The organism is Rubrobacter aplysinae (assembly GCF_001029505.1).
Classification (GTDB): domain Bacteria; phylum Actinomycetota; class Rubrobacteria; order Rubrobacterales; family Rubrobacteraceae; genus Rubrobacter_A; species Rubrobacter_A aplysinae.
This window is the reverse complement of sequence record NZ_LEKH01000014.1, coordinates 1-56429: the sequence shown is the minus strand read 5'-3', so window position 1 is coordinate 56429 and position 56429 is coordinate 1. Positions and strand designations below refer to the sequence as shown.

At 65.8% G+C, this 56429-nt stretch carries 54 protein-coding genes (1 of these 54 running past the window's edge); 28 read left to right on the top strand and 26 right to left on the bottom strand.

Annotation, left to right across the window (positions count from 1 at the left end; genetic code table 11):
• Window positions 1-647, top strand: the 3' portion of a protein-coding gene (locus ABD53_RS12660) for a universal stress protein (protein WP_047866165.1). The gene continues 235 nt to the left of window position 1, outside the view; the window shows 647 of its 882 coding nt (coding positions 236-882); its start codon lies beyond the left edge, outside the window; the stop codon is at window positions 645-647.
• A gap of 161 nt (window positions 648-808) precedes the next feature.
• Here the strand turns inward: ABD53_RS12660 and ABD53_RS12655 are convergent, their stop codons facing one another.
• The 4 genes from ABD53_RS12655 to ABD53_RS12640 form a co-directional block, all read right to left on the bottom strand.
• The gene (locus tag ABD53_RS12655; protein ID WP_200900381.1) at window positions 809-2455 is read right to left on the bottom strand and encodes a BCCT family transporter; all 1647 of its coding nucleotides are present in this window, start codon (window positions 2453-2455) and stop codon (window positions 809-811) included.
• Between the two features lie 225 nt (window positions 2456-2680).
• Window positions 2681-3856, bottom strand: coding sequence for a glycosyltransferase (locus ABD53_RS12650; RefSeq protein WP_053058044.1), 1176 nt, complete (start codon window positions 3854-3856; stop codon window positions 2681-2683).
• Window positions 3857-4050: 194 nt separating this feature from the next.
• Window positions 4051-4425, bottom strand: a complete 375-nt coding sequence (locus ABD53_RS16125) for a Rieske (2Fe-2S) protein (protein WP_053058043.1) — start codon at window positions 4423-4425, stop codon at window positions 4051-4053.
• Window positions 4426-4434: 9 nt separating this feature from the next.
• Window positions 4435-5532 (bottom strand): amidohydrolase family protein, encoded by a 1098-nt coding sequence (locus tag ABD53_RS12640; protein WP_047866164.1) that lies wholly within the window; start codon window positions 5530-5532, stop codon window positions 4435-4437.
• Window positions 5533-5708: 176 nt separating this feature from the next.
• Here ABD53_RS12640 and ABD53_RS12635 point away from each other — a divergent pair, with 176 nt between their 5' ends.
• Window positions 5709-6482, top strand: a complete 774-nt coding sequence (locus tag ABD53_RS12635; RefSeq protein ID WP_047866163.1) for an IclR family transcriptional regulator — start codon at window positions 5709-5711, stop codon at window positions 6480-6482.
• Between the two features lie 518 nt (window positions 6483-7000).
• On the opposite strand, the gene ABD53_RS12630 is transcribed toward ABD53_RS12635, so the two are convergent.
• Window positions 7001-7642 (bottom strand): redox-sensing transcriptional repressor Rex, encoded by a 642-nt coding sequence (locus tag ABD53_RS12630; RefSeq protein ID WP_047866162.1) that lies wholly within the window; start codon window positions 7640-7642, stop codon window positions 7001-7003.
• Window positions 7643-8121: 479 nt separating this feature from the next.
• Here ABD53_RS12630 and ABD53_RS12625 point away from each other — a divergent pair, with 479 nt between their 5' ends.
• Together ABD53_RS12625 and ABD53_RS12620 are read left to right on the top strand one after the other, a co-directional pair.
• Window positions 8122-9066, top strand: coding sequence for a GNAT family N-acetyltransferase (locus ABD53_RS12625; RefSeq protein WP_152670771.1), 945 nt, complete (start codon window positions 8122-8124; stop codon window positions 9064-9066).
• Between the two features lie 98 nt (window positions 9067-9164).
• Complete coding sequence (locus ABD53_RS12620; protein ID WP_160309692.1) at window positions 9165-10394, top strand: Gmad2 immunoglobulin-like domain-containing protein; 1230 nt, start codon at window positions 9165-9167, stop codon at window positions 10392-10394.
• A 6-nt stretch (window positions 10395-10400) separates the two neighbouring features.
• Here ABD53_RS12620 and ABD53_RS12615 read toward each other — a convergent pair whose 3' ends face one another.
• The 3 genes from ABD53_RS12615 to queG are packed head-to-tail and all read right to left on the bottom strand — an operon-like array spanning window position 10401 to window position 14146.
• Window positions 10401-12032 (bottom strand): M2 family metallopeptidase, encoded by a 1632-nt coding sequence (locus tag ABD53_RS12615; RefSeq protein ID WP_047866159.1) that lies wholly within the window; start codon window positions 12030-12032, stop codon window positions 10401-10403.
• A 7-nt stretch (window positions 12033-12039) separates the two neighbouring features.
• A complete protein-coding gene (locus ABD53_RS17535; RefSeq protein WP_047866158.1) occupies window positions 12040-12903 on the bottom strand; it encodes a DnaJ domain-containing protein in 864 nt (287 codons plus the stop codon).
• 7 nt (window positions 12904-12910) lie between these two features.
• Window positions 12911-14146 carry a tRNA epoxyqueuosine(34) reductase QueG gene (queG, locus tag ABD53_RS12605; RefSeq protein WP_053058042.1) on the bottom strand — a complete coding sequence of 412 codons (1236 nt, stop codon included), beginning with the start codon at window positions 14144-14146 and terminating at the stop codon, window positions 12911-12913.
• A gap of 234 nt (window positions 14147-14380) precedes the next feature.
• Between queG and nadA the strand changes: the two genes are divergently transcribed.
• The 8 genes from nadA (at window position 14381) to ABD53_RS12565 (ending at window position 23485) form a co-directional block, all read left to right on the top strand.
• A complete protein-coding gene (nadA, locus tag ABD53_RS12600) occupies window positions 14381-15358 on the top strand; it encodes a quinolinate synthase NadA (RefSeq protein WP_053058046.1) in 978 nt (325 codons plus the stop codon).
• Window positions 15358-16296 (top strand): carboxylating nicotinate-nucleotide diphosphorylase, encoded by a 939-nt coding sequence (nadC, locus tag ABD53_RS12595; RefSeq protein ID WP_235401592.1) that lies wholly within the window; start codon window positions 15358-15360, stop codon window positions 16294-16296. Before nadA ends, nadC begins: the two co-directional genes overlap by 1 nt.
• Window positions 16289-17842: an L-aspartate oxidase gene (gene nadB, locus ABD53_RS12590; protein ID WP_047866157.1), complete on the top strand. Its 1554-nt coding sequence runs from the start codon at window positions 16289-16291 to the stop codon at window positions 17840-17842. The genes nadC and nadB overlap by 8 nt, the downstream gene beginning before the upstream one ends.
• The gene (locus ABD53_RS12585; RefSeq protein ID WP_047866156.1) at window positions 17823-18971 is read left to right on the top strand and encodes a cysteine desulfurase family protein; all 1149 of its coding nucleotides are present in this window, start codon (window positions 17823-17825) and stop codon (window positions 18969-18971) included. Before nadB ends, ABD53_RS12585 begins: the two co-directional genes overlap by 20 nt.
• 2 nt (window positions 18972-18973) lie before the next feature.
• Window positions 18974-20320, top strand: a complete 1347-nt coding sequence (locus tag ABD53_RS12580) for an anthranilate synthase component I family protein (protein WP_235401598.1) — start codon at window positions 18974-18976, stop codon at window positions 20318-20320.
• Between the two features lie 27 nt (window positions 20321-20347).
• Window positions 20348-21181 (top strand): aminotransferase class IV, encoded by an 834-nt coding sequence (locus ABD53_RS12575; protein WP_053058041.1) that lies wholly within the window; start codon window positions 20348-20350, stop codon window positions 21179-21181.
• A 72-nt stretch (window positions 21182-21253) separates the two neighbouring features.
• Window positions 21254-22666 (top strand): NAD-dependent succinate-semialdehyde dehydrogenase, encoded by a 1413-nt coding sequence (locus ABD53_RS12570; RefSeq protein ID WP_047866155.1) that lies wholly within the window; start codon window positions 21254-21256, stop codon window positions 22664-22666.
• 216 nt (window positions 22667-22882) lie between these two features.
• Entirely contained in the window at window positions 22883-23485 is a 603-nt protein-coding gene (locus tag ABD53_RS12565) for a hypothetical protein (RefSeq protein ID WP_047866154.1), read from the top strand.
• A gap of 30 nt (window positions 23486-23515) precedes the next feature.
• On the opposite strand, the gene ABD53_RS12560 is transcribed toward ABD53_RS12565, so the two are convergent.
• Window positions 23516-23809, bottom strand: a complete 294-nt coding sequence (locus ABD53_RS12560) for a hypothetical protein (RefSeq protein ID WP_047866153.1) — start codon at window positions 23807-23809, stop codon at window positions 23516-23518.
• Window positions 23810-23996: 187 nt separating this feature from the next.
• On the opposite strand from ABD53_RS12560, the gene ABD53_RS16120 reads away from it, so the two are divergent.
• Window positions 23997-24449: an Asp23/Gls24 family envelope stress response protein gene (locus ABD53_RS16120; protein WP_053058040.1), complete on the top strand. Its 453-nt coding sequence runs from the start codon at window positions 23997-23999 to the stop codon at window positions 24447-24449.
• A gap of 30 nt (window positions 24450-24479) precedes the next feature.
• On the opposite strand, the gene ABD53_RS12550 is transcribed toward ABD53_RS16120, so the two are convergent.
• Window positions 24480-25688: an AI-2E family transporter gene (locus ABD53_RS12550; protein WP_084709643.1), complete on the bottom strand. Its 1209-nt coding sequence runs from the start codon at window positions 25686-25688 to the stop codon at window positions 24480-24482.
• Between the two features lie 1165 nt (window positions 25689-26853).
• Here ABD53_RS12550 and ABD53_RS17830 point away from each other — a divergent pair.
• Window positions 26854-26988 (top strand): helix-turn-helix domain-containing protein, encoded by a 135-nt coding sequence (locus ABD53_RS17830; protein ID WP_268778289.1) that lies wholly within the window; start codon window positions 26854-26856, stop codon window positions 26986-26988.
• A 1073-nt stretch (window positions 26989-28061) separates the two neighbouring features.
• Here the strand turns inward: ABD53_RS17830 and ABD53_RS12540 are convergent.
• The 5 genes from ABD53_RS12540 to ygfZ all read right to left on the bottom strand — a co-directional run bounded on the left by ABD53_RS12540 (window position 28062) and on the right by ygfZ (window position 33574).
• Entirely contained in the window at window positions 28062-28424 is a 363-nt protein-coding gene (locus ABD53_RS12540; protein ID WP_047866151.1) for a non-heme iron oxygenase ferredoxin subunit, read from the bottom strand.
• A gap of 9 nt (window positions 28425-28433) precedes the next feature.
• Entirely contained in the window at window positions 28434-29810 is a 1377-nt protein-coding gene (gene sufD, locus ABD53_RS12535; protein ID WP_047866150.1) for a Fe-S cluster assembly protein SufD, read from the bottom strand.
• A gap of 103 nt (window positions 29811-29913) precedes the next feature.
• A complete protein-coding gene (gene sufB, locus ABD53_RS12530; RefSeq protein ID WP_047866149.1) occupies window positions 29914-31326 on the bottom strand; it encodes a Fe-S cluster assembly protein SufB in 1413 nt (470 codons plus the stop codon).
• 27 nt (window positions 31327-31353) lie between these two features.
• Entirely contained in the window at window positions 31354-32109 is a 756-nt protein-coding gene (gene sufC / locus ABD53_RS12525) for a Fe-S cluster assembly ATPase SufC (RefSeq protein ID WP_047866148.1), read from the bottom strand.
• A gap of 298 nt (window positions 32110-32407) precedes the next feature.
• Window positions 32408-33574 carry a CAF17-like 4Fe-4S cluster assembly/insertion protein YgfZ gene (gene ygfZ, locus ABD53_RS12520; protein WP_084709647.1) on the bottom strand — a complete coding sequence of 389 codons (1167 nt, stop codon included), beginning with the start codon at window positions 33572-33574 and terminating at the stop codon, window positions 32408-32410.
• Between ygfZ and ABD53_RS12515 the strand changes: the two genes are divergently transcribed.
• The 3 genes from ABD53_RS12515 to ABD53_RS12505 all read left to right on the top strand — a co-directional run bounded on the left by ABD53_RS12515 (window position 33558) and on the right by ABD53_RS12505 (window position 35812).
• Window positions 33558-34223 carry an HAD family hydrolase gene (locus ABD53_RS12515; protein ID WP_053058038.1) on the top strand — a complete coding sequence of 222 codons (666 nt, stop codon included), beginning with the start codon at window positions 33558-33560 and terminating at the stop codon, window positions 34221-34223. The two genes, ygfZ and ABD53_RS12515, sit on opposite strands and share 17 nt — an antisense overlap.
• Window positions 34224-34351: 128 nt before the next feature.
• On the top strand, window positions 34352-34555 hold the full coding sequence (locus ABD53_RS12510) for a cold-shock protein (protein ID WP_047866146.1): 204 nt from the start codon (window positions 34352-34354) through the stop codon (window positions 34553-34555).
• 141 nt (window positions 34556-34696) lie between these two features.
• Window positions 34697-35812: an FUSC family protein gene (locus ABD53_RS12505; RefSeq protein WP_053058037.1), complete on the top strand. Its 1116-nt coding sequence runs from the start codon at window positions 34697-34699 to the stop codon at window positions 35810-35812.
• 190 nt (window positions 35813-36002) lie between these two features.
• Here ABD53_RS12505 and larC read toward each other — a convergent pair whose 3' ends face one another.
• The 3 genes from larC to ABD53_RS12490 are packed head-to-tail and all read right to left on the bottom strand — an operon-like array spanning window position 36003 to window position 38018.
• Window positions 36003-37169: a nickel pincer cofactor biosynthesis protein LarC gene (gene larC, locus ABD53_RS12500; protein WP_047866145.1), complete on the bottom strand. Its 1167-nt coding sequence runs from the start codon at window positions 37167-37169 to the stop codon at window positions 36003-36005.
• A gap of 40 nt (window positions 37170-37209) precedes the next feature.
• The gene (locus ABD53_RS12495; RefSeq protein ID WP_047866144.1) at window positions 37210-37569 is read right to left on the bottom strand and encodes a DUF3618 domain-containing protein; all 360 of its coding nucleotides are present in this window, start codon (window positions 37567-37569) and stop codon (window positions 37210-37212) included.
• Window positions 37569-38018: a phage holin family protein gene (locus ABD53_RS12490; protein WP_160309691.1), complete on the bottom strand. Its 450-nt coding sequence runs from the start codon at window positions 38016-38018 to the stop codon at window positions 37569-37571. Before ABD53_RS12490 ends, ABD53_RS12495 begins: the two co-directional genes overlap by 1 nt.
• 296 nt (window positions 38019-38314) lie before the next feature.
• Here ABD53_RS12490 and yqeC point away from each other — a divergent pair, with 296 nt between their 5' ends.
• Window positions 38315-39073: a selenium cofactor biosynthesis protein YqeC gene (gene yqeC / locus ABD53_RS16115; RefSeq protein ID WP_053058036.1), complete on the top strand. Its 759-nt coding sequence runs from the start codon at window positions 38315-38317 to the stop codon at window positions 39071-39073.
• A gap of 79 nt (window positions 39074-39152) precedes the next feature.
• Window positions 39153-39572 carry a GntR family transcriptional regulator gene (locus ABD53_RS12480; RefSeq protein WP_047866142.1) on the top strand — a complete coding sequence of 140 codons (420 nt, stop codon included), beginning with the start codon at window positions 39153-39155 and terminating at the stop codon, window positions 39570-39572.
• A 15-nt stretch (window positions 39573-39587) separates the two neighbouring features.
• On the opposite strand, the gene ABD53_RS12475 is transcribed toward ABD53_RS12480, so the two are convergent.
• The 5 genes from ABD53_RS12475 to ABD53_RS12455 all read right to left on the bottom strand — a co-directional run bounded on the left by ABD53_RS12475 (window position 39588) and on the right by ABD53_RS12455 (window position 44327).
• Window positions 39588-40295: an ABC transporter ATP-binding protein gene (locus tag ABD53_RS12475; protein WP_047866141.1), complete on the bottom strand. Its 708-nt coding sequence runs from the start codon at window positions 40293-40295 to the stop codon at window positions 39588-39590.
• Window positions 40288-41082 (bottom strand): ABC transporter ATP-binding protein, encoded by a 795-nt coding sequence (locus ABD53_RS12470; protein ID WP_047866172.1) that lies wholly within the window; start codon window positions 41080-41082, stop codon window positions 40288-40290. Before ABD53_RS12470 ends, ABD53_RS12475 begins: the two co-directional genes overlap by 8 nt.
• A 9-nt stretch (window positions 41083-41091) precedes the next feature.
• Window positions 41092-42144 carry a branched-chain amino acid ABC transporter permease gene (locus tag ABD53_RS12465; RefSeq protein WP_047866140.1) on the bottom strand — a complete coding sequence of 351 codons (1053 nt, stop codon included), beginning with the start codon at window positions 42142-42144 and terminating at the stop codon, window positions 41092-41094.
• A gap of 1 nt (window position 42145) precedes the next feature.
• A complete protein-coding gene (locus tag ABD53_RS12460; RefSeq protein ID WP_047866139.1) occupies window positions 42146-43006 on the bottom strand; it encodes a branched-chain amino acid ABC transporter permease in 861 nt (286 codons plus the stop codon).
• A gap of 106 nt (window positions 43007-43112) precedes the next feature.
• Complete coding sequence (locus ABD53_RS12455) at window positions 43113-44327, bottom strand: ABC transporter substrate-binding protein (protein ID WP_047866138.1); 1215 nt, start codon at window positions 44325-44327, stop codon at window positions 43113-43115.
• A gap of 415 nt (window positions 44328-44742) precedes the next feature.
• Here ABD53_RS12455 and ABD53_RS12450 point away from each other — a divergent pair, with 415 nt between their 5' ends.
• Together ABD53_RS12450 and ABD53_RS12445 are read left to right on the top strand one after the other, a co-directional pair.
• Window positions 44743-45384 (top strand): YIP1 family protein, encoded by a 642-nt coding sequence (locus tag ABD53_RS12450; protein WP_047866137.1) that lies wholly within the window; start codon window positions 44743-44745, stop codon window positions 45382-45384.
• 69 nt (window positions 45385-45453) lie between these two features.
• The gene (locus ABD53_RS12445) at window positions 45454-46662 is read left to right on the top strand and encodes a M20 metallopeptidase family protein (protein WP_084709638.1); all 1209 of its coding nucleotides are present in this window, start codon (window positions 45454-45456) and stop codon (window positions 46660-46662) included.
• A gap of 36 nt (window positions 46663-46698) precedes the next feature.
• On the opposite strand, the gene ABD53_RS12440 is transcribed toward ABD53_RS12445, so the two are convergent.
• Both ABD53_RS12440 and ABD53_RS12435 read right to left on the bottom strand, forming a co-directional pair.
• Window positions 46699-47331 (bottom strand): YIP1 family protein, encoded by a 633-nt coding sequence (locus ABD53_RS12440; protein ID WP_047866136.1) that lies wholly within the window; start codon window positions 47329-47331, stop codon window positions 46699-46701.
• 25 nt (window positions 47332-47356) lie between these two features.
• The gene (locus tag ABD53_RS12435; RefSeq protein ID WP_047866170.1) at window positions 47357-47719 is read right to left on the bottom strand and encodes a phosphomannose isomerase type II C-terminal cupin domain; all 363 of its coding nucleotides are present in this window, start codon (window positions 47717-47719) and stop codon (window positions 47357-47359) included.
• Between the two features lie 216 nt (window positions 47720-47935).
• Between ABD53_RS12435 and ABD53_RS12430 the strand changes: the two genes are divergently transcribed.
• From ABD53_RS12430 to ABD53_RS12405, 6 genes are all read left to right on the top strand, one after another.
• Complete coding sequence (locus tag ABD53_RS12430) at window positions 47936-48310, top strand: 2Fe-2S iron-sulfur cluster-binding protein (RefSeq protein WP_047866135.1); 375 nt, start codon at window positions 47936-47938, stop codon at window positions 48308-48310.
• 209 nt (window positions 48311-48519) lie between these two features.
• Complete coding sequence (locus ABD53_RS12425; protein ID WP_084709637.1) at window positions 48520-49209, top strand: ATP-dependent Clp protease proteolytic subunit; 690 nt, start codon at window positions 48520-48522, stop codon at window positions 49207-49209.
• Window positions 49210-49339: 130 nt separating this feature from the next.
• Window positions 49340-50032 carry a haloacid dehalogenase type II gene (locus tag ABD53_RS12420; protein ID WP_047866134.1) on the top strand — a complete coding sequence of 231 codons (693 nt, stop codon included), beginning with the start codon at window positions 49340-49342 and terminating at the stop codon, window positions 50030-50032.
• A 331-nt stretch (window positions 50033-50363) separates the two neighbouring features.
• The gene (locus tag ABD53_RS12415; protein WP_047866168.1) at window positions 50364-51920 is read left to right on the top strand and encodes an SLC13 family permease; all 1557 of its coding nucleotides are present in this window, start codon (window positions 50364-50366) and stop codon (window positions 51918-51920) included.
• 169 nt (window positions 51921-52089) lie between these two features.
• Window positions 52090-52914: an SDR family NAD(P)-dependent oxidoreductase gene (locus tag ABD53_RS12410; protein ID WP_047866133.1), complete on the top strand. Its 825-nt coding sequence runs from the start codon at window positions 52090-52092 to the stop codon at window positions 52912-52914.
• A 51-nt stretch (window positions 52915-52965) separates the two neighbouring features.
• Window positions 52966-53775, top strand: a complete 810-nt coding sequence (locus tag ABD53_RS12405; RefSeq protein WP_047866132.1) for a DUF427 domain-containing protein — start codon at window positions 52966-52968, stop codon at window positions 53773-53775.
• Between the two features lie 121 nt (window positions 53776-53896).
• Here the strand turns inward: ABD53_RS12405 and ABD53_RS12400 are convergent, their stop codons facing one another.
• Window positions 53897-54229 (bottom strand): helix-turn-helix domain-containing protein, encoded by a 333-nt coding sequence (locus tag ABD53_RS12400; protein WP_047866131.1) that lies wholly within the window; start codon window positions 54227-54229, stop codon window positions 53897-53899.
• A 695-nt stretch (window positions 54230-54924) separates the two neighbouring features.
• Here ABD53_RS12400 and ABD53_RS12395 point away from each other — a divergent pair.
• A complete protein-coding gene (locus ABD53_RS12395) occupies window positions 54925-55812 on the top strand; it encodes an HAD-IIA family hydrolase (protein ID WP_084709635.1) in 888 nt (295 codons plus the stop codon).
• Window positions 55813-56429 lie beyond the last annotated feature (617 nt).

Sequence of the window (56429 nt, the reverse complement as noted above, 5' to 3'; positions counted from 1 at the left end):
GTGTAGAGGGTCACCTGGAGCGGGGACGTCCGGTGGAAGGGGTCCTGAAGCTCTCGAAGCAGGAGGGGGTGGACCTCATCACCCTCGGCGGCCACGGAGAAGGCAAGATAGAGCGGGCGCTACTGGGTAGCGTGGCCGAAGGGGTCGCCCTCTACTCCCCCTGTCCGGTGCTGATCGGCCGCGGCGGGAAGGAAGCGTGGCCCCCCGCGCGGGTAATAATCGGGGATGACGGGTCCGACGCCGCCAGGGAAGCGGGGGAGTTCGTCGCGAGGATGGGGGTGTTCTTCGACATCAGGGTCCTCATGGTACAGGCTTACCCCCAGCCCCCCGGGATAAGCGAGGAGGAGAGGGCCTCCTACGCCTGGCAGGTTGAAGATGAGCTGCGCGTGGCCGAGGGTATCCTGGAAGATCGCGCAAAAGAGCTGCAGGGACTGTTACAGGAGAGGGTGCGGACGCGGGTCGTGGTCGGTAATCCCGCGGAGGTCATACTACGCGCCGCCGCCGAGCAAGGCGGGGTGACGAGAACCCTGATAGCCCTGGGAACCCGCGGCCTCGGAAAAGAGTCCGTGCGCATGGGCAGCGTGGCCAAAAAGGTCCTGCAAGCCTCCAGGGGACCGGTGCTGGTGCACCCCGGTCCGGCGGGTTAGAGACCGCTCGTACGCCGCAACCGCATAACCCTCCTCCAGAGTACGTCTGGAGTCTGGAGATAAAGCTCCGGTCGGGCCTCAACCCTACCCGGCCGGAGCGTCGTCAATAATTACAGAGCTCGCAGAAGTCATAGAGCTTGTAGAGAGCAGTCCGGCGACTCCTACCTGTCGCCGGATCTCTCCACCGGCGAGGTCTCTGAACCGCTTTCTTCCACCTCACGCTCCCCGTGAGCCCCGTTACCATTCTCGGCGGCCGTAGGGGAGCCGCTGGTTCTCTGTGACGAGCCGCCGCGGACAGGCCCGGAGCTTTTCTCTTTGGCCTCCCTGGAGAGCATCATGTACAGGGAGACGCCCATGAGGACCATGACCAGCGAGAACGGGGCGGCGGCCACTATGGTTGCCGTCTGCAGGGCGGAGAGGCCCCCGACGAGCAGCAGCACGGCGGCGAAGGAGGCTATGATAACCCCCCAGGTAACCTTTACCACTATGTTCGGCTCCATCGCGCCGTCGGTGGACATGCTGCCCAGTACGAACGTCGCGGAGTCGCCCGAGGTAACGAAGAAGATGCTCACCAGCACCAGCGCCACCACGGAGATGATCGTCCCCAGCGGCAGGGAGTTCAGGGTTACGAACAGGGATTCGGGCAGGTTGTTTGCGGCGATGCCGGAGATGTCGGCCTCCCCCGAACGGGTAAGGTTCATCGCCGTCCCGCCGTAGATGCTGAACCACCCGAAGCTCGCCAGGGTCGGCACCACGACCACCCCGACGATAAAGTCCCGGATCGTCCTCCCGCGCGAGATGCGGGCGATGAAGGTCCCTACGAACGGGGCCCAGGAGACCCACCACGCCCAGTAGAAGAGCGTCCAGCTCTGCTCCCAGCTGGTGGCCTCGAAGTTGCTGGCGCGGAGGGTCATAGGTATGAAACCCGTCACGTAGCTGACTATGCCGCCGCCGAACGTGCCCAGCAGGTAGAGCGTCGGCCCCGCGAAGAACACGAACAACGTGAGGAGACCCGCCAGGGACATGTTGATCCAGCTCAGATACCGGATGCCCCGGGAGAGCCCGGTCACGGCGGAGATCAGGAACGCCACCGTCAGCACCAGTATGATGGTGAGCTGAACCGGATAGTTCAGCGGCGTGCCAAACACGGAGCTCAAACCACCGCCGAGCTGCTGGGCGCCCAGGCCCAGCGCCGTCGCCACGCCGAAGAGGACCGCGAAGATCGCCAGGATATCTATGGCCTTGCCTATGGGCCCGTTCACCCGGTCTCCTATGAGAGGGTAGAAGGCCGCGCTTATCATGCCGTTGTTGTTCCGGCGGAACTTGAAGTACGCTATCGTAAGGGCCAGCACGGCGTAGACTCCCCAGGCCCCAAGCCCCCAGTTGAAGAAGGTGTACTGCATGCTGAGGTTCGCGGCCTCCGCCGTGCCGGGCTCCTGTAGCCCGTAAGGGGTGGTGCCCAGGTGGGAAGCGGGCTCGGCCACGCCCCAGAAAAGGAAGCTAAGGCCTATGCCCGCGCTAAAGAGCATGGTGAACCAGCTCAAACGGTTGAACTCGGGGCGCTCGTCGTCGCCGCCCAGCCTGACGCGGCCGTGGCGGCTCACGCCCAGGAATACCAAAAACGCCAGAAATGCGGTAATGATCACCGTGTACGCCCAACCGAAGTTGGTGACTAGAAAACTGAGGGCCGCGGAGAAGACGCCGGAAAGGTTCTCCGTGAACAGCACCCCCCAGATCACGAATAGTATGGAGATCGCCACCGAGATGTAGAATACGGGCCCGATCTGGGCCGAGGCTCTTCGTAGCACGCTAATTCCCTTCCCTGGCTAGCTACCCGTAGGGCTAGACGCCTGGATTTCCCAACTCTTTAGCATATTCGATGCTCTACCCGTTTTAGCCGTGGACTACACTCGCATAGAGTAGCATGTAAAGCGCCCCGCCCGATAAATTAATTTTTCCCGCGAGGATGCCGGAGACGAAAAGGCTAACGGCCCCGGGGAGGGCCGTCCACTGCTCGGGAGGTAGTGGCCGGGTTATCCCTGGTTGTCTCGATCCCTCCGCGCTTCGCGCAGGAGATCCAACGAGTAGAAGGTTTCCCGCCACACGAGCCCGCCGCGCCGCTCGGCTTGCAGGGTGGACCGGAGCAGGATTCCGCAGACCATTAGCGCGGCCACCGGGTAGGAGGGGGCGAGCCGCCCCGCCTCGCGCCCGAGGTAGGCGTTCGCGAGCACGAAAGAGCCCAGGTTACACAGCGCGGCTCCCAGGTACAGCGCCCGCACCGGACCGCTGCGCGAGAGCGAGCCCGGGAAGGGCCCCGCCAGCAGTGCCGAGACGGCGCCGACGTAGCCCGCCGCCTTCAGGGGGGAGAAGCCCACCCCGGCGTAGACGGTGTTCTCGGTCCCGCGTAGAAAGCTCCCCAGGCTCTCGTGCCAGCGGACGCGGGCGAGGCTCTGGGCCAGGAGCATCCGCCCTCGTAGCCCGGCCTCTTCCACGGCCTTCCCGAGCGCCAGGTCGTCCACGACCTCCAGCCGCAGGCGCTCGTGGGTGCCGATCTTCTCGTAGGCTCCGCGCCGGATCAGGTTGAAGGCCCCGATCCCGACGCCGACGCCGGAGCCCTCTATATTTGCCCGGTACAGCCCGACGTGTACGAGGCCCATCATCCAGGAGAAGGCGGTCACGCTCCGCAGCCAGTAGCCGTCCAGATCCAGCCGCGGCACCAGGGTGAGGTGGTCCAGCCCCTCCCGCTCCGCGTGCTCTACGGCCCTGCGGAACGTGCTCGCCTCGAACACCACGTCGGCGTCGCAGAAAAGGAGCCACTCGCCCCCCGCCTCCGCCGCCCCCAGGCCCGCCGCGTGATTCTTACCCAGCCAGCCCTCCGGCAGCTCCGATACGCGCAGGGTGCGTAGCCGGGCGTTCTCCCGCTCCATGCGGGCCCCGATCTCCGGGGTCGCGTCGTCCGAGCGGTCGTCTACCAGCAACGTCTCTAGCCTGCCGGGATAGACCTGATTCACCACCGAGCCGAGCGCTTCCTCCAGATGCCGCTCCTCGTTGCGTGCCGGTACGACGACGGAGAGACTCGGTAGGCGAGCGCCCATGGCCTCCGCCTTCTCTCCGGTCTCACGCTCCAGAGACCCGACGAGACGCCAGGCCCGCAGCGCCCTGAACAGGGACGCCACGCCCGCACAGAACGAGAGCAAGGCCAGCGCCATAGAGACCGCCTCCCTCCACCGGCTCCCGGAGAGGCTCTTACCCGCTCTATTCGTTCTGTTTGTGCTATTCATTCTGTTCGCCGCCCGATACACCAGGGGAGACTAGCAGCGGCACCGCTACCGGGCGGCGTTAGCTTTCACGACGCGTGCGACCTTACATCCTGCACGCGCCTGAACCGATTCTTACGGGTAGATTACAGGTAGACGGCGATCTCACCGTCCTCCGCCCTGGCCTCGTAGGTCTTGACCCGCAGGCGGGGGGAGACGTTCGGCGACAGGCCGGTGTCCACATCGAACTCGAAGTTGTGCCGCGGGCAGATGGCGACGTGCCGCTCCCCGTCCCGGCGCAGGCTCCCCGGCTCCTCCGAGGTCCACATCCTCTCCACCGAGCCGAGCCCCATGCTCGCGCCCTGATGGGGACACACGTCGGACATCGCCCGGTAGCCGCCGTCATCCAGGCGCATCACGGCGAGCCTGCGGCGCCCGAGGGTGAAGGGTTTGATCTCACCCGGCGCAAGCTCGCCTTCCCGGCAGACCACATGTCTGGTGCCGGTTTTCGTCTCGGTCATTCGTACCTCCTAAAGCCCGTAGAATTCGCGGGCGTTGTCGTAGAGGATCTTGCGCCGCAGCTCCTTCGGGAAGCTTTTGGGGAACACCCTGTCGGGATCGTCGAAGTCCCAGTGCGGATAGTCGGTGGAGAACACCAGAAAGTCCTCCGAGCCTATGAGCTCGAACATCTTGTACAGGTCGTCCGGATTCTCGGGGTACTCCATCGGCTGGGTCGTGGCCCGCACGTTGTCCCGGATGTACTCGCTCGGCAGCCGCTTTACCCACGGCACCTCGCGCCGCACGCTGCGGTGGTTGTAGTCGAACCGCCACATGAGCGACGGCACCCAGGTCCAGCCGCCCTCGACGAGCACCACCCCGAGCTCGGGAAACTTGTCGAACACGCCGTGGGAGATGAGCCCGACGAGCTGTGACTGCCAGCTCTGGGCCAGCGCGGTGTGCCACTCTATGTAATACGGCGGCTGGCCCGTGGCGGTCCCGGAGGTGTTGCCCTGATGGAACGCCACCACGAGCCCGTTGCGGACCGCCGCCTCGTACACCGGATGGTAGAACTCCCGGCCTAAGACGTCGTGGGCGATGGTCGGCAGCATTACCTGCACCACCCTCTCGTGCGCCCCGACGCGGTCTATCTCCCGCGCGGCTGCCCGTGGGTCCTGGGCCGCAACGCACACCGAGCCCAGCAGCCGCTCGTCGCGGTCCAGCCAGTTCTCGATCATCCAGTCGTTGTACGCGGCGGCCAGTGCGGTGGCGAACTCGGGCTGGGTCTGCATCTCAGTGGGGTAGAAGCCGCCGGCGAGGATTGCGCGCTCTATGTTGTAGGAGTCCAGAAGCTGCTCACGCATTAGCCCGAAGTCCGATCCCGCCGGCCTACCGTCCGGCGTAGTCGCCTCGGCCCTGGCGACGCCGGCGATCTGAGGATACGCGTACGGGAAGCTCGGCGGCCCGCCCCCGCCGTCCGCGATGTCCACCCGGCCCCGCCACGGCTCCTCCAGATACGGTGCGAGATCCCGCAGCGAGCCGAACATCTCGTGCACGTCCACGTCTATGATCGGCTGCTTTGCCGCCCGCGTCCCCGCCACACTATCTACGCCGGTACCCTGCTCCAACATCGCCCCTCCTGCTACTAGCTTGCTCTACGCTTTAACTTCTGGAGTGTGTTGCTTTATGCGCAACGGTAGCTTTATGTAGAACATACTCTAACAGGAGTAGATGGCTGGATAAAGTCTCCGGGACTCTTGGAGTTCCCTCTGGCGTGCCGCGGGTATCTGATGGGTAGACTGTGGGCATGGGAGCAACCGGTAACAACAGCGGGGCCGTGCAGTCCGTGGACCGGGCGCTCAGGATAATGAAGCTGCTGTCGGTCAGGGGCCGTCTCGGGGTGACCGAGGTTGCCGGGGAGCTCGGCGTCCACAAGTCCAACGCGCACCGGATGCTGGCGACGCTGGCGGGGCACGGGATGGTCGAGCAGGACCCGGAGACCGAGAAGTACCGGCTCGGGCTCGGGGTGGTCGGGCTCGCGAGCGCGGTAACCGCCGACATAGACGTGGTGCGGGACTCCCGGGCGGCGAGCCAGGGCCTGAGCCGGGAGACGGGCGAGACGGTGCTGCTCACGACCCTGGTGGACGGGGAGCTCGTGATCCTGCACCAGGCCTCCTCCCGCTCCTCCGTGTTCGGGGTGGACTGGTCCGGCTGGCGCATGCCGCTGCACTGCACGCCCGGCGGAAAGGTGATGCTGGCCCACTTGCCGGAGTTCGAGCGGAACACGCTGCTCGCCGGCCCGCTGGAGCGTTTCACCGCCAACACCATCGTGGACCCCGAGGAGCTCCGGGCGCAGCTCGTGGAGGTACGGGCCAGAGGCTACGCCTACACGGTCGAGGAGCTAGAGACCGGGCTCAACGGCGTCGCCGCTCCCGTGCGCCGTCCCGGGGGTCAGACCGCCGCCGCCATCGGCGTCTACGGCCCGGCGTTCCGGCTTCCGGCAGATTCACTAAACGAGCTCGGCGAGACCACCCGCCGGGCGGCGGGTGAGATCTCCCAGCGGCTCGGCTACCATGGCTAGTGCAAGCGGCCGAGCCGGCTCCACCCGGCCTAGTATGTGCCTTTCGCAGATATTTGCAAAAAGTTTCTAAAAATCTTGTGCCGAGACCTTTACAAAGTGTAACGAGCGGGTTAGTATTCTGTTTGTCGGTTGGTGCGAATCTAATCGGCACAATTAAAGAGCCTGGGGCGTTACTCCTCCTTTCCCTTTCCCCACCTATCACCCCTAGGTTACGCCCTGGGCTCTTCCCCTTTTTTCTTCCTTCTGGCTGAGTTTTACGGATCAATAAAGCGGATAAAGCGAGTCGGCAGGGCGCTCTTGATGCTCGTGCCCTGATGGCCGCGGTGCCTCCTCCCGATTACGGCTTTCGCCATCTCTGTAGAGCACGCCGAGGCACTATCCCGGCCCGGAACGTGCCTCGAAGCCGGTCTCGGGGCCTCTGAAATGTAACTGGTTGTAACAGGGTTGTGGCGTAAAGGAGGGCCCCCGGTAAGCCGGGGGCCCGTGATGCGCGGGGGCGTGACGCTATCGCGGAGGGGTTAGGAGGCGGCTTCTCCGCCGACCTGGGTGAGGTAGTAGAGGGTGTGCATGAGCTGGGCGGTCGGGTCTATGCGGTGGACATCCACCTGCGGCGGCACGTGCAGCAGGACGTCGGTGTAGTTGAGGATCACCTGTATTCCGGCGTCCACCATCCGCTCGGCGACCTCCTGGGCCGAGGCCGAAGGGGTGGCGATGATGCCGATGATCTCGTCCGCCTCCTCGACGCTCTTGTTGAGCTCGTCCACGTGCTTGACGACGATGTTACCGACCATGCGTCCGGCCTTGTCGGTGTCGTTGTCGAACACGTCGTGGATCACGAACCCGCGCTTGGGCAGGATAGCGCTGGAGGCGATGGCGCTGCCGAGGTTACCCGCGCCGACGAGGGCGATGTTGTAGGTCTGACGCAGGCCGAGTATGGCCCGGACGGACTCGACCAGGTCATACGCCTGATACCCGACGCCCCGAGTCCCCGAGAAGCCGATTGCGTTGAGATCCCGCCTGACCTGTACCGGGTTGATGCCCGTGTAGTCTCCGAGCTCCTTGCTGGAGACCGCGTCCCGGCCCTCCTCTATTAGCTGCTGTGTGGTCCTCAAATACTTGGTGAGCCGGTTCGTAAGGCCGGGTTGTAGCGTAGACCTCATCTCGTTTCAAACTCCTTTTGTTAGTCAAAATAGCCGAACGTGACAATATTGTAACAAAAAAGAGCACTCTCGCAATAAAGGTGCTCTTAGAGGACAGCTAATCGAATAGCAAGCCGAATTACACCGGATGGAGGGACTTTGCCGGCTGATGGCCCGAAGCCTTGAGGTGCTGTAACATTGGCGGCGTGCTTGCCGATATTACAGAGAGCGCCGGGGATATGTTGGGGCGGCCAATGCAGTACTCCCCATCGCGACCGTTCCCGCCCCGGCCGGGAGTCTAGGCCGGGGCGTCCGGGAAGCCCGTCCCTGCGGGCTGAGGATCTCTGGACACGAGGGCCACGGGCCCTTTTCGAGGAAGTTTCGAGGAAGTTTCTGGGGGAGGCTTGCACATCTCTGACATACCTAACATCTTTAACATCTCCGTTGCCGGAGAAGGACATTTAGAACATCCAGAACGTTCGGCCCGTTCTGGCCGGCCCGTGGAGGTGGGGGACGGGGTCGCCGTGCGCCGGATGGACGAGGTTGACCTCCGGCGCATCCTGGACCTCAGGAGCGTGGTGCGCTGGTCCGCGGACCCGGACGCCTTCGGGCTTCTGCGCGGCATGCGGGACGCCCGGTGGGCGGTCGCGGAGGCCGGAGAGGAGAGCATAGTCGGCATGGTGGGGGCGGTGCCGCTCGGGGAGCTCGGAATTCTGTGCCACCTGGCGGTTCACGACGCGTACCGGCGGGCCGGTATCGGGGAGCGGCTCGCCCGGTGGGCGATAACTTACTTGCGCTCACGGGGGGCCGGGCTGATACGGCTGGATTCGACGAGCGAGGCGGAGAGACTGTACCGGGGCTTGGGCTTTTCGGGTGGTGTCCGCCGCACGGTGTACCGGCTGGGAGAGGTTACGGGGAGCGGGGGGGAGACCGGGGCCGGCGGGTACAGGGTCCACCCCCTGACCATAGAGGACCTGCCGGAGGTGTACGGGCTTGACCACTGGTCCTTCGGCGGCGACCGCTCGGGTATCATACTCGCCGCGATCCGGCTCCACCCCGGACGCGGGCTGCTCCTCCGGGACGGGTCGGGCAGGATCAAGGGCTACCTGGTGCAGAGCGTCTCGGAGGGCGTGACGAGGCTGGGGCCGTTTCTGGCCGAGAGCGAAGAGGCGGGCCGGGCCCTGCTGTCGGCGGCGCTCGGGGCCGTCCACGAGGCCGGCGGCGGCCCCGTCGAGATCATATCCACGGCATCCTCCGTACACTCCGTACACTCCGTACACTCCGTACACTCCGTACACTCCGTACACTCCGGCTCGCCGGAGCACGCTCTGCTCTCCGGTTTCGGGTTCGAGGGGTCGCCGGATCGGCTCAGGATGGAGCTCGGCTCCCGACCCGAAGCCCGGGGGCTCATCCAGTACGGCACCACGCCCTACCTGGCGACCTAGCGCCCGGTGGCGGCTCTTTGGTGGAGGATCCTCAATGGAGGCCCTCCGTCGCGCCGGTCCCGTGCGGCGGATGCTCCGATGTGCTTATAATGCACGCTATGCTTCATCGCGGCGGAGACGGCGGCAGAGTAACGCGAGGGTCTGGAAAGACAGGGGAGACGCCCTCGGCTCTAGCCCCGCGCTCCCCGCTCGTCCTAGCGGCCACGATACTTCTTCTCGGACTCCTGCTCGCGCTCGCCACGGGCTGCGGCTCGACGCGGGGCGACTCCGCACAGACCAGAGACCAGAGCGGCGCGGGCTCCTCTGCAGGCGAGTCCGGACAACAGGAGACCGTACAGGGCACCACCTCAGAGGGCTCGGAACAGGAGGCGGAGTCGACCGTCGGTACCGTGGCCTCGGAGCCTGCCGAGGCCACCGGGGATGCTGCCGCCACGCCTTCCTCACCATCCTCCTCCGAGGCCGCTGCGGGAGAGGCGACCACCGGCTCTTATGAGGCTCCCGGCGTCTCCGCCACCGAAAGCACCGGAGAGGCGTCTACCGCCCCGGCCCGGACCCGGGACGGTCAGGCTGCGTCTGGCGACGGACCCCAGGCCATAGCCAATCCCGGTGAGTTCGTCGCGAGTCCGGAGGACAGCGGAGGCGGCGGCTACATGGCCGACGGTATCCTCGGCGTGCGCTTCGGCGATCACGAAGGCTACGAGAGAGTCGTGGTGGATCTTGGCTCCGGCGGGGAGCCCACCAGCGGAGTCCCGAACTGGAGGCTCTCCAGCCCCACCGGAGACGGGCGGCTGAAGATAACCTTCCCTTCCGTGCAGAGCACCGCCGTCTCCGACGGCTCGCTGGAGGATTCCGGCGCCGAGCTACTAAAGAGCTTCTACGTCGTGCGCGGCCCCGAGGGCGGCATGTTCGTGGACTTCTTCGCCGAGCGGGCCTTCTACTACCGGGTAATAGAGTTGGCCGATCCCTCCCGCATAGCGATAGACTTCAAGCCCGCTGGGTCCGACCTCGACATCCCCCTGCCGGTGCGGGAAGGCAACACGGTGCTCACCCAGCCGCGGCCCGGCACCGGTGTCACCAGCCCCATGACCGTCAGCGGCTACTCGCGCAACCCGGAAGCCTCCAACACCATCGTGCTCCAGGGACCGGACGGCAATACGCTTACCCGGCAGACCGTGCTCTCCAACGACTGGACTGCGACCTGGGGCTACTTCGAGACCAGCCTGGATTTCCAGCCCTTCGCCGGAGAGGGCCTGTTGAAGGTCGGCACCCAGAGCGCCCGCGACGGCAGCTTCAAGGGTGTGGAGCTACCGGTGGAGAGCGCCCGGTAGGAGGCGTTAGGTGAGCGGCTTGAGCGACTCCACGAAATGGGCCGGGTTCAGGGGCTCTCCCGTGGCGCGCAGCACGGTATCGTGCCAGTTTTCGCGGGCCCCGGGTCCGAAGATGGACTCCTGCAGGTAGCGTCCGGCGACCGGGTTCTCGTAGAAGGGACCGTGGGTTATGTTCGTCTCCAGGTAGCCCCTGAGCTGGGCGGCGGTTAGCTGGCCGAGGACGTAGTTGTGATAGTAAACCGGGGCGACGGCGACGTGGATCTTGGCCGCCCAGTCCGGCCTGTCCCTGCCGGGCGGGCGCCGCACTAGCTGTAGGCGCTCGACGAGATCCCACCACACCTCGTTCAAATCGTCGCGGTCCGGGTCTGCGTAGAGCGCCTGTTCGAAGTGGTACATCACCAGCGTCCAGCGGATGAACACTAGGCCGCTCGCCCGCCACCGGGCGGCGAGGCGTTCCCGGTCTATCTTCTCTTCCGGTACCCCGGCGACACTTCGTAGCCAGCCGGAGTCCTCGACGAGCCCGCCCATCATCAGGGCGATGGCCTCGGTGGTCGAGGTGTGGGCCACGGTGCGTAGCAGGTACGGCAGCTTCGGGTTCACGTGCCGGTCGTAGACGGCGTGGCCGAACTCGTGCAGCATCGTGTCGGCCCAGTAGGAGTCGGGCTTTTCGGGCCGGAGGTTGGCGAGCACCCGCACGTCGTAGGGATACTCCCTGCCGACGGAGAGGCAGAAGGCGTGCTGGCTCTTGCCCGCGCGCTCGTACAGGTCGCTGTTCGCCATCACGCCCCGGACGTCCAGGCCCAGGGCGTCGTAGGTGCGGCGGGTAAGCCTCTCAAGATCGCCGCCCGCGAAGTAGCCGTCGGCATCCAGGTCGTAGCCTTCTATGCCCTCGGGCATCTCCTGGAAGAACGGGTCCGAGAGGTGCCAGGGCATTACCTCCGTCGCCCCGAAGCGGCGCTCCAGGCTCCCGTCTATCTCCCTCTTCAGCTCGCGGAACGGCTCGTCGGTGGCAGACTGGAGGCCGGACATGATCTCCTCAAGCTCCTCCGGCTGTATCTCCTGTAGATGCAGCGAGCGGAGGTAGTGGTTCTCGTAACCGGCCTCGCGGGCGAGGCGGTTGCGCAGGCGGGCAAGCTCGCGCACCGTACCCTCGACCTCCTCGCCCACGGTCTTCGAAGCCTCCCACGCCTCGCGGCGCAGCCTCTCGTCGCCGGAGGTACGCAGAATATGGCGCACCTCGTTTTCGCCGACCTCCTCGCCGCCGACGAGGCCCCGGTGGTTGCCGTACACGGCGTTCGCCTCCGCCTCCAGCTCCTCTACCTTTTCGAGCGTCGCCGGATCGCCCTGTCCGGCGGCGAACATCCGGTACAGCACCTCTAGCTGGCGGGCGAGCAGCGGCTCGTCGAGCTCTTTCAGATCCCCGCGTTCCGCGTGCCACCCCGCGACCTGCTCGAACTCCTCCGGGTCGGCGAAGAGCCGGTTGTACTCGACCCCGGCCCGGACCAGCTCTTCTTGAGCCTTACCGGACCCCTCGGTCGAGAGCCGCCACCAGGCTTCGGCGACGGCCTTTTCGAGCGGGGCGGCGCGCTCCTCGAAGCGGGAGATGAAGCTCTTTATCTCGACGGTATCTGGTGGCAAACCGGAGCTAGCGCCGGGCGCTGGCGTTGCGGCGGTTGCCAAGGTAGATCAGGACCAGCAAGAAGATCAGGCCCAGTATGCTGGCCTGCAGGAAGCCCTGGAGCACCGGCCCTCCACCGGCAGAAGGGGCGGACTGGCTGATGATGATCGCGGCTATGAACACGAGTCCGAGCCCGGCGTAGCCCGCGAGCCGGTAGGCGTAGAAGGCGGCCGCGATTCCTACGGCGGTGTACAGGATGAACATGAAGGGCTGTATGCCGGTCATCCACGACAGGAAGCCGGGTGTGCCGTAGCCTCCGGCCCACAGCCCGAGCTGCCCGGCCACGAGAAATCCGAGGAACGCGACAACAAAGCTCTTGCCCGCGGTCTGCGGCGTTAGCGGCTCCGGCTCGAACTCGTGGGGCTCGTACCACTTGGCCTCCGGTCTGCTGTAGCGGCTGCTCGCGTTACCGTTTCTCCCGTTACGGCCGCCGGCGTCCCGGCTATCCCGCCGCTCCTGGCGCTCTTGACGTTCGTCCCGGGCGTTCTGGAAACGCTCCTTGAGGCGCTCTCCGAAGCCCGGGCCGGACTCGTCGCGCTGGCGGCGCTTCTGGGAGACCTCGTCTTCGAGCTTGTCCCAGTCGAGACCTTCGAGGCCGGAGAGCTGGTCCTCGGCGTGGGCGAGATCCAGGGCCTCGTCGTGCTGGCGGCGCTGGTTCGGATCGGAGAGGACGGCGTGGGCCTCCTGCAGCCGGGCGAACTCCTCCTGACTGCCGCCGGGCCTGTCGGGGTGACGCTCCTTGGCGAGCCTGCGGTAGGCGTCCCGGATCTCATCCCGGCCCGCCGCGCGATTCACCCCGAGTACCTTATAGTAGTCGATCTGCCTCGCCATCTCGACCCTATTCTATCCTACCGTCCCGGCCGGTGGCATCCTCCGCCGCTCCTCCGGGCTTCTCCTCTGCCTCCCCTAGCTCCTCCAGCGCGAGCCGCACCTCTTCCAGCACCCACCCGTCTTCCTCTTTCATCACGGACTCCTCCAGGGCGGCGGCGGCTTCGGCGCCCCCGATACGTCCCAGGGCCCAGGCCGCGTGGCCGCGCACGAGTGGCGAGCCGTCTTCCCGCAGGCAGCCCGCCAGCGCCGGCACGTAGCCCGCATCCCGCTGGTTACCGGCGGATACGCAGCAGTTGCGCAGCATCCCGGCGCGGCCCGGCCGGGTGAGCGGGGTGCCGGAGAACCGCCGCTCGAACTCGGTGTCGTCCCGGATCGCGAGCGTCCCCGGAATGTCCAGGTACGGACCCGCGCCGGCCTCCGCCGAGAACTCGGGCCACCGGCTGCGGGCGGCCTTTGTCTTGTTGTACGGGCAGACCTCCTGGCAGATGTCGCAGCCAAACGCCCAGTCCCCGACCTTCGGGCGTAGATCGCGTGGGATCTCGCCGGCATTTTCGATGGTCAGGTACGAGATACACAGCCGGGCGTCCACCACGCCGGGGGCTTTTATCGCGCCCGTGGGGCACGCGCTCATACAGCGGGTACAGCGTCCGCAGGTCCCTTCCCCCTGTTCGTCAACCGGTAGATCCAGATCCACGAGCAGATCCGCTATGAAGAAGTAGGATCCCGCTTTCTGGCTTATGAGACACGCGTTGCGCCCGAAAAACCCGAGCCCGGCGTTCTGGGCCGCGCTCCGCTCTAGCAGCGGGACCGCGTCCGTGAATCCCCGGGCCTTTATCCTCACGCCGAGACGCTCCTCGAGCTCCGAGCGCAGCTCGAAGAGCCGGCCCTTTATGACCTCGTGGTAGTCCCGGCCCCAGGCGTACCGCGCCACCCGGCCGCCGCCGGCGCTCTCCGGATGATCCCCTGGGTAGTAAGAGACCCCGAGCGAGACCACGCTGCGCGCGCTCTTCTGCAACGCCCGCGGGTCCGAGAGCCGCTCCGGCGGCCGCTGCATGTAGCCCATGTCCGCCGACATCCCGGCCTCCTGCCACTGCCGCAGCCGCTCGCCGCCCCGCACCAACGGCTCCGCCCGCGCCACCCCGACGAGATCGAACCCCCGCTCCCGCGCAAGCTCTTCGAGAACCCGCCGGGCCTCGGCGCCCTCCGTGTGCCCCTTGTGCTCCGTATCCCGCGCCTCAGTCATATCCCGGATTGTATCCTGGCGCGCCCGGAGAAAAACGGCCCGCACCGTGGCCCCGGAGATACATGGCCCATGAAGCCCGTGGGAGCTTTTGTGATGCGAGTAACCTGTCCCTGCTTGCCGGGAGTGTGAGCCCGTGCGATACTTCAAGTAGCGAAAAGTTACAAGATGCTTGCTTTGTAACACAATTATGTGACAAGCTCACCGCTCACAGTTACAAGGAGGTAACCGGTGCAGATGATAGGGGCTTTAGGGAGCAGGGTCGGCCAGGGCGAGGCCGTTACGGACGTGTACGGCGAGATCGAGCGTCTCAGACGGGAGCAGAACGCGGTAATTCTGGCGCACTACTACCAGGAGCCCGAGATACAGGATCTGGCGGATCACATCGGGGACTCACTGGCGTTGGCGCGAAAGGCCGAGGCTGCGGAGGCGGACGTGATCGTGTTCTGCGGCGTCCACTTCATGGCGGAGACGGCCAAGATCCTGAACCCCTCAAAGACCGTCGTCCTGCCCGACCTCGACGCCGGGTGCTCTCTAGCGGATAGCTGCCCGCCGGAGGAGTTCCGCCGGTTCGTGGAGGCCAGGCCGGATCACAGGGTGGTCTCGTACGTGAACACCTCGGCAGCGGTCAAGGCTCTGTCGGACGTGATCTGCACCTCCTCCAACGCCAAGGACGTTATCGCCTCGATCCCGGAAGACACGCCGATAATCTTCGGCCCCGACAAGCACCTCGGGCGTTATCTGGTCGAGCAGACCGGCCGCGAGATGACCCTGTGGCCCGGCACCTGCATGGTCCACGTACTATTCTCGGAGCGCAAGATCCGGGAGCTAAAGCTCCGCCATCCCGACGCCGAGGTCCTGGCACACCCCGAGTGCGAACAGCGGGTGCTCGCCCTCGCCGACCACGTCGGCTCCACCACCAGCCTCATAAACCGCGCCGCCGAGAGCCCCGCCCCGGAGTTCATCGTCGCAACCGAGCCCGGCGTCATACACCAGATGCAGCGCCTGGCGCCGGAGAAAACGTTCATGCGCGCCCCCGGCGAAGGCTCTTCGGGCGGAGCCTGCGAGGCGTGCAGCGAGTGCCCCCACATGCGCCTCAACACCGTCGAGAAGCTATATCTCTGCCTGCGCGACCTGTCGCCCGAGATACAGCTCGACGAGGAGACCCGTCTCGCCGCCCTCGCCCCGATACAGCGCATGCTGGAGCTCGGCTAGTGGATACGCTCCGCGGAACAGCCGCCCCGGACGCCGCCCTGGATAGCGTGGACAGCGCCCTGCGCGACCTGGCCCGCCGCGCGCTCGCCGAGGACGTGGGCCGCGGCGACGTGACCACCGCCACGACCGTGCCCGAGGACGCCGTCGCCTCCGGCAGCTTCGTCGCCAAGGGCGAGTCCGGGACCTGCGTTAGCGGGCTCGCCGCGGCCCGCGCCGTCTTCGAGGAGGCGTCGGGCGGGCTGCGGTTCACACCGCTCGTGGCCGAGGGCGCGGTCGTGGAGCCGGGGACCGAGGTAGCCCGCGTCGAGGGAGAGGCTCGGGCGATGCTCGCCGCCGAGCGGGTGGCGCTGAACCTCGTGATGCGGCTCTCGGGCATAGCCACCTTTACCCGCATGTACGCTGCGGAGTGCGAGGCCGCCGGTACCGGAGCCCGCATCACCGACACCCGCAAGACCACGCCCGGACTGCGCGCTCTGGAGAAGGCCGCCGTCCGGGCCGGAGGCGGCGTAAACCACCGATCCGGCCTCGACGACGGCGTGCTCATAAAGGACAACCACCTCGCCGTCGCCGGGGGTGTGACGGAGGCCGTGCGCCGGGCGCGGCAGGGCGCGCCACACCTCCTGAAGGTGGAGGTGGAGGTCGAGGACGAGTCCGGCCTTCGTGAGGCTATCTCCGCCGGGGCCGACGTAGTTCTACTCGACAACATGGGCCCCGCAGAGGTGGCGGAGGCCGTGTCGCTCGTGCGCTCCGAGGCCCCGGGGGCCCTCGTCGAGGTCTCCGGCAGCGTGGACCTTTCTACCGTCCGGGCGTACGCGGAGGCGGGGCCGGACCTCATCTCCGTCGGCGCGCTCACGCACTCTGCCCCGGCGGCAGACGTCTCGCTCGACGTATCCGTGGGGCGCGGCCCCGATCCTCTGGAGGAGGCTCCCGGTGACTGATCTCCCGAAGACGGCCCCGGACCGTTACGCAAACTACGCGGACTACGCCGACGTGATCGTGATCGGCGGCGGCGTCGCCGGTTGTGCCGCCGCGCTCTCCGCCGCCAGAAGGGGCGCGTCCGTCGTGATGCTGACCAAGCTCCCGGACCCCGAGGAGGCCAACACCCGCTACGCACAGGGCGGCATAATCTACACCGGCCCGGATGACTCGCCAGACCTCCTGGCCCGGGATATCCTCGACGCCGGGGCGTGGGCCGGCGACCCGGAGGCCGCCCGGCTCCTGGCCCGAGAAGGGCCGCCGCTCGTTAAGCGGCTCCTGATAAACGAGCTCTCCGTGCCCTTCGACCCGGACGAGCCCGGCTTCGAGGGGCTGCACCTTACCCGCGAGGGCGCGCACTCCGTGGAGCGCATCATCCACCGCCACGACACCACCGGCTCGGCGATACAGAGCAGGCTCACCCGCGCCGTACACGCGGAGGAGCGCATATCCCTCTTGCCCGGCTCCCACGCCGCCTCACTCGCTGTCGAGGCTGGCGGGCGCGTGGTCGGAGTCTACGCCGAGTACGGCGGCGAGACGGTGGAGATAATGGGCCGCTCCGTCGTGCTCGCGACCGGCGGGCTCGGCGGGCTGTACTCGCACACCACCAACCCGCCCGGCGCGACCGGGGACGGGATCGCGCTCGCCACCGCCGCCGGGGCGCGGGTACGGGACCTGCACTACGTCCAGTTCCATCCGACCGCGCTATACACCACCGGGGAGAGGTTCCTCGTCTCCGAAGCCGTGCGCGGCGAGGGCGGCGTCCTGCGCCGCCCCGACGGCGCGGAGTTCGTCGGGCACGTTCTGGGCTCGCTCGCCCCGCGCGACGTGGTGGCGCGCAGCATCGCATCCATGATGCAGCGAACCGGATCGCCGTGCGCCTACCTGGACATAACCTCCCGTTCCCGCCACTGGCTTCAGGACCGCTTCCCGGCCATCTTCGCCCGCTGTATGGAGGACGGCGTGGATCCCTCGCGGGAGCCGATCCCGGTCGTGCCCGCCGCCCACTACTCCTGCGGCGGCGTCGCGACCGACGAGCGGGGCCGCACCGGCGTGCGCGGTCTGTGGGCCGCCGGGGAGGTGGCGCGAACCGGCCTGCACGGCGCGAACCGGCTCGCCTCGACCTCGCTCCTTGAAGGGCTCGTGTGGGGCTGGCGCTCGGGAGAAGACGCCGCCCGCCCCGGCGCCGTTCCCGCGGGCCCTCTCCGCCCCGCCGGGCGTACCGCTCCGGCGCCGGCTCCCGGGGAGGCCGGGGATCTGCTGCGCGCCACGATGTGGGAGCACGCGGGTCTCGTGCGCACCGGGCCGGGTCTGGAGACCGGGCTGCGGGAGCTTGACGGCCTCGAAGAGGAGTATGGTGATACGGACCTCGGAGCGCCGCTCTCGGTCGCCCGGGCCATTCTTACGGGCGCGCTGGAGGACCGGCGGAGCCTGGGCTGCCACTACCGCGTGGACGGCGGGACCCCGGAGGCCCCGGAGGAGGCGAGGGTTGCCGATCTACCTGGATAACAACGCCACGACGCCGCTGGACGGGCGGGCTCTGGAGCGCATGATGCCCTACCTCACCACGGAGTACGGCAACGCCTCCTCGGCCCACTCTCCCGGAGGGGCAGCCGGAGCGGCGGTCTCCGTCGCCCGCGAGGAGGTCGCCGTCGCGATAGGGGCCTCGCCGGAGGAGATCACGTTCGTAAGCGGCGCGACCGAGGCGGACAATATGGCCCTCCTGGGCTGCCTGAGGCCCGGCGAGCGCCTGATAACCGCCGCCACCGAGCACGAGGCCATACTGGAAACCGCCCGCTACGCCGAGTCCGCTGGGGCCGGTCTCACCGTCTTGCCGGTTGACGGGCACGGTGTCGTGAGCCCCGAAACGCTGCGCCGGGCCCTCTCGGAAGGTCCGCCCGCCGCGCTCGTATCCATAATGCTCGCCAACAACGAGACCGGCGCGGTAAACCCGGTCGCGGAGCTTGCCGGGGTCGCCCACGAGCACGGCGTCCCGTTGCACACGGACGCGGCCCAGGCGCTGGGCAAGATCCCGGTGGACGTGGAGTATCTCGGCGTGGACCTCTTGAGCCTCTCGGCCCACAAGTTCTACGGGCCAAAGGGGATCGGTGCGCTGTACGTCCGGCGCCACCCGGAGGCCGGCGTGCGCCGCGTCCGCCCCGAGCCGCTGTTGCGCGGTGGCGGCCAGGAGCGCGGTCTGCGCAGCGGCACGCTGAACGTCCCCGGCATCGCCGGGATGGGCCGGGCTGCGACTCTGGCCGCCGAGGCCTCCGGCGGCGAGGCGGAGCGGATCGCCGGCCTGCGGGACGAGCTCCACCGGGCCATCCTGGGTGAGGTCTCCGGGCTGCGGTTAAACGGCCACCCCGTCGAGCGGCTGCCGAACACGCTGAACGTCTCGTTCCCCGGAGTGCGCGCCGCCGACCTCCTCGCCGCCGCGCCCGGCGTCGCCTTCTCGGCGGGCTCGGCCTGCGCCTCCGACAGCCCCGAGCCTTCCTCCGTGCTGCGGGCGATGGGGCTGGACGGCGAGGCCGCCCTCTCCTCCGTACGCCTGAGCCTCGGCCGCTTCAACACCGGGGAGGAAGTGGAGGAGGCCGCGGATCTCCTTGTAGGGGCCGCCCGATCCTGCGCCGCCGCTTGAGCGTGCGGGCACAGACCGGGCGCGAGGTGCGGCGGCTGGACGTGGAGGGGCTGGATGCGGCGGCCCTGATCCCGGCCCTCGGCCTGCGCCCCGGCGTGGACCCCTTCGTTCTGCTAGAAGGCGCGGGATGGGGAGGCTTCGTGCTCGCCTTCGAGCCCGAGCGCGAGATAAAAGTGGCCGACGAGACTCCGTTCTCTTCACCATTCGAGGCGCTGCGGCGGGAGCTTGCTGGTCCCGCCGACACTCCGCACCCGCTCTCGGGCGGCCCGGCCCTCTTCGGCTACGTCTCCTACGACGCGGCGCGGCACCTGGAGAAACTGCCCGCGCTGTCCACCGCCGACCTCGCGCTGCCCCAGGCCAGGTTTCTCACGCCCCGGTACACCATAGGCGCGGACGGGGACGGCGCGTGGGTCTCCGTCCCGGCCGGAGAGAGCCCGGAGCCGCTCGCGCGCCTCGTGCGGGGAGTGGCCGGAGAGAGGCCGCGGGCCGGAGAACCCGGAGGGCCCGGAGGATCCGGCGGTAACCCGCGGTCCAGCCTGGGCCGCGAGGGGTATCTGGAGGCCGTGGAGCGGGTCAAGGAGTACGTCCGGGCCGGGGACGTGTTCCAGGTGAACATCTCGCAGCGTCTGGACCTCCCGTTCAGCGGAGACCCGCTCGCGCTGTACACGACGCTGCGGCGGACCAACCCCTCGCCTTTCGGAGGTATCGTATCCTTTCCGGACATGGTCGCCGTGTCCAGCTCGCCGGAGCGGCTGGTGGATCTGCGCGGCGGGCGGGCCTCGACCCGGCCGATAGCTGGCACGTACCCCCGCGAGCAGGTCGAGCGAGAAGGGAGAGAAGCGTTTCTGGTTGACCCCAAGGAGCGGGCCGAGCACGCCATGATCGTGGACCTCGAGCGTAACGACCTCGGGCGCAGCTCGGCCTACGGTACGGTGCGGGTGGACGAGCTGATGAGCACCGAGACCTACTCCCACGTCGTGCATCTGGTGAGTGAGATCTCGGGCCGGCTCGCACCGGGCCACGACGCGGTCTCGCTGCTCTCGGGTATGTTTCCGGGCGGCACGATCACGGGCTGCCCGAAGGTGCGGTGTATGGAGATCATAGAGGAGATAGAGCCCGTCCGGCGCGCCCTGTACACCGGCTCGTTCGGGTACCTCTCGCCGGGCGGGGGCTTCATGGACATGAACATCGCCATCCGGACCATCCTGCTCACCGGCGGCCGGGCCCACGTCCAGGCCGGCGGCGGCATCGTCGCCGACTCCGTCCCCGAGCGCGAGTATCAGGAGTCGCTGAACAAGGCCTCCGCGCTCGTCGGTAGCCTGGGCTCCTCCGTGGAGCCTCTGAGATGATACTCCGGTGATCTTCGTGAGCCCGGCATGAGCTTCGACCTCGTGTGGCTGGACGGCGGGTACGTCCCCGCTTCCGAGGCCCGGGTCTCGGTCTTCGACCGGGGGCTGGCCTACGGCGACGGGGCCTTTACCACCCTGCGGGTCGGCGGCGGCGAGCCGCTGCTCCTCGGACGCCACCTGGAGCGGCTCCGGCGGGACCTCGGTGCGCTGTACATCCCGCCGCCCGCGCACGAGCTGGAGCCTGCCTGCCGGGGGCTCGTGCAGCGTCTCGGGCTCCTGGATGCCGTGCTCAAGATAACCGTTACCCGCGGACCGGGTGGGCGCGGTCCGGCGCCGCCCGGCGAGCCAGAGCCTACCGCATTCGTCACCGCCTCGCCGCTCCCCGGGCCCCGTCCGCCCCTGCGCGCCGTCACGGTGCCCGACGAGCGCGGGCCTCTCGGCCGGCACAAGAGCCTCAACTACCTGGATAGCGTGCTCGCCCTGCGCGGGGCGCGGGCCCACGGCTACGACGAGGCAGTCTTCGCCGGCGGCGGGACGCTCGCGGAGGCTACCGTATCCAACCTCGTCGGCCTGGAAAGCAGTTCCGAAGGCGGTTCCGAAGGCGGTTCCCTGCGGACGCCCGGCGGGAGCGTGCTGCCGGGCATCGCGCGAGGCGTACTGCTGGAGTCCGGCGAGGTCGTCGAGGATGCCATACCGCTGCACACGAGCAGTCCGCTGTACTGCGTGAACGCCGTGCGCGGCGTCGAGACCGTGGCGGAGCTCGACGGGCGTCCGCTGAAGCGGGACGCCGGCGCAGAGTCCCGGCTGACGGCGGTGTTGCGGGAGCGGGGGGCGTTACCCTCGCCACACGCTGCGGGATGATACCGCCCGCCGGGGGTAGAATCCGGGGTGGAGGACGTGTACGGGTTAACCCAGGTTAGAAGGAGGACGGAGATGGCGATGACCGCCGTAAACCCCGCGACAGGCGGGGAGATCGAGAGCTTCGAGACGCTGACCCCGGATCAGGTAGAGGAGAAGGTCGCCCTGGCCGACCGGGCCTTCCGCGAGTACCGCAAGACGTCTTTCGCCGAGCGGGCCCGCATGATGACGCGGGCGGCGGAGATCCTGGAAGACGAAGCCGGGGAGCTCGGCCGCGCCGCGACGCTGGAGATGGGAAAGAGTCTCGTGGCCGCGAAGGCCGAGGTCCAGAAGTGCGCCCGAGGCTGCCGCTACTACGCCGAGAACGCCGAGCGTTTCCTCGCCGACGAGCCGGTGGATATGCAGGGCGCCGACGCCCGCATAAGCTACAAGCCCGTCGGCCCCGTGCTCGCCGTGATGCCGTGGAACTTCCCGTACTGGCAGGCCTTCCGGCACATCGCGCCTGGCCTGATGGCGGGTAACGTCGTGCTCCTCAAGCACGCCTCCAACGTCCCCCGCACCGCGCTGAACATAGAGGACATAGTGCGCCGGGCCGGCTTCCCGGAGGGCGTGATGCAGACGCTGCTCGTCGGCTCCGGGCAGATCGAGTCTCTCATAGACGACTCCCGGATCCGGGGCGTCACCCTGACCGGCAGCGAGGGCGCGGGCCGCGCCGTCGGCGGCCAGGCCGGGAAGGCGGTAAAGAATAGCGTACTGGAGCTTGGCGGCAGCGACCCGTTCGTGGTCATGCCCTCGGCGGACCTCGACGCCGCCGTCGAGTCTGCGGTCGGATCGCGGATGCTGAACAACGGCCAGTCCTGCATCAACGCCAAGCGGTTCATCGTGCACGAGGAAGTGTACGAGGAGTTTGAGCGCCGCTTCGTCGAGAAGGTCGAGGCCATGAAGATCGGCGACCCGATGGACGAGGATACGGACATGGGACCACTCGCGATGCAGGGCATCCTGGAGGAGGTCGAAGATCAGGTCCAGAGGAGCGTGGACGCCGGGGCTCGGGTGCTGGCCGGCGGCCGGCGTCCCGACGGTATGCAGGGCAACTACTACCTGCCAACCGTGCTCTCCGACATCCCGGAGGGCTCCCCGGCGCGGGTGGAGGAGATCTTCGGCCCCGTGGCCTCGCTGTTCCGCGTGGGAGGACTGGACGAGGCGATAAGTCTCGCCAACGACACCCACTTCGGCCTCGGCGCCAGCGTCTGGACCACCGAATCCACCGAACGCGGGCGTTTCGTGGAGGAGATCGAGTCCGGCATGCTCTACGTGAACCGCCTCGTCGAGTCCACGCCGGAGATGCCCTTCGGCGGCGTCAAGGACTCCGGCTACGGCCGCGAGCTGAGCCACTTCGGCGTGCGCGAGTTCACCAACGCCAAGGCGGTCTGGATCGAGGGTGGCGAAAACCACGCCGGAGGCGGCAGTGGGAGCGCCACGGAATAGGGTGAAACAGGGCGGAAACTCGGGATGCCCCGCCCGGCGCACGCCATAGGCCCATAGGCCCCGCGTGAAAGCGGTTGCTGCGTCCGGGCGCCTCCCAGGTTACATTCATTCCCAGAGTAACGGAGTGTAATATCCAGGGGTATACGGGTGCTCCGTCACGACCCCCAGGGAGCGCCGGGACCGGACGTCTCCGGCAGAGTTGGAGGAAGGTGCCAGATGTTGGCTAGGCTGCTCGGCCTGAGCTTCGCTTACGGTCTCGGTTTCACGCTAATAAAATCGCTCTTCCCCTCCCCCGTGATACTCATGGTTCTGTACGGGGGTCAGACCAGCGAGGGGAACCTGACCACCCTCTCGCTCGTGTACATGGCCTCCGGTATCATCGGGGGGCTGGTCGGGGGTATGATCTTCGGCCTCGCCCTTCTGGGCCGGAAGGCGCTGCAAACCGGTCTGGGGGGCGGCGCTCCCCGCGTACCCAGATCGGCCGCCGGGCTCTCTATGGGCCTCGGGCTCGGCCTTAGTCTGGGGATGGCGGCCGTTATAAGCATTATCTCTACGGTGCTGACGGTGGGGGCCTACCAGTTCGGCCTGTTGCCCTCCGGCGGCGTGCTGGATCCGCTCACCCTGATACGCAGCTCGAACTTCTCGCCCGGCACGCCCCTGCTTGTGCTGTGGACCTTTGCCCGGGATCTCCTGCCCGCCATGCTCGCCGGGCTCTTCCTCGCGCCGCTCGGAGGCAACTACCTGCTGCGGCTCTACTACGCGAACCGTCCGGCACCCCAGGATAACCTCTCCGAGCAAGGCTACCTGTACGAGGAGTAGCCGGCCTTCCCGCGGCCGCTAGGGATTAGGTCAGAGGATGCTCACCAGTGGCCCGAGCTTGCACTCTGCCAGGTTGTATCCTTGCTCCCTACGCGCCATCTCACGGGCGGAGCGTACGACGTACTCCAGGCAATTACTCCGGCAGTCCACCTTGCCGCAGGGAACCTCGATGGTGCCGAGATCCTCTACTATCTCCACTATGGGATCCCACCCGTTACCGGGCACGGCCTCCGTGTGCCGCACGTACTCTCCCGGCTCGTAGGACGGGCTCTCGCTACGAAACATCACCATACTAAGAGTATACAACGATTTGACCTGGATCACACCGGCCCTTCTCCGGCCCGGACCGTCTGGCCCCTCCGAGGTCGCAAAGGGGGCGTCGATACAGTATCTTCCGGGTGCCGTCCGCGTTAGGATATTGTCGGAGCTTCATCCTGTGCCGCGAGAGGTAAGAACGGGGATGTCGTAAAAGAGCTCTGGGCCGGACCGTCCAGAGAAGGGAGAGCTTTACATGAGCGAACAGGCCAGCCGGCGGGAATCCCGGGATTCTCAGCAGGAGACGCAGCAGATACCGCGCCAGCAGGTCGCCGACTCGCTGGTTACGGACCGTGGCAGCACGAGCATAGACAAAAGCGCCGTCTCACAGCTCATGGATACCGTGACCGGCAGGGCCGAAGGACTGCGAGTCTCGAGCGCTGGTTCCGGCAGGGGCAGCTCTATAGTGGTTGGCAGCGAGGAGGTCGCGATAGACCTCAAGGTCTCCGCCGACTACAACCGGTCCATACTGCAGGTAACGGAGACGCTCCGGCACGACCTCACGGAGCGCATCGAGAGCCTGCTCGGGCTGCGGGTCTCCGAGTGCAACATCACCGTGAACGACATCTACTTCCCACATGAGGAGCGCCAGCAACAGGACGAGCAGGAAGGCCAGCAGGAGGAGCAAGAAGAGCCCCGCGTCAGGTAAGGCCAGGTCAGGTAAACGGCCGGCCCGGCCTCAGTGGCCCTCGTGCAGGCGCCAGGGCTCTGGCTCTCCCTTGCCGGCACCGGCCTCTGCTGACTCCGGCGCTCGTCTTACACGCAGCCTCTCCGAGAAGAAGTCGAAGAGAACCCGGAGCACCGCCAGCGTCGGCACGGCGAACACGACACCCACTATACCGGCCGTCTCAGCCGCGAATAGCACCGCGAGCAGCACGACTATGGGGTGTACCCTCACGGAGTGGCCCTGTATGTAGGGCGTGAGTATGTTGCCTTCGAGCTGCTGTATCGCCAGGAACAGCAGCGCGGCCAGAACCGCCGTCGTGGGCGAGACCGTAAGCGCCAGGGCTATGGCCGGTATCGCGCCCAGAAACGCCCCGAGGTAGGGTATGATCGCCGTTAGCGAGACCCAGGCCCCGAGCAGTAGCGGGAACGGCACGTCAAGAATCCACAGGGCCACGGTGGACAGCGCGCCCTGGACCGCGAGGATTATGGACAGGCCGCCGAGATACCGCGAGAGCGAACTGCCAAGCTGCCACCACAAGAGGTCCGCGTCCTCCAGGTATCCGACCGGCACCAGAGAGAGGAAGAACCTCCTGAACCTGTCGGCGTCCACCAGCAGGTAGATCGAGACGAAGGCTATGCCAAAGAGCTGAACCGCCGCGTTCGCCGCCCCCGAGATAATCCCGAACACGCCCCCGAGAAGGCCCTGAGCCAGACCCTGCAAACGCTCCAGAGCTACCCCGCTGACGTTCGAGATCAGGACCTCCGGCCTGTCCTGTAGCAGGCCGCGCTCCCTCAGTAGCCCGAGCAGATTCCTGAAGCTCTCCTCCAGGCTGGAGACCAGTGTGGGCACGGTGGAGGCCAGCGCCGCGAGCTGGCTCGCGAGTGCGGGTATTAGTATGAGAAAGGCGAGCGCCACGAGAGCCAGGAGCAAGAGGAAGGCGACCGGGATGGCGAGCCAGCGCGGTATGTAGCGGGACATCAGCCGCACCGGAAAAGAGAGCAAGAGCGCCAGCGCCACGCCCCCCAGGGCCACCGTGGCGACGCTCGGTGCGATCCAGAGCACCAGCACCAGCGCCACGAGCACCGCCGCCGTCAACACTATCCGGGTGCGGGCCGAGATCGGGATCGGGGTCGGTGTGGACATGGCGGGGGCCCCGAAGGGCGGCCCCTCTCCACCGCCCCGTTTGGCGCTCGGATGTACCTTCTTTATGCTATCTCTCATACGCTCCCGCCCTGCGCCGATAGCCTAATCATAAAACAATCGGAGCCAGGACTCCGGGGAGTGTGGGATCTCACTCGAGGTACGCAAGCATCCCCCCACCCGACATCAAGGGGGCTCCAACCCGGTTACCGGTGGCAAACGTTCACGGCTCTATATAATCCAGCACCAAAGGAGGGGGTACGAAAGATGGATACCGATAGAGCCGCGATCATCCAAGATCTTACAGTACCCGAGGCGCATGTACTCCTCCAGGGTCCTCCGGGTAGGCTCAACAACTGTAACGAACTTTTCAAGGTGGCAATCTTGGAGCTCGTACTCCGGGGTTGGCTCGACGTTCGGGAGACGTTGGAGGAGTTGAGATCACGACCCGAAGTGCGATTCATCCGAGGCAAAAGGGCCGATGTGCCAGAACACCGCCCACTGTTTGCGGCATTCAGGATTTTTGACGGAGGCTTTGCTGGGGGTTGGGCGCCGGACGATGGGCTGCCGGGCTTCGTGCTGTGGCGGGATCTCGCGGAGCGTTACGGTGACTCTACAGGCTACGCGCGCTTGGAGGTGCTGCCCGCCTTGCGCGCCAGGGGCCTGTGCGATCGGGACTCCGGGCTTATCGGTATGCTGTTACGAGGCGGCTGGCGCTGGACACTCTCTGGAGACCGGCTAAGAGAACAGCTACTATGCACCCTCTCCGAGGCTCAGTATCCGTCTCCAGAATGGGCTCACGAGAATCGTGCGCGGACGCTTAAAGCTCCCGATACCGCAGTCGCCATGATACTGGCCCAACCCGCCCCACACGAAGATGTAGCCGGACTCGCGGAGGCCAACACGGGCTCGAGTGGCCCCTCTAAAAGACTCGGTCCAGAGACCCTCGAGCTGATCTCCGCCGTCTCTGGAGCGCTCGAAAGAGCGAGTAAAAGCTATCCGGGTGGTTGGAGAGGCGACGGTACGGGTTCCAGCGGTCTCGGTGGACTCGGCGGCGAGGGCTCTGGCGGAGGCGGAGATGGAGGCTCTGCTGGCGGCTGACCTTAACTAGCGTACTCAGCCCCCGAGGCGGGTTGCCGTTTATCTAACTCTCGTGAGGTTCTCGTGAGATTTTGTGAGACAATGCTTATACAGCAACACACATTAGTTCATTCTTTACGGAAGTTCTACGGAAGTGGGTGGTTGCTTGAGGGTGTTAATAGCCGACGGACATCCGGCCATGCGTCTGGGCATGAAGGGTCTACTCCTGACCACGGACATCCGGGTAGCCGGAGAGGCCTGGGAAGGCGAAGAGGCGCTCCGTTTCGTATGGTGCCGTTGAGGAGGAACCCGCAGGCAGCATAGCTATAGTGCAAGAGTTGTACGGCTTCGGAACCCCTGTAAACGTCGAGGCTCCGCCGCCCTCCCAGACCACCGACGTTACGGGCATGATGGCGGAGCAAAGCTCCGCCAAGTTGTAGAGAGCAAACAACAGTAGGTAAAAAAGCAATCATAAAACTGTCGCTTCCGTGAATCCACGATGCGGCGAGTCCTTCTTTCAGTGGACAGTAGAAGACTAATAATGTCGGAACTTGAGTCTGACCTGCTCCAAGTTTCCGGCTATCTATAAGCCTATTTACTACCTACTTCACTGCCAGGGTTAAATGCGGCGCCTCCACGATCCGCGACCCAAAAGCCATCTCAAGACCGCGCCTAGGGTAGAGCTCCAGATACAGATTCCGGCGAAGATCGTCAAGAAGGCAACTAGGTCGATAATCAGCAAAGACAAAACATCTATAAACCTATGAAAACCTATGGAATACAGGTAGAAAGTTCCAGGTAAAGTCGCTAGCTGCCGCGCGATTGCGATAATGCCTCCCCAGAGCCAGAATCCTCGAGGCACTATAAAGCCAAGTACAGCGCTAGCGAAAATCATCAAAGGCAGGCCCTGGAGTAGCGACCACCAAATTGGCATCCCGCTAATTACTCCAGAGACTCGACTCCCAAACAGCCACTCCGCAGCCATCGCGCTACTCGCCACGTAAACGAGGACACCTACTACGAAGGCAGCGACAGAAGCCCAGATCCATCGCTCGTCCAATGACGCCAGCCTCACTACACTACCTTTCCTGATGATAACGAGTAAATCGCTATAGCATATGTACTCTCTACATATTAGCAGTAGCAATTGAGAGGGCGTCGAGAGGCTGCGGTGCCCGTGTGGGTAGGCACGACTCGCCGCTCCTACCCACACGGACAGGAGCCATCAAGTACGAGGCAGCGTTAGAAGCGGCAAGGTAGCCGGGAGGCGAGATACCAAAAGACGCTTGCCGACAGCAGACTACCTTCGCCTCACTGCAATTCTCTTTCGAGAGGCGAGCGAGCCTGTGGCGGCTGGCGTAATAGGAGCGCTCGTTATCTTCTTCTACGCCCACCCACCTTTACCTGCTTCGGGTTCAGGGCGACGTATATCTCGCCGTCCTCCACCTTCAGCTCGTGGGTTGGGAGGGGCTTTACCGCCGGCAGGCTCTTTGCCTCGCCGCTCTGTACGTCGAAGCGGGCGCCGTGCAGCGGGCACTTCACCTCGCCTGCTCCGGCGTCGAACTCGCCTTCGGAGAGGTGGGCGAACTGGTGGGTGCAGATGTCCTCGAAGGCGTAGAACTCGCCGTCCACGTTACACAGGCCGACGGGCCGCCCGTCGAGCTCGAACTGCTTCAGCTCTCCGGGGGCGACCTCGTCGGTGGCGGCTAGTTTTTGGAACTCCTGGTGCTCGGGCATAGACTCGTGCTAGTTCGTCTGCTCGCCGAAGCCGAGCCCGATCTTGTCCTCTATCGCCCTATCGAGCTTCTTGCGCACGCCCTGGAGCGGTATGCGGCTCGTGACCTCGCCGAAGAAGCCGAACACGACGAGCTTCTCGGCCTCGGCGCGCGGGATTCCGCGGCTCATCAGGTAGAACATCTCCACCTCGTCCACCTGGCCCGTCGTGGAGCCGTGGGAGCACTTCACGTCGTCGGCGGCGATCTCCAGGCGCGGCAGGGAGACGGCCATTGCGTCGTCCGAGCCCAGAATGAGGTTCCGGTTGGTCTGGTAGGCGTCGGTCTTCTGCGCGCCGGGCTCGACCCGGATGAGCCCGGAGAACACGCCGAGCGAGTCGTCGCGCATCGCGCCCTTGTACAGCAGGTCCGAGTACGCGTTGTCGGCGAGGTGGTCCTGGAGCGTGTGGTGGTCCAGGACCTGGTCGTTGTCGGCGAAGTACAGCCCGAGCATCTCGGATTCGCTACCCGACTCGGAGAGTCCCGCGTCCACGTTGTTGCGGGCGAGCTGGCTGCCCAGAGATACGACGAGGCTCTTTATGCTGGCGTCCTTGTCGGCCTGGCTGCGCAGCGTGTTGAAGTGCAGCACGTTGCGGCCCCAGCTCTGCAAGGAGACGTAGCGCAGGTTCGCGCCCTGCTCTACGAACAGCTCCACCGCGCCGTTGGAGAAGGCGAGCTCGTCCTCCTCGCCGCCCTCGGAGGCGTACTCGTCTATGTAGGTTACCGATGCGCCTTCCTCGACCACGACGAGCGTGCGGGGCATGGTGGCGGCGCCCTCCGAAGTGTCCATCCAGCGGTAGCTCTGGATCGGGACCTCGACCTCGACGCCGCGCGGCACGTACAGGAAGCTGCCGCCGGAGAAGGTGGCGGCGTTCAGCGAGGCGAACTTGTCGTAGTCCTCGGGCACGAGCTTGAAGAGCCTGTCTCTGACGAGATCCTCGTGCTCGGAGAGAGCGGTGTGCAGGTCGGTTAGGATGACGCCCTTCTTTTCGAGGTCGTCGTCCATCCGGCTGTAGGAGGTCTCTGAGTTGTGCTGTACCAAGAGGGCCGAGTTCTCTTCGCCCTCCTCGATCAGGCGCTGCACGGCCTCGGGAAGGTCGGCCTCGGAGCCGGCCCTCTGGCCCGGAAGGTAGGAGGCGAAGTCCTCGTGCGGGGCTATGTCCGAGATGTCGGTGTACAGCCAGGCCTCGTCCTTCATCGTCGGCATCGGGGTCTTCTCGTAGGTTTCCCAGGCCGCGAGACGCCTGTCACGCAGCCACTCTGGCTCGCCCTTGAACCTGGATAGCTCCTCGACCGACTCAGCCGAGATACCCCTGCCGAGCAGGACCTCCGGCACGCTACTCGTGCTCATCCATCACCTCTCGTGTGTATAAAAGTTCAAACTCGAAAAACGGGGCGGGCCTCGGAAGACCCGCCCCGCGTGAAGCTATTGCTAAAGCGGTGAGCTACCCGCGCTAGCCGACCGAGCCTTCCATCTCGAGCTGGATCAGGCGATTCAGCTCTATCGCGTACTCCAGCGGGAGCTCCTTGGCTATCGGCTCGATGAAGCCGTTGACGACCATTGCGATGGCGTCTTCCTCGCTCATGCCGCGGCTCATCAGGTAGAAGAGCTGGTCCTCGCCGACCTTGGAGACCGTGGCCTCGTGCTCGGTGTTGACCTTTTTCTCCTCGATCTCGATGTACGGATACGTGTCCGTCCGGGCCTGCTCATCCAGGAGCAGCGCGTCGCACTCGACCCGGCTCTTGGAGTCGTAGCAGCCCTCGTGCACCTTCAGCAGGCCACGGTAGCTCGAACGCCCGGTGCCCTTGGAGATGGACTTCGAGGTGATGAGGCTCGACGTGTTCGGCGCGGCGTGTACGACCTTGCCGCCCGCGTCCTGGTGCTGGCCGTCGCCGGCGTAGGCCACGGAGAGGATCTCACCGCGCGCGCCCTCACCGGTCAGGTACACGGCCGGGTACTTCATGGTCAGCTTGGAGCCGAGGTTGCCGTCCACCCACTCGACGGTGGCGTTCTCCTGTGCCTGGCCCCGCTTGGTCACCAGGTTGTAGGTGTTGTGCGACCAGTTCTGGATGGTTGAGTACCGGATCCTGGCGCTCGGCTTTGCGATAAGCTCCACGACCGCCGAGTGCAGCGAGTTGGCCGAGTACGTCGGCGCGGTGCAGCCCTCGATGTAGTGGACCGAGGAGCCCTCGTCGGCGATGATCAGGGTCCGCTCGAACTGGCCCATGTTCTCGGCGTTTATGCGGAAGTACGCCTGCAGCGGGATGTCCACGTGTACGCCCTTGGGGATGTACAGGAAGCTACCGCCGCTCCATACCGCGGAGTTCAGCGAGGCGAACTTGTTGTCGTCCGGCGGGATTATGGTGCCGAAGTACTCGCGGACGAGGTCCTCGTGCTCCCGGAGGCCAGAGTCCATGTCCTTGAAGATCACACCCTGGTCTTCCAGGTTCTTCTGCAGGCTGTGGTATACGACCTCGGACTCGTACTGCGCCCCGACGCCGGCCAGCGACTCACGCTCGGCCTGCGGGATTCCGAGTTTCTCGAACGTGTTCTTGATGTCGTCCGGCACGTCGTCCCAGGTCTTGCCCTGGTTCTCGGTCGGCTGGATGTAGTAGAAGATGTCCTGGAAGTCCAGGTCCGAGAGGTCGCCGCCCCAGGTAGGGGTCGGCTTCTCCTGGAACGACTTGAACGCGTTCAGCCGGAACTCCAGCATCCACTCGGGCTCGTTCTTGTGCTTGGAGATCATGGTGATGATCTCCTCGTCAACGCCCTTGCGCGGGGTCCTGAAGAAGTACTCCTCCGGATCGGAGAACCCGTACTGGTACTCGTCCAGACCGAGTGACTGTACCGTCTTGTCCTCTGGCATTAAGCTTCCTCCTCTAGTTAGGTGGGGCTAGCCCTGGGTCGCGCCGGAGCCGTACTCCTGGCGGACCCAGTCATAGCCGTTCTCCTCAAGCTGGTTGGCCAGCTCCTTGCCGCCCGAGGTGACCAGGCGCCCGTCCAGCATGACGTGCACGTAGTCTGGCTCTATGTACCGCAGAATGCGCTGGTAGTGGGTGATTATCATCGCGGAAAAGTCCGGACCTCGGAGCTCGTTCACGCCTTTCGCCACGACCTGGAGGGCGTCGATGTCGAGGCCGGAGTCGGTCTCGTCCATGATGGCGAGCGACGGGTCGAGCATCAGCATCTGCAGGATCTCGTTCCGCTTCTTCTCGCCACCGGAGAAGCCCTCGTTCAGGTACCGCTCGGCGAACTTGGGGTCCATCTGCATGATGCCCATCTTCTCCTGCAGGAGCCGGTACATGTCCATCGGAGAGAGCTGCTCCTCGCGCACGCTGTTTACCGCGGTGCGCAGGAAGTTGGCGACCGAGACGCCGGGCACCTCGCTGGGATACTGGAAGGCCAGGAACATGCCGAGCTTGGCCCGCTCGTCCGGCTCCAACTCGAACACGTCCTCGCCCTCGAAGGTGATGGAGCCGCCGGTGACCTCGTAGCGCGGATGTCCCATCAAGACGTTCGATAGGGTAGACTTACCCGAGCCGTTCGGCCCCATGATGGCGTGGATCTCACCCTTGTTTATCTCAAGATCCAGACCCTTGATGATCTCCTGTCCCTCGATCTCCGCCCGGAGATTCTCTATCTTTAACATCCGACCCCTGACATCTCTGATAACTTTGATATTACAAGCCCATTTAACCACAGCCCCCCGAGGCTAACAACGAAACGTGACCCAGATCAATAACTCTTCCTGAAATCGCCGAAAAGGGCGCAAAACAGCGGTGTGTGAGGCCGGAAGCCCCTCGAAAAGGTTGTTGGGAACTAGTGCCAGCTAGCCTCGGAGAAGGGGGGCGCTTGTAACGTTTCTGCGGCTTTTTACGATTTTTGCGCCGCTGTTATTGGGATTGCTTGTCAGTAGCCGGGTGGTGGAGCATGGCATTCTGCGCGGCTCATACGGCTTCCAGGGCACGCACCGGGGCCCCGGCGGCGTCCAGGGGAGAGGCTGTGTCGGCCTTGCGGTGCAGGTAGCCGAGGGCCGCTCCGTCGCCAAGGGGGGAGAGGCTCGTCAGGAGGCCAACCTCCTTGTCTCCCTGGGTAATCCGGGTCCCGGCCTCCGGTACGCCGCCTTCTCCGAGCTGTGCGACTTCTACAGAGAGCCGGTACAGGGCGCGGTTGGGATGACCCCGATAGTGCATGCGGGCGACGGTCTCCTGGCCCGGATAACAGCCCTTCGCGAAGCTCACGGCGCGGTCGAGGATGCCGGCCTCGCCCGGGAAGTTATCCGGGGTGAGATCCACGCCGAATCGGGGCACGCCCTCCTCCACGCGCGCCGCCTCGTATGCCTGCGGTGAGGCGGCCACGGCCCCGGCGTTCCGCAAGAGTTCGCGGGCCTCACGCAGGACCGGGGCGGGCCCGATCAGGTCATAACCCGCCACGGGCCGGGCGACCCCGGCGACGAGCAGCGGCGAGTCGGAGCCGGGTGGTGTGATCTCCGCCGTCTGGTGCTCCGCGAGCTTTGGGGTTTCACCGAGCGATTGCCGCAGCGCCTCTCCGGCACCGGGGCCGTAGAGTCCGAGCGTGGACCAGGGGCTCTCCCCGGAGGCCGAGAGATCCTCCAGCTTTACGCGGGAGAACGGGGCGTAGCGGCCCAGGATCTCCGCCGCCGCCCGCGCGCCCTCGGGCTCGGTTTCGGCGAGGAGACCGTCTCCGGGGCGCTTGAGGATGCGCAGGTCCGTCTGGATGTGGCCCTTGGCGTCCAGCAGCAGCCCGTAGACGCCCAGGTTTTCCTCCGCCGGGATCTCGTTGGTCAGTATGGCCGCCAGCAGCCCTGTCGGGCCGGAAGGGTCTTTCGGCTCCTTGCCCGAGAGCCCGAGCAGCACCCTGTGTCCATGCTCCACGAGAGCGCACCCACTTTCGGAGGCGGCGTGGTCACCGATCAGGGTACTTAGGTTACTTGGGACGCTTGGGTCGTTTTCCCCGGCTGGCTCGTTCTGGAGATGTCTCATGTACGCCATTCTAGGACATGGTCTGGGCGCTGAACGGGAATACTGGATGTACTGGACGTACTGGACGGGAAACTCGAGATCGGGGGCAGAGCCGGTGGAGCAGGTAAAGATAGTGGTGTTGGACGTGGACGGTACCCTGGTGGATACGAACTATCTGCACACCGAGGCGTGGGCGCGGGCGCTGGAGGAGGTCGGACGGCGGGTGCCGCGGGTAGAGGTTCACCGCCAGATCGGCAAGGGCGCGGACAAGCTGATATCCGAGTTCGTCGGGGACGAGGCCGCCGATAAAGTCGACCGGCGTCACTCCGAGATCTACGGTGAGATGCAGCATTATGGCTATCCGCTGCCCGGTTCGGGAGAGCTTGCGCGTTCGCTGAATGACCGGGGCTACGGGGTGTGGCTGGTGACCAGCGCGAAGCCGGAGGAGCTGGACCGGCATCTCGATGCGCTCGGTATCTCCGAGAGCATCTCGGGCGTGGTCTCATCCGGCGACGCCGCCGAGGCCAAGCCCGCCCCGGACGTCTTTGAGCTCGCGCTCAAGAGAGCCGGGGTGGAGGCGGAGGAAGCGATAACCGCCGGAGATTCCGTCTGGGACATACAGGCCGCGGCCAGGGCCGGAATCGAGAGCGTGGCTGTGCTCTCCGGCGGGGCTTTTAGCAGGAGAGAGCTGGAGGACGCCGGGGCCCGGGGAGTCTACCGGGACTGCGCCGAGCTTCTGGAGACCGGGTTCCCGGAAAACGTAAGAAGGGGGACCGGGTAGTACACGGCCCAGGATATGTAGTATATTAGGGTGGAAGTTGGTAGAAGGGTCACCGTAAGAAGGAAGCCGGGCACGTTGTTGTCTCTTCTGTTATCGGTCCCAAGAACGAGAAAGGTGGGCTGAAGTACATGCCCCAGGGAACTGTGAAGTGGTTCAACGACGAGAAGGGCTACGGCTTTATCTCGCCCGACGATGGTGGCGAGGATCTCTTCGTCCACTATAGCGGCATAGAAGGCAGCGGCTTCAAGTCGCTGGATGAGGGCGCGAAGGTCTCCTACGAGGCGACCCAGGGCAAGAAGGGCATGCAGGCGGAGAACGTTAACACCGTCTAGCCCCGACTCAAACCTGAGATGTTGCTGGAGCCGGGGGTCTTCCCCGGCTCCTTTTTTGTGCCGTACGCGTCGCCGCGCCGGTCCGCGGCCGTACCCTATCCCGGCGCATTCTTATACTGCCCGTACTCCCGGAGATTTTCCTTGAGCGAGAGGCCCGTTTCCCGCAAGCTGTCCGGGTTTTTCCGGGAGGGCATCCATCGGCTCCAGAGCAATAGCTGGTCCGTCTTGCAGACGGCCGCGGCCGCCAGCTTGGCCTACTTTCTCGCCAGGGTCCTGCTGGGCCACGAAGCGCCGTTCTTCGCGCCCATCGCGGCCGTTATCTCGATAAGTATCACGCACGGACGCCGGGGGCGGCGCGTGCTCGAGGTGGCGTTCGGCGTCGCGGTCGGGCTCGCCGTGGCGGACCTCCTGGTCATCTTTATCGGGACGGGGGCGGCCCAGATCGCGGTCGTCGTGTTGCTCGCGATGACGGCCGCGCTGTTCTTCGTCGGGAGGGCGTTGGTGGTGAATCAGGCGGCGATTTCCGCGTTGCTCGTGGTCGTGTTGCAGCCGCCGGAGGTGGGGTTCTCCCCGGACCGCTTTCTCGACGCGCTCGTCGGCGGGGGAGTGGCGCTGGCGATCAGCTACGCGCTGCCCGTAAACCCGGAGCGGCTGGTCGGGCGTGCAGCGGGGCCGATATTCCGGGAGCTCGTGGATATTCTGGAGGAGATCTCGGCCGCCCTGTCCGGCGGGGACCGGGAGCGTGCAGAGCGCGCGCTCCTACGGGCCCGGAGGCTGGACGACTCGGAGGTGCAGCAGTTTGCGGAGACGATCAGCGCCGGCCAGGAGACGGCCCGGCTCTCGCCCAGCCGCCGCCGGGCTTTAAAGCACCTGGAGCTCTACGCGGTCGTGGGCTCCAGGTTGGATCTCGCCATAATAAATACGCGGGTGCTGGCCCGGGGCGCGGCGAACGCGGTGCGATCCGTGGGGAGCGTGCCCGAGCCCTTGCCCGGAGCGGTGCGCGAGCTGGCGCGGGCTGTAGCCGAGCTAGAGACGTACCTGGAGGAGTCCCACGATCCCGGAGAGGCCCGGAGCCACGCCCTGCGGGCCGCCGGGGAAGCTACCCGTCTCTTGCAGGAGCGCCACGACCTGGCGAGCAGCACCCTGGTCGGCCAGATCCGGGCCGCCGCCGTGGACCTTCTGCGTAGCACGGGCCTCGACCAGAGCGAGGCGCTCGACCTGCTCGAAGAGACCGCCGGACGAGCCTCGGAGCTGTGAGGCGGTACGTAGTAGGCCGTAGAGTGTATCCTGCGTGCCGCGCCGCACGTGGACAACCTCCGGCTTTCAGCAGAGATCTCTGGAGCTGAGTGCCGAACATCCCGGGGCGCGTAAAGGCGTAAGCTCTGCGCAAGCCGGTATACGTGCGGAGCACTGAGTAAAGTCGGTAAGTCGGTACAGGCTACTCGGGTTATTCGGCGGCGCGGAAAGCGGCGCGGGCGTCCTCGTACAAGCGGGGCAGTGGCACCCTGCTCTCCCGCGATAGCCTCTCGGCATCGGCGTACTCGGGGGCCACGGAGAAGACCTCGCCGTCCAGTTCCCCGACCTTTACCCGGCACTCGCCGTAGGGGAGCTCCACCGTAACCACCCGGCGGCTGGCGACCGAGCGCCCTACCCGCCGGTGCCGGACGCCGAGGGTGCCGGTCTCCCTCATCATGAGGCTGATCAGACGCTCCCGGTCGCCGCTCTCCGCCAGGGCGCAGAGCTTGTAAGCTCCCCGGCCCCGCTTCATGACTATGGGCTCCAGCCAGGCGTCGGGGGCTCCGGCCTCCAGCAGCCGGTCCACCGCCGAGCCCAGCAGCTCGCCGGGGACGTCGTCCACGTTCGCCTCCAGAATCTCCAGGCTGCCGGATGGGCCTTCGAGCTCTCCCACGGCTGCCCGCAGCAGGTTCGGGGCGTGGCTCAGGATTGCCGTGCCGGCCCCATAGCCTATGCTCCGGAGCGTCATTGGCGGGGGAGACTCGGTGAACTCACCGCTCGTGAGGCTCTGCATCAGGGCCGCGCCGGTGGGGGTGGTGGTCTCCCGGGGCTCCTCGGTCCAGTACACCCGGCTGCCTTTCAGGATTTCCAGCGTGGCCGGGGCCGGGACCGGCAGCGGCCCGTGCGCCGCGCTCACCGTGCCGTGGCCGAGCGGCAGCGGGCCGCAGCTAACGCTCTCTACGCCGAGAAGTTCCAGCGCGACGCAGCTGCCAACCGTATCCACTATGGAGTCCACCGCCCCGACCTCGTGGAAGGTCACCTCCTCGGGCGGGACGCCGTGGACGGCGCCTTCGGCCTCGGCCAGCCTGCGAAACGCCGCGAGCGAGCGTTCCACCACCCGCCTCGGCAGACTGGAGTTCGAGATCAGGCCCACTACGTCCTCGAGGGTGCGGTGGGAGTGCTCTCGTGGATGGGTCACGCGGACGTGCAGCGCGCGCAAGCCGCTAACGTCTGCGCGCTCGGAGGATAGCTCGAAGGGCACCCCGAGTCCCTGTAGAAGGCTGGACACCTCTTCCAGAGGGGCTCCGGCCGAGATCAGGCTTGCCAAGATCATGTCGCCCGCCGCCCCGCCGGTGGGCTGGAAGTGCAGGTGGCTCATATCCGCCTCCGCGCTGGATAGGGCCTCCCGCTCGGCCCGCCTAGCGCAGGACGCGCCACGCGAGCGTCATGAGCACCGCTAGGAGTACGGCGAGTATCACCAGGGGGCGCGGGTCGTTGCGCACCGCGTCGGTGAGCGGCGCGGTGTCGCGGTCGCGGCCGGCCTTGCGGGCGAGGGAGTACTGGAAGCCTGCGGAGTCCTTGAGGCCGCGTTGCTGCTCTCTAAGCCTGCTTGTGCCCCGTTTCAGGAGGGTCTTCGCCCGGTCACTGAGGGTCCTCTTCGCCTGATCCGCTATGACCGAGGGTTGGAGATGCTTTCTGAGATCCCTCATCTCGGGATCCAGGCGGGTCCTGATCTCGAACATCTCCCGCTCTATGTGCTCCGGTGGACGCTGTGACATTACCTGATCCGCCCCTTTATCCACTCGACGTTTTGTTGCAGTGCGTTGATCGTGCGCCGGGGCTTGGGGTCGAGGCCCCGCAGTATTACCGCCCCGACGCCCAGGAGCGCCCCGCCCACGAGGAGCAGTATGACCGTGACGATCAGCGCACCGAGCGTCAGTCCCAGCCCGAGCACCTGGCCGAAGAGGTAAACCCCGGTCAGCGACAGGAAGATCAAAAACACCAGCATGAACACGGCCCCGGCCACGAGGAGCCCGGTGGCTATACCGGCCTTCTTGCCCACCGGAGCCAGCTCCGTCTTCGCCAGCTCGACCTGCTTGCCGGCGAGCTCCTGGAGCTGCGGACGGAGGTCGTTTACTATCTCCTTGAGGCTCCTGTCGGAGGGCTCCGGACCCTCCCTGAGCTCCCGGGCGAACTCCGCCACCCGCTCATCTTGTCGCTCTGCCACTAACACTCCTCTCCGGTTAGCTGAAGATCAACTGAGATCAACTGAAGACCAAGCATCAGACCTAGTTACCCTCACAATATCCTCTATAATCGTCCGAATTACCAGCCGGAGTCTCCCCCTCCACCAAACCTCTACCGAGCCCCGCTCATTACGCTATAGTTACCCAGGTATCATAAAGTGCTTGTAGTTTAGTTGTTATTGTAGCGGGTAAGTATCTAGAATGCCCGCGCGAGGCGGGCTCTAGAGGAGCTTTTACGGGGCTTACAGGGACGCTAACCCGCTAAAGAGGAGAACTGTTGAGGCTATACGAGGCTCTCGGGATCGGACCGGGCGAGACGGTCGCCTTCGCGGGGGCCGGCGGAAAGTCCAGCGCGATAGCCGAGCTCTGCGGAGAGCTTTCCGGAGCCGGGATGAAGGCGCTGGCGGTTCCGACGACCAAGATGTTCGTCTCCGAGGCGGAGAGTATAGGCCGGCTGGTTACCGCGGAGGAGCCCGCCGAGCTCCGCAGGCTGGTCTCCGAGGCCGTGGAGGCGTTGCCTGGAGACGGCGGTTCCGTGGTCGCCGGCAGCGGCCGACTCTCGAAGGGCCGGATCTCCGGCGTAGAGCCCGGGCAGGTGCCGGGCCTTGCAGCGCTGGCGGACGTGACCTTGGTGGAGGCTGACGGCGCCCGCAGACGCTCCCTCAAGGGGACGGCGGCGCACGAGCCCGCGATACCCGAGGGTGTATCCTTGTCCGTCGCGGTGGGCGGCAGCCGGTCCCTGGGCCTTCCCCTGGACGAGGAGAGCGTACACCGCCCCGAGCTCTTCTCCGAGCTTACCGGCATCCTGCCCGGCCAGAGCATAAGCCCGCAGTCATTCGCCGTGGCGCTGGCGAAGGGCTCTCTCAAAGATACCCCGGACGGCGTCCGCCGCGCCGCCCTGCTCACCGGGGTGGAGCCGGGTCCTGGGATGTCCGGCGCCTCCGCCATAGCCCGCGAGCTCTGGCGGCTCGGCATCCAGCGGGTGGTACTCACCTCCCTGCCCGCGGAGGGCCCGGCCATGATCTGGAACGCCTGAAACCCCAGGCTATCGCACGGCGGCAAAGGGTGTTACCGTGTTCCACTGTAACCTCCATCCAACACAATAATGCAGAGTGATGCAAAGCGCGCCGAGCTACTGGGAGGTCAGGGTGGCGATCCGGATAGACGTGGACCAGCGCAGCGGAATCCCCATATATTTGCAGATAGTAGAGCAGGTAAGACACGGCGTTGAGGTCGGCAGCCTCCGGGCCGGTGAGAGGCTGCCGACTGTGCGCCAGCTCGCGGAAGAGGTCTCCGTCGCCCCGAACACGGTGGTCAAGGCCTATGGGGAGCTGCGGCGGATGGGGCTTCTCGAGAGCCGTCCCGGGGTGGGTACGGTGGTCGTCGAGGGCTCTGGCGAGGAGCAGCGCGAGCGTCAGCTAGCCGCGCTGGACGAGCGGCTACGCGCCCTGGTGCGGGATGCCGTCGGGCTCGGGCTAGACGAGGACGCCATCTGGGAGCGCTTCGACGCCGAGTTCGAGCGTCTGCGGGGGTAGCGCGGGATTGGCCCGCTACGCGCCCATGTAGGCGCGCCGGACCTCGGAGTTGTCCATTAGCTCGTCTCTCGTGCCCTCCAGGGTTACCAGCCCGTTCTCGATAACGTAGCCCTTGTGGGCGATACCGAGCGCGGCCTGGGCGTTCTGCTCGGCCAGGAGGACCGTTATGCCGCCGTGGTTGATCTCCACCACCGCTTCGAGCATCTGCTTGGTGACGAGCGGCGCTAGGCCCAGCGAGGGCTCGTCCAGGATCAGGAGCCTGGGCTCCGCCATCAGTGCCCGGCCTATCGCGACCATCTGCTGCTGGCCGCCCGAGAGCGAGCCCGCCGGGTCGTTCCGCTTGTCGTAGAGTATCGGGAACAGCTCGTACACTCGCTCAATTGAGCTCTTTACCCCCGCGCGGTCCCGGCGCCGGAGGTACGCGCCGAGCGTGAGGTTCTTTTGCACCGAGAGCTCGGGAAAGAGGTGGCGGCCCTCCGCGCTCTGGGCGATGCCGGCCTTCACCACCGCGTTCGCCGGGCGGCCGTCTATGCGCGAGCCCTGGAACGTTATCTCGCCCGAGTCCGGCTTCATGAGGCCGTTTATGGTTCGGAAGAGCGTGCTCTTGCCAGCGCCGTTCGCCCCGAGGACCACGACGAGCTCGCCTTCGGCGACCTCCAGCGAGACGCCTCGTAGAGCCAGGAACTCACCGTAGCGGACGCTGAGGTCCGAGATCTCAAGCATGCGAATCTCCCCCGGTGTCTGCGTCCTCGTCCTCCGAAGCCCCGAGATATGCTTCTATGACCCGCTCGTCGGAGGAGATCTCCTCCGGCGTACCCTCGGCTATCTTCTCGCCGTGCTCCAGGACCATGATCCTGTCCGCCAGCCCCATCACCATGCTCATCTTGTGCTCCACCAGGCACACGGTGTAGCCGTGGCCGACCATCTTGCGGATAAGCTCCCCGAGCCCCTCGGTCTCCTCGTTGTTCACCCCGGCGGCCGGCTCGTCCAGCAGCACCAGCTTCGGCTCGGTGGCCAGCGCGAGCGCGACCGAGACGCGCTTCTGCTCCTCCTGGGAGACGTTGCCCGCCGTCCTGTCCGCCAGGTGCTCGCAGCCCACGAACTCCAGAGCCTCCATCGCCCGCTCCCGGCACTGACGCTCCTCTCGCCGGGCGCGCGGGGTGCGCAGCACCGCGTCGAAGAGGTTGCTCTTGGTGCGGACCCGGTGGCCGACCATGACGTTGTCGAGCACGGTGGAGTCCTGAAAGAGGCTCGTGACCTGGAAGGTCCGGGCCATGCCGAGGCGGACCGTGCGGTGCGCCGGGAGCCCGGTTATGTCCTCGCCCGCCAGCGAGACCCGGCCCGAGGTCGGCTTGTAGAAGCCGCTTATCAGGTTGAAGAAGGTGGACTTCCCGGCCCCGTTCGGCCCGATAATGGCGGTAACGGTCCCCTCCTCGACGGAGAAGTCCACGCCGTCCACCGCCTTCAGCCCGCCGAACTCCTTGCCGAGCCCCTCGGTGCCGAGCAGCATCCGCGCCATCTAGCCGACCTCCTCTTTCTTCGGGCTCTCCGGGCTCTCCGAGGCCGGACCGGCGGCCGTCCCTTCCTCTCCCGACTCGGACGTGCCCCGGCCGGAAGAGAGCCGGGCGGCGAGACTCTGCCAGATACCGGCCAGCCCGCGCGGGAAGAAGATGATTATCAGGATCACGACCGGGCCCAGGATCACGAGCCGGTACGCCTCGAACTCCTGCAGGCTCTGGAACAGGAACGTGACGAGTATCGCGCCCACCAGCGGCCCCGACAGCGAGCCCATGCCGCCGACCAGCAGGTACATGAGCACCTCGAACGAGGACGGCACGTTTACCACCGCCGGCCCGAGGAACCCTATGTAGGTCGAGTACAGCCCGCCCGCCAGGCCCGCTATCGCGGTCGAGATGGTGAACGCTAGCTGCTTGTTACGGCCGACGTTTATGCCCATCGAGGCGGCAAGCTCCTCGCTGTTCCGGATCGCCATGAAGGTCCGGCCCAAAAGAGAGCGCGCTATGGCCGCCGAGACGTAGATCGTCAGGATCAGGAAGAACAGCACCAGATAGTAGATGGCGACCGGACCGTCGAAGCTGATGGGGCCTATAGGCTCCGGGTACGGCACCCCGATAAGCCCCCTCGGGCCGCCTGTCAAGGACTCCCAGTTATCTATCACCAGGAAGATCACGAACCCCACCCCGAGGGTGAAGATGGCAAAGTACTCGTCCCGGGTCCTCAGCGCGAAGATGCCGATGAGATACCCGAGCACGCTGGCGAGCACCACCCCGAGGAGCAGCGAGGGCCAGAACGGGAACCCGTAGTTCACCGTAAGTACCCCGACCGTGTAGGCCCCGATGCCGAAGAACCCCGCGTGGGCCAGGGTGAGCTGCCCCGTGTAGCCGAGCAACACGTTCAGCCCGTACGTCGCTATCGCCCACACGAAGGCCAGGATGACGACCCCGAGTACGTAGTCGTTCGGCGCGATCAGCGGCACTAGCAGCGCCACGACGAGCAGCGCTACGAGACCCAGCTTCTTCCAGTGGTTTCTGAAACCCGTGAGAGCCCCCAACTCAGGCTCCCTTCGAGAACAGGCCCGTGGGCCGGACGGCGAGCACGATGAGGAGGAACACGAAGCCGATTGCCTCCCCGAACGCGTTCGAGATGTAGGTGTTTGAGAACACCTCCGCCAGCGCCAGGGCGAAGCCCCCGACTATGGCCCCCGGTATGCTCCCGAGACCTCCGAGGATGATTATGGCGAACACCTTGAGGTTCAGCGCGTCGCCCATCGTCGGGGAGAGCAGGTTTATGGGCGCGACGAGACCGGCGGCCACCGCGGCCAGCGCCGCCGAGATGCCGAAGGTCATCATGGAGACCCGGTTTGCGTCTATGCCGACCAGAGAGGCCCCCGTGCGGTCCTGCTCTATGGCCTCTATCGTCTGTCCGGGCACGGTCTTTTTCAGGAACAGGAACAGCCCGACCATGACGACCACCGAGGCCGCGATTATCAAGATACGCTGTCCACCGATGCCGATGCCGAACACGTTGACGACCCCCGCGAACGGGCTCGGCATCTCCCGGAACTGGGAGCCCCACAGCACCTGCGCCCCGGACTGCAGGAAAAACAGCATCCCGACGGCGGCTATGAGGTGGTGGGTGTGGGGCGCGTTTCGCAGGGGGTGGAAGACCAGCCGCTCCATGAGAACCCCGATCACCGCCAGGACCACGGCGGCCACCCCGATTGCGGCTATGTAGGGTATCCCGTAGGAGGTCAGGGCGAAGTAGGTTACGTACGCCCCGACCATGTACAGCGCGCCGTGCGCCAGGTTCGGTATCCGCAAGACCCCGAAGACCAGCGTCAGCCCGAGCGCCGCGAGACTATACACGCTGCCGAGGGCGATCCCGTTTACCAGCTGTTGTAGAAAGAGCTCCATCTACCCCTTTTCTCCCGGAAGATGTGTAACCGTGCTAGAAGTATCCCTGGGTCGGGTGGCCCCGGCCGGCCGGCGGCTAGAGAGCCAGCCACCGGCCAGAGCCCGCCTACTGCTGTGGGATCTCCAGCGGGGTGTACTCCTCTTCCTGTATGTAGGTCGCCGTGACCGGGCCTTCGAGGTGACCGTCCTCGGTGAAGCTCGTGGGGAAGTTGGCCACCTTGTACTCATCGCTGACCTCCTCGATGGCGGGCTCTATGCTCTCCCGGATCTCCTGCGGGTCCTCGGTGGTGCCGGCGAGCTTCATCGCCTGTGCGACTATGTGCATCGCCTGATAGTTGTAGGCGACCTCGGAGACCACCGGCCTCTCGTCGGTAACCTGCTTGTTGTACTTCTCTATGAACTGGTCTATGCCCGGGCTGTCGGACTCGATTACGGGCAGGACACCGGTCGAGCCGTTGAAGTTGTCGAAGTCGGTGAAGCCCTCCATCTCGGAGAACTTTGCCTGGTCCATCACCATGAAACCGCCCTCGAAGCCCTGCTCGCGGGCCTCTTCCATGACCAGCGCGGTTGGCTGCGACGGGCCGCCGACGAACAGGACGTCCGGGTTCTCCGAGAGCGCCTGGCTGACCGGGCTCGCGTAGTCGGTGGTCGTGGTGTAGTCCACGCCGTTGTTCGAGAGGACCTCGCCGCCCTGGGACTCCCACTCGTCGGTTATGTAGTCGGTCCACTCAAGGCCGTACTCGCTCTCGGTCGGGACGAGGCCGAGCTTGCCGCCGAAGTCCTGCATGGTGGTCTCGGCGAACGGCTTCATGTAGCTGTCGAAGCGGGGCGGGATCATCATCGTCAGGTCGTTCTCCTGCTCCAGGATCGCCGGGTCGCTGCTGTAGGCCCCGATCAGGAACTCGTTGCGGCTGTCGTTGATCTCCTGCGCGGCGAAGATGCCGCCGGAATGCGGGATGAACACGACGGGCGCGCCGTTCTGCTGCACGAGCCTCTGGGCGTTGGTCGCCGCCTCGTCCGGCAAATACTGATCGTCCAGAGACTCGACCTCGAACGTAACCGGCTCGCCGTCTATCTCGATCTTGTCTTCGTTGAGGTCCTTGACGGCCATGTTTATGCCGTCCAACGCGTTCTGGCCGTACAGCGCCGCGCCCCCGGAGAGGGGCCCGCTGTAGCCGATGGTCGCCGTCTGCCCGTCGCCTCCGGAACCTCCGGAGCCGCCAGAGTCCCCGGAACCGCCCGATCCTCCGCAGGCGGTGACCGCGAATGCCATGGTCGCGGCCATGAGCAAGGCCGTTGCTAGCCTGATCTTCCTTACCATTCCCCACCCCATTCTTCGGCTCTCTTTTCGGCTATCTTGTTCAGCTTGTCCGTTCCGCCCCTGCAGGGCCGCACTCCAGCTCTTCCGCAGGCTCCGCCGGACGCCTCACGCCAATCCAGCACCGAACTTTCCCGGCTCTCTAACCTCCTCCGTGCTCCGGAAAACCCCAAAACTACAAAAGCCGCCCGCGGGCCTCGGCCCCGGTTCCCTTTCGCGGCGTTTGTTTAATGTCCAACAATAGCGAAATCGGAGGGAGCTGTCAAAACCGTTACGGCGTATGTTGTGGCGTTAGCCGGAGGTTCTCGTGTAGTTTGTCCTCAGAAAAGTGTTAGAGAAGTGTTGGAGGAGCAGTAGAAAAGCTATCCGCCCGGATTTTGTAGAGGCTCTGTAGAGGGGCGGGAGAGGGGTAGAGGACATGGACGCGAGTCAGCGCCCCGGGGGCGGCGAGCCAGGCTTCGAGCCTTCGAGGCCGTTGGAGAGTTTTGTGGAAACGGCCCGGCGGGTGGCGGTGGAGCCCGCCGCTTTCTTTCGCGGGGTAACGAACGAGGACCGGGTGTTGCCGCCGATGGTCTTCGCAATTATCTGCGGCGTCGTTTCCGCGGCGCTCGGGATAGCCGTGGAGTTTCTGGCGCCGGTTGATCTCGGGCCGTTTGGTGGGGAGGCGTTCGGCCCGCCGGAGGCGGTCTCGGGACAGTTTGGCGGGCTGGCTCTGGCCGGGATAGCGTTGGCCTTTGTCGTGCTGGCGCCGCTGTTCATAGTGCTCGGGCTTTATATAGGGTCTTTCATATATCAGATCCTGGTGCGGATAGTGGTCGGCCGGGACAACGCCGGGTACTGGGCGACGTTCAAGATCTATGCTTACACCAGCGTGGTCTCGCTGCTCTCCTGGCTCCCGGTCGTCGGATTTCTGGCGACGCTCTACGGCTACTATCTGGTCTTCGTCGCGGTGCGGGAGGCCCACGACACCACCCCGGCGCGGGCCGCCATCGTGGCCGCCATACCCCTCCTGTTCTTCGCCGCATCCCTGGCCTCAGGCTTCCTGGCCGCCGGCGCGTAAGCCGCCCCGGCGCTGCTGTAGACTCCCGGTATCAGAGATCATTAGAAGGCGCGAGCGGAGGTTCTGGTTATGGGTACGGTTGACAGGTCCGAAAAGTCCGGGAAGTTCGAGTGGATCGAGGGTGGCATCCGGGAACGCTCCGGCGAGGCGATGGTGGCCCTGCGGCGCGACATACACCGCGAGCCAGAGCTCGGGTTCGGCACGGAGAAGACCGCCCGCAAGGTGGTGGATGCCCTGGAAGGCTTGCCGCTGGAGATACAGACCGGGCTGGCCGAGAACGGGGTGGTCGCGACGCTTCGGGGGTCTGGCGATGGCCCGACCGTCGGGCTGCGGGCCGACATGGACGCGCTGCCGATCCACGAGGAGACCGGGCTGCCGTTCGCCTCGGAGACGGACGGCAGGATGCACGCCTGCGGCCACGACGGGCACACGAGCATGCTCGTCGGGGCGGCCCACGCGCTGTGCTCCGACGAGCTGCGCAGCAGGCTAAAGGGCGACGTGAAGTTCATCTTCCAGCCCGCCGAGGAAGGCTACGCCGGGGGGCGGATAATGGTCGAGGAGGGGGTGACGCGGGGGCTGGACAAGGTCTTCGCCCTCCACCTGTGGCCGGGGCTCACGTTCGGGAGCTTCTCGACGAAAGGCGGCGCGATAATGGCCGCCGCCGACGGCTTCGAGATGGAGGTGCGCGGACAAGGCGGACACGGCGCGATGCCGCATCTGACCGCCGACGCCGTGATGATGGCCTCCTACGTCGCAACGGCGCTACAGACCATCGTCTCGCGCGAGGTGGACCCCTCGGAGGCCGCGGTGCTCACGATAGGTGAGATCGGGGCCGGCAGCGCCTTCAACATCATCCCGGAGACCGCACGGCTGGCGGGCACGGTGCGCACCGTGGACCCCGCCCTGCGCGAGCGGATGCCCGACCGGATACAGGAGATCTCGCGCGGCGTCGCCAGCGGCATGCGCGGCGACGCGGAGCTGGACTACCGCTTCGCCTACCCCGTGACCCGCAACGACGAGTCAGCCGCCGACTTCGCCCTAAAGGTGGCCGGGGAGCTTTTCGGGGAGGAGAGCGCGATCGAGGCCCGGCATCCCTCGATGGCCGGGGAGGACTTCGCGTTCATGCTCGAGGAGGTGCCGGGAGCCTACGTGTGGCTCGGGGTCGGCGACGTGTCCGGCCTGCACACCCCGGCCTTCGCCTTCGACGAGGAGATACTCCCCCGCGGAGCCGCGATGCTCACCGCGCTCGCGCTGAAGTCGCTTGAGTCGGCGGGCTAGCCGCCGTGTAACTCCTCTAAACTCTTCTGACTTCCTCTAGCTCTGGGGCGGGTTCGTGAAGAGGGTCCAGAGCTCCTCCGGACCGGTGAGCATGAGGAGTATGAGCAGCAGGGCGCCGAGCGGTATCAGCACCGCGAGGGCCGCCTTCGTCCGGCTGGACCCCAGAGTCTCCGCGACGGCGACGTGGGCCACGTAGGCGGCGTAGGGCAGGGCCGCCAGGGGCGCGAACGGTATCCAGAGCACGAGGCCGATAGCCGAGACGTAGCCGAAGGCGCGGAAGGCCGGGCCGAGCCTCTCCCTGGAAGGCGCGCCGTCGAGCACGAATAGCACGAGCCCGGCGAACAGGGCGACCAGCGCCGGGCCGAGCAGCCCGGCGGCGGCCAGCGCCAACAGCGGCAGCCGCAGCAGCTCGGGACCGAAGTCCCGCAGCCAGAGAGCCTGTAGAAGGTCCCCGAGCAGCAGGTTGAGAAACAGGACCACGATGGCGAAGACCGCCGGCCGGATCAGACCGCCCTCCGGGTCCAGGTGCCGGAAGAAACGTACCGGCGAGAGCCACACCTCTCGCGCCGCCTCCACCAAGCCCTCGGGCGAGCGCCGCCCCTCTCCCTGATGCCGCGCCAGGCGCTCCAGGTCGAAGCCACCTTCCCGTCTTCCCCTGCGCCGCCTCAAGAGGCTGTGCTCTCCACTCGGAGGCTCACGGCCCGACGCGGCCGTACACGTCCTCCAGGCGGACTATGTCCTCCTCGTCGAACTCTCCGAAGGAGATCTCCAATATCCTCACCGGCTCCTCGCCGACCGTCGAGAGCCGGTGTACCGTCTGGCGCGGGATGAAAAGCTCCTCGCCCGCCTCCGGCTCCAACACGTCCTCGCCGAGCTCCACCCGGGCGCCGGGATCCAGCACGACCCACAGCTCGTCGCGGCCGTGATGGTACTGCCGGGAAAGCACGCCGCCGGGGACCACCGTTATGATCTTGACCGTGCACGGGAGGTTGTGAGTGTACTGGTCGAAGCGGCCCCACGGCTTGTCTACCTGTACCGAAGCGGGTCTACTATCCATGTCTACCTCCACTCTATGTATCCACGTATACGGGTTTATACGGGCTCTGGTCCGCCCCGAGGCCCCACGAAGCCCTACCCTCGCGGGTACTCTACAGGCTCCCATTGTACGGAACTTATGGAATCGCAAGAGCTGTACGTAACGGGCACGGTGTGGCACTCTTAGTGCTTTGTAGAGATTTGCCGGAACGATACCTGGTTACCCGGAAGGGGGATCATGCCGAAGCTGGAGATAGACGGTGTTGGAGGCGTTGGGACGATCGAGGTCGAGGATGGTAGACGGCTCGTGCTCGCCGTGGAGCAGGACGCCGGGGTGGACATCATGCACCGCTGCGGCGGCAACGCCAAGTGCACCACCTGCCGCGTCGAGTTCGTCGAGGGCGAGCCGGAGCGGATGACCCAGGCCGAGCTCGAAGCACTAGAGAAGCGCGAGGAGCTCGGCAACTTCCGGCTCTCGTGCCAGATACCCTGCGATCACGACATGAAGGTCAGGCCGCTGATGCGCGTCTCCCAGAGCGAGGCCGACAGCCCCGGAGCCGAGCCCGCCACGGAGATCACGCCAGAGCCGGAGTGGATCCAGAAGCCGGAATAGACTTTCCGCGGCCCGCGTTCGCGACCTGCGCTTACAGTCCGGATCGCGTTACGCTGCTGGCGGCATGGGGCCGCGTAAGAGCCTCCCGCGCTTGTAAGGTCGGGCTTATCGAATATAAAGGGTGCATACGGTCCCGCGAAGGGCCGCGCAACGGGTACCAAAAGCACCGAGAGCACGAAGGTACCAGAGCGCGGCAAAGGAGATTACAGATGCAGTTCGACCCTAGATACACCACGGGCCTCGGAGCCCTCGACGCACAGGGTTCGCAGAATCCGCAAGGGATAGACCTCCCGGGCGGCGTGCCGCAGGGTGTGGTGCCCTACGTTACCGAGACGACGCCGCGCGGCGAGCGGACGATGGACATCTACTCGCGGCTGTTGAACGACAGGATCATCTTCATCGGCACCCCGATAGACGACATGGTCGCGAACACGGTGATGGCCCAGCTCCTGCACCTCGAGTCCGAGGACCCGGACCAGGACATCAGCCTGTACATAAACTCGCCGGGCGGCAGCGTGTACTCGGGGCTCGCGATCTACGACACCATGCACTTCATCAAGCCAGACGTATCCACTACGGCGCTTGGCATGGCGGCCTCGATGGGTGCTTTCCTGCTCGCGGCCGGCACCAAGGGCAAGCGCAACGCCCTGCCCAACACGCGGATACTCCTGCACCAGCCGTCCGTCGGCGGCGGCCTCGGCGGCCAGGTCTCCGACGTCGAGCGTCACGCCGAAGAGCTCACGCGCACCAAGCGCCGCCTGAACGAGCTACTCGCCGAGCAGACCGGTCAGAGCTACGAGAAGATAGAGGCCGACACCGACCGGGACTACATGATCGGTCCCGAGGAGGCCGTGGAGTACGGCGTCATAGACAACGTCGTGAGCAACGCCCGGGGCTAACTAAAAGCCAACGAGACCGAACTTTAGACGCCCCCGGAGCGGGTAGAGAGGCCGCCGTAACCATCGGTAACCGCCTCGATCCCGCCGGGGGCGTTAGCCTACGTAGTCTGCGCCGGAGGATGGTGGAGCAATGCCGGAGACATCGCGAGTCTGTGTATTCGACGTAAACGAGACGCTGCTGGATCTGGCCGCGCTGGACCCGCGCTTCGAGGAGGCTTTCGGGGAAGCCCCCGGAACGGCCCTCCGAAAAGAGTGGTTCACCCAGCTACTGACTTCCTGGCTGACCGCGACCGTCACCGGCGTCTACCACGACTTCGGCACGCTCGGCCTCTCCGCCCTCGACATGGTCGCCGCCCGCCGCGACTTGGGTCTCTCAGAAGACCAGAAAAAGCACATAATAGGCGGCATCCGCGAGCTGCCGCCCCACCCGGAGGTAGAGGAGTCGCTCGCCCGCCTGCGCGACGGTGGCTTCCGGCTGGCCGCGCTCACCAACTCCACTGCCGAGGTCGCCGACGAGCAGCTCTCTAACGCCGGGCTCTCGGGCTACTTCGAGAGGATACTTTCCGCTGACGAGGTCGGCCGCCTAAAGCCCGCGCCCGAGCCCTACCGGATGGCCGCCGACCGGCTCGGGGTGGAGATGGACGGTGTCCGGCTCGTGGCCGCCCACGCCTGGGACGTGGCCGGAGCCATGCGGGCCGGGTGCGCCGCCGCCTTCGTAGCCCGGACCGGCGCGGTCCTCGACCCGCTGGCCCCAACCCCCGACGTCGTCGGCGCGGACCTCTCCGAGACCGCCGGGCGCATTTTGGAGGCCGAGAGAGGCTAGGACGTATCTAGGGCGTATCCGGTGATCGGGTAGATTCGCCCGGCCTTACGGTCCTGCTATCCGGGAGACGGATAGAGTGTGGGCCGTGTTTGACTCTACCCGATGGGCCGCATCCGTCACGTTATCCCGCGTTACTCCAAGTTATTCCTCTCGGTCTGCTGTGGCGGCTCCCCGCCGGGGAACGAGTATGTGGCCGGTGTGGCGAGTGGTTCTGGTTTCTGATTGACTACCTGGAGGGATGGTAGTGGTGGCGGCTCCCGTAGCGTAACCGCCGTAGAGGGGAGGGAACGTGTCCGAGCAGCGGAGTGATCGGGACCGCGAGCTTACCGACGTGCCGGAGATTGGCGACGCGGTCGAGGAGACGCGGGTATCCACCCGCGCCTGGATAGGCCGCTTCCTCGGGCCTGTGCTGGCAGTTCTGGCGTACCTGCTGCTGCCGACCGGCGGCGGGGATACCTCGCTGACGCAGGCCGGTGTGGCGACGGTCGCGGTCGGCATCCTGATCGCAACCTGGTGGGTCACGGAGGCGCTGCCGCTGCCGGCGACCTCGCTCTTGCCGCTGGCGCTCTTTCCGCTGCTCGGGGTGGTGGATATAGAGGATGCGGCTGCGCCGTACGCGAACGACCTAATATTCCTGTTCATGGGCGGTTTCATGCTTGCGCTGGCGATGCAGCGGTGGGGGCTGCACCGCAGGATCGCGCTGCTTACCGTCCGGGCGGTGGGGACGAACCCGGTGCGCATGATCGGGGGCTTCATGCTCGCCACGGGGTTCCTGAGCATGTGGGTCAGCAACACGGCGACCACGGTGGCGATGATCCCGATAGGCCTCAGCGTGCTGGTGCTCGTGCTCGGAGATCAGGCCTCTGAATCCGAGGGCGGAGATGGGGAGACGGAGGGCCACGAGCTAACGGGCCAGGGCGCGTCGAACTTCGCGACGTGTCTGATGCTCGCTATCGCGTACGCGGCGAGCATCGGGTCGCTCGCCACGCTCATCGGGACGCCGCCGAACCTGTTCATGGCGAGCTTCCTCGAAGAGGAGTACGACATCAGCATCGGGTTCGGCGAGTGGATGCTCGTCGGGCTGCCGCTGGCGGTGATCTTCCTGTTCATCGCCTGGGTGGTCCTGACCCGGTTCGTCTACCCGCCGGAGATGGATGAGATCTCGGGCGGAGGCCGGATTATCCAGGAGCAACTCGACGAGATGGGACCGGCTAGCCGGGGCGAGAAGGTGGTGCTCACGGTCTTCGTGCTCACGGCCTCGGCCTGGATCCTCAACTCCATCCTCCCGAGCATCTTCGCGAGCCTGGAGAGCGCGCTGTCGGGGGTAGAGGACGCCGGTATCGCAATAATCGCGGCCATCGTGCTGTTCGCGATCCCGGTGGACTGGCGTAACGGCGTGTTTGCCCTCGACTGGCGGACGGCGGCCCAGCTCCCCTGGGGCATATTGCTGCTCTTCGGCGGCGGCCTGAGCCTGGCGAACGCCGTATCCGAGACCGGGGTGGACGTGTGGATCGGCGGCCTCGTCTCCGGGCTCGGGGGGGTGCCGGTGTGGATACTCATCGGAATCATCATCGTGGTGGTCATCCTGCTGACCGAGCTTACGAGCAACACCGCCACGACGGCCACGTTCCTCCCGATACTGGCCGGAGCGGCGATCGGGCTGGACCTCGGCGTGCTGGCCTTCGCGGTCCCGGCGGCGCTTGCGGCGACCTGCGCGTTCATGATCCCGGTCGCCACCCCGCCGAACGCCATAGTCTTCGGCTCGGGCCACATAACCATCGTCCAGATGGTCCGCGCCGGGGTGATCCTGAACGTGATCGGGGCAATCCTGATCTTCGCCACCGCCTTTACCCTGGCAAACTGGATACTGGGCATCTCCTTCGGCTAAACCCCCGCCCGATCCGCGATCTCTACCCGTGAAAAGAGGCTCTGGATGACCCTGCTTCGCAGAGCCCGGAAACCTCTGATGTCACTGGATCTAGCCTTTACTTTCTTTTTTACAGTGATAATATCCGCAGGTCGGTATAGGTTTTGATTCTGATTTTGGAGGAGCCGTTTTGACTGTAGAGGTTTCTGGAAGGTCCGTGCTGTTAACGGGAGCGGGCAGCGGCATTGGACGCGCGGCGGCGGTAGAGTTCGCCCGGCGCGGGGCGCGGCTCACGTTGACCGGCCGTCGCGAGGAGCCACTCCGGGAGACCGCCGGGCTCGTCGAGGAGGCCGGCGGCGAGGCCCAGGTCGTGGCCGGTAACGTGGTGGAGCCCGGTGATCGGGAGAGGGTCGTCCGGTCCGCCGTCGAGCGTTTCGGCGGGCTTGACGTGCTCGTGAACAACGCCGGCAGCGTGCGCGCCGGGCGGCTGGAGGGCATGGAGGAGGATGAGATCCGGGCCCAGCTCGAGGTCAACCTGACCGCCCCGATCCTGCTCACCCGCGAGGCGCTGCCCGCGCTGAGGGAGAACGGCGGGGACGTTAGCGAGGCGGCCGTCGTGAACGTCTCGTCCGGCTTCGGGCTCGCGGCGATGCCGTTCTACTCCGTGTACGGGGCGACGAAGGCCGGGATCGCCCACTTCGGCGAGAGCCTGCGGCGGGAGCTGTACGGTGAGGGTGTACACGTGATGAACATCTACCCCGGCGCCACCGAGACCCCGATGATGGATACCAACGAGGCCGGCCCCGAGCTCGGCTTCCAGTACGAGAGCCCCGAGGCGGTCGCTCAGGCGCTGGTAGAGGGTCTTGAAGCCGGGGAGCTGAACGTCGTGCGCGGAGCCGAGGACCGCTCCCAGATGGCGGAATCCGGCCGTGAGGATCCGCGTCAGGCCGACGAGCAGATCGCCTCCATGAAGGACGACCTCCTGGCCGCGGTACAGGGACACCGCAGCCTTTAAAGTCTCTAGACATCTAGAATTTGGACTGAAGATACAGGAGAGGAGTTACAGATGGCGCTTACGATCGGCGAGGCCCCGTTCGGCAGGCGGGGCAGCGGCGAGTTCAACTTCGACACGAGCGTTCTGGAGGCGCACACGCTGTACTTCGAGGACTCGCCCAAGCGGGTCCGGGCGGAGTTTGGCGGCGAGACGGTGGTAGACAGCCGCCGGGCAAAGCTATTGCACGAGACCGGCTACCTGCCCGTCTACTACTTTCCCGAAGAGGATCTGAACCCGGACCTTCTGCACCCGACGGATCACACCACGCACTGCCCGTTCAAGGGCGACGCCGGGTACCGCTCTGTAGAGGCCGGGAGCCGGACGGCGGAGAACGCGGTGTGGGCCTACCCGAATGCCGAGGGTGTCTTCGCCCCGCTCGCCGGGTACGCGGCGATCTACTTCGGCGCGATGGACCACTGGTACGAGGAGGACGAGGAGATCCACGTCCACCCCCGTGACCCCTACACCCGGGTGGACGTGCTGGATTCATCCCGCCACGTCCGGGTGCTCGCGGGCGGTGAGACCGTCGCCGAGACGGATAGCCCGAAGCTCCTGTTCGAGACCGGTCTGCCGGTCCGCTACTACATTCCGCCCGAGGACGTCCGTACGGAGGCGCTCTCCGAGAGCGAGTCCAGGGCGCGTTGCCCGTACAAGGGCGAGGCCACGTATTACTCGGTAGAGACCGGAGACGTACGGGTCGAAGACGCGGGCTTCAGCTACCCCGAGCCGTTGAAAGAGGCCCGGGAGGTTGCGGACCATTTCTGCTTTCTTGGTGAGGGCGTAACGGTGGAGGTGGACGGAGAGCCCGACCCGGAGCAGTAGGCCCGCCGAGGCTTACCGGAGTAGCTTGAGGGTCTGGAGTAGCTGGGCCACCGTCAGACCTCGTCGTCCAGATACTCCAGCATCCCGCCGGCGGTCTCCTCGTCGGTAACCAGGACGTTGATCAAACCAGAGCGCGCCGCCCCGATGTTGGCGGCGGGTTTATGGGGCCGGAGCTCACGCCTATCCGGGATTTCGCCAGCGCGAGACAATGTCCCAGGGCCAGCCCAGAAACTAGCTCCTGTACCTTCGATATAGTCTTCGGTGGGAAGTGAATCCGGGTCTCGATCGTCCCCTGGTTCCTCGTTTCCTTCAGCATCCGCTGCACGTTCGAACGCGAGAGCCCTAGCTGCTCGGCGACCTCGGCCTGCGTGAGATCCTTGACGTAATAGAGCCGGGCGAACGTGTCCAGAAGAAGCTGCTCCTCCGTGGGAGTGGTGCGATGCCGCGATACCAACTTTTATCCTGACCCAACGTCAGACTCTATACGGTCGGCCAAGTACCAGCCTAACGATCAATATCCCGCAAACCTCGCGCACACCGTCGACACTCCCATAAGCCTAGCAGCATCCATGTCAGCCTCAGCCCGCACGCCAGAATCGTGTACAAGAACTGCTCACCAGAACCCTGATGCATGGCTCGAGTGTATGAACAAGAGCCCAAATCGTGCTCATTTGACAAGGATATTGTACCGGCGTAGGCTTAGGAACAGACAGGGGAAAGGTGCCTAGAGGATGGCCTCGTGAGTGTGACGCCGACTACCCGCGCAATACACTCAAGCCGCGCAAGCTACCAGGTCTGTAAGAGTGGGGAACGAAGCTGCATGTCGGCGTGCATAATGCCTCCATCGCCTTTACAGAGGCCAGCGGTAGGCCAGCGCCTGGGTTCGCGATATCCGCCTTGGTCGGGGTCTACCCGGACATCTAGACGACTGCGAACATGGTCCACACCAAGCAGACGATAGAACCCTATCAGGTTTGGAACGAGACGTACCGCTTCTACGTGGTTTGCTACATAGAGCCTCGCCCCCTCGATGCGCGAGATGTTCCTGTACGAGATCGGTCGGGGAGAGTGCGGGAGAGCCCCGGAAGCGGTGAGTCCGCGGTGAGGCCCTAGGGTGCTCGGGGAGTCCGACAGAGAGGCAGGCCTCTAATGAAAGACCGCACCGAGCCTGGTCCGGCCAAGTCCACCGGGGCTCTACGGCTCCCCGACCGGCTGTACGAGGGCTACGTCTTCGACCTGGACGGCACCATCTACCTCGGCGACGAGCTGTTGCCGGGAGCGAAGCGGATGGTCGAGAAGCTGCGTGAGCTTGGCAAGAAGGTCGTGTTCCTCTCGAACAACCCGACTAAAGACCCCGGGATGTACGCCGAGAAGCTGACAAGGCTCGGCCTGCCGACACCGGAGGGTGAGATCGTCAACACCGTCGTCACCATGACCCGGTGGCTCCTGCGGAATCACCCCGACGCAACCGTCTTTCCCATAGCAGAGGAGCCCCTCATCCGGTCGCTGCGAGATGCCGGGATCAAGCTCTCCGAAGACCCCTCGGAGATAGACGTCGTCGTCGCGAGCTACGACCGCAGCTTCGATTACCGCAAGCTCCAGATCGCCTTCGATGCCATCTGGTACCACGGGCGCGCCCGGCTCGTCACCACCAATCCCGACCGCTACTGTCCGTTCCCCGGAGGCCGGGGCGAGCCCGACGCCGCCGCGATAGTCGGGGCCATCGAAGGCTGCACCGGCGTGGAGTGCGAGGTCAACGTCGGTAAGCCGGACAAGATCATGCTCGAAACCGTCATGGACATGCTCGGGCTAGACGCCGCCGAGTGCGTGATGACCGGCGACCGGCTGTACACCGAGATCCGCATGGCCCTGGACGCCGGGATGCCCTCGGCGGCGGTGTTGACCGGAGATACCACGGTAGAGGCGATCGCCGCAGAGAGCCCGGGGAACAGGCCGGACTACGTGCTGTACAGGATAGACCGCCTGATACCGGACCAGATATGGCAGGAGTCCGGCTGGACCGACGATGACGGTTAGCCACAGTTGGTACCGGGAAGAGAGTAAGCGTAGCACCCGCAAAAGAACGGAGGCCGAAAGGTAGACGAAGAGAGGATAAACGGGGCGCTACAGGGGACCACGGGCATCGAGAGTGTCTTTATAAGCCTGGGAGTCCAGGTCTCGGCCGGTGAGAAACTCAATCGGCATTTCGGCAACCGTCAGGCGATAGCCGCCGACGAGAACACTTTCTCGGTCGCCGGCGAAGAGGTCCGACGGCGTCTTGAAGAGGCCGCCGTGGTTGGAGCAAGGTCGAGTACGCGGGCTCTGGCAAGCTCGCAGAGGCCAGGGTGTACCACGATGACATTACGGAGACTTTGTGGAAGGAGAGCGTGGAGAAGTTCGAGAAGTTCGAGGGGGTTTCTAAGGGATGCTCGTGGTCATGTAGAAGAGGAGCCGAAAACTAGTAGGCCAATCGTAGTAGTCTCGTACCGTTAGTACAGGAGACTCTGGCAAGGGGCCGGCAAGAAGAGAGGAGAGAGATGGCGGAGAGGGACACGAGGAGCAGATTCCGAGGGGTGGTATTCGACGTAGACGGGGTGCTGGTGGACTCCCCCCACGAGGAGGCCTGGCGCGAAGGGCTCCGGCAGCTAATGCAG

Bases quoted from the DNA above. Each gene is read 5' to 3' on its own strand.
- ABD53_RS12650 (WP_053058044.1), bottom strand. From the start codon at position 3,856: ATGGCGCTGGCCTTGCTCTCGTTCTGTGCGGGCGTGGCGTCCCTGTTC.
- ABD53_RS16125 (WP_053058043.1), bottom strand. From the start codon at position 4,425: ATGACCGAGACGAAAACCGGCACCAGACATGTGGTCTGCCGGGAAGGC.
- ABD53_RS12640 (WP_047866164.1), bottom strand. From the start codon at position 5,532: ATGTTGGAGCAGGGTACCGGCGTAGATAGTGTGGCGGGGACGCGGGCG.
- ABD53_RS12635 (WP_047866163.1), top strand. From the start codon at position 5,709: ATGGGAGCAACCGGTAACAACAGCGGGGCCGTGCAGTCCGTGGACCGG.
- ABD53_RS12630 (WP_047866162.1), bottom strand. From the start codon at position 7,642: ATGAGGTCTACGCTACAACCCGGCCTTACGAACCGGCTCACCAAGTAT.
- ABD53_RS12620 (WP_160309692.1), top strand. From the start codon at position 9,165: ATGCTTCATCGCGGCGGAGACGGCGGCAGAGTAACGCGAGGGTCTGGA.
- ABD53_RS17535 (WP_047866158.1), bottom strand. From the start codon at position 12,903: ATGGCGAGGCAGATCGACTACTATAAGGTACTCGGGGTGAATCGCGCG.
- queG (WP_053058042.1), bottom strand. From the start codon at position 14,146: ATGACTGAGGCGCGGGATACGGAGCACAAGGGGCACACGGAGGGCGCC.
- nadA (WP_053058046.1), top strand. From the start codon at position 14,381: ATGATAGGGGCTTTAGGGAGCAGGGTCGGCCAGGGCGAGGCCGTTACG.
- ABD53_RS12575 (WP_053058041.1), top strand. From the start codon at position 20,348: ATGAGCTTCGACCTCGTGTGGCTGGACGGCGGGTACGTCCCCGCTTCC.
- ABD53_RS12570 (WP_047866155.1), top strand. From the start codon at position 21,254: ATGGCGATGACCGCCGTAAACCCCGCGACAGGCGGGGAGATCGAGAGC.
- ABD53_RS12565 (WP_047866154.1), top strand. From the start codon at position 22,883: ATGTTGGCTAGGCTGCTCGGCCTGAGCTTCGCTTACGGTCTCGGTTTC.
- ABD53_RS16120 (WP_053058040.1), top strand. From the start codon at position 23,997: ATGAGCGAACAGGCCAGCCGGCGGGAATCCCGGGATTCTCAGCAGGAG.
- ABD53_RS12550 (WP_084709643.1), bottom strand. From the start codon at position 25,688: ATGAGAGATAGCATAAAGAAGGTACATCCGAGCGCCAAACGGGGCGGT.
- ABD53_RS12540 (WP_047866151.1), bottom strand. From the start codon at position 28,424: ATGCCCGAGCACCAGGAGTTCCAAAAACTAGCCGCCACCGACGAGGTC.
- sufD (WP_047866150.1), bottom strand. From the start codon at position 29,810: ATGAGCACGAGTAGCGTGCCGGAGGTCCTGCTCGGCAGGGGTATCTCG.
- sufB (WP_047866149.1), bottom strand. From the start codon at position 31,326: ATGCCAGAGGACAAGACGGTACAGTCACTCGGTCTGGACGAGTACCAG.
- sufC (WP_047866148.1), bottom strand. From the start codon at position 32,109: ATGTTAAAGATAGAGAATCTCCGGGCGGAGATCGAGGGACAGGAGATC.
- ABD53_RS12510 (WP_047866146.1), top strand. From the start codon at position 34,352: ATGCCCCAGGGAACTGTGAAGTGGTTCAACGACGAGAAGGGCTACGGC.
- larC (WP_047866145.1), bottom strand. From the start codon at position 37,169: ATGAGCCACCTGCACTTCCAGCCCACCGGCGGGGCGGCGGGCGACATG.
- ABD53_RS12495 (WP_047866144.1), bottom strand. From the start codon at position 37,569: ATGTCACAGCGTCCACCGGAGCACATAGAGCGGGAGATGTTCGAGATC.
- ABD53_RS12480 (WP_047866142.1), top strand. From the start codon at position 39,153: ATGCAAAGCGCGCCGAGCTACTGGGAGGTCAGGGTGGCGATCCGGATA.
- ABD53_RS12475 (WP_047866141.1), bottom strand. From the start codon at position 40,295: ATGCTTGAGATCTCGGACCTCAGCGTCCGCTACGGTGAGTTCCTGGCT.
- ABD53_RS12470 (WP_047866172.1), bottom strand. From the start codon at position 41,082: ATGCTGCTCGGCACCGAGGGGCTCGGCAAGGAGTTCGGCGGGCTGAAG.
- ABD53_RS12460 (WP_047866139.1), bottom strand. From the start codon at position 43,006: ATGGAGCTCTTTCTACAACAGCTGGTAAACGGGATCGCCCTCGGCAGC.
- ABD53_RS12455 (WP_047866138.1), bottom strand. From the start codon at position 44,327: ATGGTAAGGAAGATCAGGCTAGCAACGGCCTTGCTCATGGCCGCGACC.
- ABD53_RS12450 (WP_047866137.1), top strand. From the start codon at position 44,743: ATGGACGCGAGTCAGCGCCCCGGGGGCGGCGAGCCAGGCTTCGAGCCT.
- ABD53_RS12445 (WP_084709638.1), top strand. From the start codon at position 45,454: ATGGGTACGGTTGACAGGTCCGAAAAGTCCGGGAAGTTCGAGTGGATC.
- ABD53_RS12435 (WP_047866170.1), bottom strand. From the start codon at position 47,719: ATGGATAGTAGACCCGCTTCGGTACAGGTAGACAAGCCGTGGGGCCGC.
- ABD53_RS12430 (WP_047866135.1), top strand. From the start codon at position 47,936: ATGCCGAAGCTGGAGATAGACGGTGTTGGAGGCGTTGGGACGATCGAG.
- ABD53_RS12425 (WP_084709637.1), top strand. From the start codon at position 48,520: ATGCAGTTCGACCCTAGATACACCACGGGCCTCGGAGCCCTCGACGCA.
- ABD53_RS12420 (WP_047866134.1), top strand. From the start codon at position 49,340: ATGCCGGAGACATCGCGAGTCTGTGTATTCGACGTAAACGAGACGCTG.
- ABD53_RS12405 (WP_047866132.1), top strand. From the start codon at position 52,966: ATGGCGCTTACGATCGGCGAGGCCCCGTTCGGCAGGCGGGGCAGCGGC.
- ABD53_RS12395 (WP_084709635.1), top strand. From the start codon at position 54,925: ATGAAAGACCGCACCGAGCCTGGTCCGGCCAAGTCCACCGGGGCTCTA.